We start from the raw sequence: 51340 nt of genomic DNA, 5'->3' as shown, positions 1-51340 counted from the left end.
CAGCGCTGGCTGTTTTACGCGTATGACAGGCTCCGGAAGACGGTTGTTGCGCACGTATTCGGTGAACGCACTATGGCGACGCTGGGGCGTCTTATGAGCTTGCTGTCACCCTTTGACGTGGTGATATGGATGACGGATGGCTGGCCACTGTATGAATCCCGCCTGAAGGGAAAGCTGCACGTAATCAGCAAGCGATATACGCAGCGAATTGAGCGGCATAACCTGAATCTGAGGCAGCACCTGGCACGGCTGGGACGGAAGTCGCTGTCGTTCTCAAAATCGGTGGAGCTGCATGACAAAGTCATCGGGCATTATCTGAACATAAAACACTATCAATAAGTTGGAGTCATTACCCTCGCCGTTATGAAGAGCGTCAAGAGCAAGAGCTGCTTCAGGAGCTGCCCTGGCTACAAATGCGCTTTCAAAACCGGGCTAACTTCGAAGCAATGATTGATGCGAATATGCGACCTTGTGGGATCAATCCCACCATTATTTATCGTCCCTACAGTTTTATGGCCAAAATCAGCGCCGTGGAGCGCGGACATTTTCTGACGGTGATCCCGCATTTTGCCTGGCGACTGGTGAATCCGGCAACGCTGAAATATTTTGATGCTCCGCACAGGCCGATGTATATGCAGGAATATCTTTATTCAATCAGAAATCATCGTTATACCGCCACGATGCTTCAGCATATTGCTGAAGATCGTGACGGGACAAACCATTAACCCTGCATCGAGCCGGTTGCAATTAAATTACGGTGTAAGTCGAAGACGTGGCTAAGATCGTGGTGAATATGTCCGCCGGGCGCATTTTCCAGATAGCGATGCAGATAATCCCGATACATAGGATGTGCACAATTATCAATGATAGTGCGGGCGCGTTGAAGCGGGGAAAGACCGCGCAGATCGGCGATCCCTTGTTCGGTGATGATCACTTTGACGCTGTGTTCGCTGTGATCAACATGGCTGCACATTGGCACGACGGTTGAGATCTTGCCTTCTTTAGCAATCGACGGAGCCATAAAGATCGACAGATACGCGTTGCGTTCAAAATCACCGCTGCCACCGATGCCGTTCATCAGATCGACCCCGGCTACGTGCGTTGAATTTGCATGCCCGTAAATATCAAACTCCAGGCCGACGTTCAGAGCGATGACGCCCAGACGACGGATGATTTCCGGGTTATTGGAAATCTCCTGCGGACGCAACACAATGCGGCTGGCAAAGTAATCCATATTGTCGTAAATCTTGCGCAGGGAATCGGCCGAGATTGTCAGGCTGGAGGCGCTGGCCCCGCTGATTTTGTCGGTTTCCAGTAAATGCACCACCGATTCCTGTAGCACTTCCGAATACATCATGAACGGAGGAATTTCCGGGTTTTCCCCCAGACGCGCCATTACCGCATTATTGATATTGCCCACGCCACTTTGCAGCGGCAGAAATTCCGGCGGAATACGCCCATGCGCCATTTCCTGCAATAAGAACGTGACCACGTTATCGGCAATCTGCTGGCACATGGGATTTTGCTTATCCAGCATATTACCGGCGTCGGGCAAGTTGGTTTCCACGACGGCGACAATCTTTTTCGGATCGATTTGCACATAGCGGGTACCGACGCGATCCATTGCATGGAAGATCGACACGCTATTGCGCCGCGGTGGCGCGCCAGGAATCACAATATCTGCCAGTACTGCAACGCGCGGATCGTGATAGTGATTAAGTTCAATGATCACTTTCTTCGCTCGCAGCAGCCAGGTCGGCGCATTACCGATCCCGCTGGTTAACCAGACTCGACCATCCGGTGCCAGTGCCGATGCTTCAATGACGGCAACATCAATGTCGCCGAAGAAACCGTAATTGACCATTTGCGCCACTTCGCTCAAATGCAGGTCAACGAAACTCACCGCGCCCTGATTGATCTTTTTACGTAAACCGGACGATGTTGATATGGCGCACGCCAGGAAACAGCATCGGCGTCAGAAAGTACATCGTCAGCGGCGGCGCTGATTGACGCCCCCGTCAGCAGGCGAATTTGATACGGCTTTTTGGCCTCATGCTGTTCGTTAGCTCTGCGGGCAATCGCGGTGGGTAGGGCTTTCGGCGAACCCGCCGGGGTAAAGCTGCTAAATGCCACCATGTCGTTATGCTGGATAATTTCTGCCGCTTCATCGGCGGTCATCCTTGTCCACTGAGTTTCCATTTTTACTCCTTCGTTCGCAGGGATTAATGACCAACGAAATTAGGTTTACGTTTTTCGAGGAAAGCGTTCATTCCTTCCTGGTAATCTTCGCTGTCATAAACCGCGCGTCGCATCCCCTGAATACGTTCAAATTCATCGGAGTTCATGGTGTGCGCTTCGCCCAGTACACGCAGCTCTTCTTTGATAACAGCAATGGCTAACGGCGCTTTCTCAGAGATGTGGTGCGCCATTTGTAAGGTGAAATCTTCCAGTTCTTCCACTTCCACAACATGGTTGAGGATGCCGACAGCCAGCGCGCGCTGGGCGGTGATTGGCGAAGCGGTAAAAATCAGCTCTTTGACAATGTGGAAGCCCGCGTCGCGGGTCAGGTTGTGAATGCCGACCAGGTTATACGGGACGCCGAGGTTTACAGGCGTCATTGAGAAGGTTGAGGTACTGGCGGCGATGATCAGATCGGAACTCATGATCATTTCAAATGCGCCACCCCAAACACTACCTTCCACCATCGAAATGATCGGTTTCGGGAATTTTTGGATCATGCGGGTGATTTGACGCAATGGATCATCATAGGAGAGCGGATCGCGACCGCCAGACGGCAGTTCGTGAATATCGTGACCTGCGGAGAAGACTTTGGATCCACTCGGCGCGCGCAAAATGATACAGCGAATTTCCGGCCGGTTGAGATCGCTTAACGCCTGCATAAGATCATCAATAAAGACTTTACTTAAGGCATTAAGTTTTCGGCCATAGTTAAACTCAATGACCGCCACTTTGTTGATAGTGGCAACGTTCACATACTGATAAGACATAAAAATTCCTTTAATCAAAATATTGCGTCTGGATAAATTCACTGAGCTGCCGCAGGCCGGTGCGCGGTGAGAGCGTATTGTTTTTGACCGCTAAAAGCGTCTGGCGGTAATAGCGATCGAAATCTTCATTCGCGAACAGGTGATTCAGTACTTCTTCTTCGGTCTGCTTACGCAGCCATTCCACCGATTGTTGTTGCCGCACTTGTTGTAAACGACCACTGGCAGTTAGCGCGGTTTTGAACTCGATGATGGCGTGCCAGATCTCATCGATTCCACGTTTTTCCAGTGCGCTACAAGTCAGAACCCGTGGCTGCCATTCGTCGTATTTACGTCGCAGAATATGCAGGGCACTCTCGTACATATGCCGGGCAATGGCGACATTGGTATGGTTATCGCCATCGTCTTTGTTGATAACGATCAGATCAGCCACTTCCATCAGCCCTTTTTTAATGCCCTGCAGATCATCGCCGCCACCGGCAATTTGCAACGAGATAAAACAGTCCACCATGCGGGCGACTTCTGTTTCCGACTGCCCGACGCCAACCGTTTCGACAATCACTACGTCATAACCCGCCGCTTCGCATAACAGCATTAATTCCCGCGCTCGCTGACTGGCACCGCCCAGATGACCGGAGGATGGTACCGGGCGAATAAACGCCGCTTCGGCACGCGCCAGGTCATTCATGCGGATTTTATCCCCGAGAATGCTACCGCCAGTGACCGGGCTGCTGGGATCGACCGCAATAACCGCGACCTTTAATCCCTCTCGAATCAACAACATGCCAAAGGCCTCAAGAAAGGTACTTTTCCCCGCGCTGGGGGTGCCGGTAACGCCCAGTCGCAGGGTGTTACCGCAGTACGGCATAATGGCATCAAGCAGCTGCGTACTTAGTGCCTGATGACGCGGGTGACGGCTTTCCACCAGCGTCATGGCCTGGGCGAGTGTGGCACGCTCACCCTGACGTAAGCGGCGAATACTTTCTGCCAGCGTGGCTTCATTAATCATGATGCTGGCTTATCAGATTCAGTACGTCGCGCACACTGTCGAGCATAGGTGTACCTGGACCATAAATCGCCGCCACGCCGCGCTCTTGCAGGAAGGCGTAATCCTGCGGTGGAATGACGCCACCGGCGACTACGCAGATATCTTCGCGTCCCCATTTTTTCAGCGCCTCGACCAGTTCCGGGATCAGCGTTTTATGACCGGCAGCCAGTGAGGATGGGCCCACTACGTGAACGTCATTTTCTACTGCCAGGCGGGCGATCTCTTCAGGTGTAGAGAACATCGGGCTTAAATCTACGTCGAAACCGAGATCGGAATAGGCGCTGGCGATCACTTTCGAGCCGCGATCGTGCCCATCCTGGCCCATTTTGGCGATCAGAATGCGCGGGCGACGACCATTGTCGGCAAGGAACTGCTCCGTTTGCGCAACAATGGCATCGAACTCGGAGGCCGATTTCTCAGATTGATGATAGCTTTGCGCAATCACGCCGGTAACACACTGGCTTGGCACCAGATAACGGTCGAAAGCGGCTTCCAGCGCATCGGAAATTTCACCCAGGGTGGCGCGAACGCGAGCGGCATTAACAGCGGCAGCCAGCAGGTTTTCGTTATGCTGTGCGGCGTGAGTCAGGGCGTTCAACGCGGCTGTTACGGCGGCATCATCACGGGTGGCGCGAATGCGTTCCAGCGAAGCAATTTGCTCGTTACGCACCATCACGTTGTCGATCTCAAGTACATCGGTTTCGTCTTCGTGATCCAGTTTGTACTTGTTGACACCAACGATGACACGTTTGCCCTGGTCGATAAGCGACTGTTCGCGCGCTGAGGCCTATTCGATCATTCGTTTTGGCAGACCTGCTTCGATCGCTTTCGCCATACCACCGGCTTCGTCGATCTGTTGGATAATAGCTCTGGCTTGTTTGACGATTTGATCGGTCAGCGACTCAATGTAATAGGATCCGGCCAGTGGATCGACGGTGCGGCAGAGTTCTGATTCTTCCTGGATGATGATCTGGGTGTTGCGGGCAATGCGTGCTGAGAAATCGGTAGGCAAACCAAGCGCTTCGTCAAAGGCGTTGGTATGCAGTGACTGAGTACCGCCCAGCGTCGCAGCCAGTGCTTCAATGGTGGTGCGGATAACGTTGTTATACGGATCCTGTTCAGTCAGGCTCCAGCCTGAGGTCTGGCAGTGGGTACGCAGCGCCAGTGATTTCGGGTCCTGTGCGCCAAATCCACTGACCGCTTCGCTCCATAAATAACGTGCCGCACGCAACATGGCGACGTTCATAAACAGATCCATGCCGATGCCGAAGAAGAACGACAGGCGAGGAGCGAAGTCATCAATTTTCAGTCCGGCAGAGATTGCTGCTTTGATGTACTCAATCCCATCAGCGAGCGTAAATGCTACCTGCTGCACGCAGTTGGCACCCGCTTCACCCATGTGGTAACCGCTGATACTGATGGTATTAAATCGCGGCATGTTGCCGGAACACCAGGCGATGATGTCGGCGATAATGCGCATTGACGGTTTTGGCGGGTAAATATAGGTGTTGCGGCAGAGGTACTCTTTGAGGATATCGTTCTGAATGGTGCCGGTCAGTTTATCAGGTGTAACACCTTGCTCTTCCGCGGCGACGATATAAAACGCCAGTACTGGTAGCACTGCGCCATTCATGGTCATCGAAACCGACATTTTATCCAGCGGGATCTGGTCGAACAGGACTTTCATATCTTCCACGGTGTCGATAGCGACGCCCGCTTTGCCGACGTCGCCCGCCACGCGCGGGTTATCGGAGTCGTAGCCTCGGTGGGTGGCAAGGTCAAACGCAACGGAAAGACCTTTTTGCCCGGCGGCCAGGTTACGGCGATAAAAAGCGTTGGACTCTTTTGCTGTTGAAAAACCAGCATACTGACGGATGGTCCACGGTTGGGCGGTATACATAGTGGCACGCGGGCCACGAACGTAGGGCGGCAAACCAGGAAGGGTACCTGTCACCTCCAGATTATCGAGATCGGCTTCGGTATACAGCGGCTTGATGGTGATCCCTTCCGCGGTTTGCTGAACCAGCGAGTCGACAGTTTTCTCCCGACGGCTCAATTCCTTGTTGGCAAGCTGTTGCCACTCCTGCACGTTAGACATTATTTGCTCCGTAAAACGCAATCAAAATGAGGGTATTTGCGCCTACGGTGAGCTTTTTACGTGGGTTTGTCGCCAGCAAAAAAAATGCATTCAGACGTCGTTTTTTGCCGCCTGAGATTTGTCTATTTTGTGATGTGATTCAAGGAATACAAAAAGAAGTGAGGACAACGCCTGATATGTGCTATCAGGCATTATTTGATGGATTAATTCTGACGAAGGACTTTGTGACCATAATCGAGCAACGCATCAGTGACTTTACGCATCATGCGGCTTTCAGGAGCAAAGCGGTGCCAGTAGAGCATCCGGCGTTGAAATAGCCCTGGCGTTAAGTCAATCAGTTCACCGCTGGCTAGTTCTTTCTCGATTTGCAGGTGCGGGATCATACAGCAGGTGGTGCCCTGGCGAGCAAGTTGCACGAACGCTTCTGAAGAATTAACGATATGGCAGGGCACGCTGCCTGGAGGCAGATCGAAGTTTTGCTGCAAAAAGGCCTGGTGCATATCGTCAAGATGGTCAAAGGCGACCACAGGTGCTTTCAATAATGCCGAACGCGTTACGCCGTTAGGGAAATATTTTTCGGCAAACGGTTTTGAGCTGACGAACAGATAGTCAAGCGCACCGAGCTTATCGACAAGGCAACTCGGCAGCGCCTGATGTTGAATACTCACCGCGCCGACCACTTCGCCGCGCGCAGACGTTCCTGAGTACGGGTTTCATCTTCTACCTGCAAGTTGAGGCGGATAAGCGAATCAGCCAATACAGGAGCCAGTGCCGGAAGCAACCACGTCGCCAGACTGTCGGCGTTGACCGCCAGTGAAAGCAGCAGCGGAGTCGAACCGGTTTGTTCATCGCCCAGCCACTCTTCTTCCAGCAACTCCACCTGGCGCAGCAGTGCCAGCAGTTTTTGCCCTTGTTCCGTCGGGCGCGGCGGTACGGTACGCACCAACAGCGGCTGCCCGAACATATTTTCCAGTTGCTTAATGCGCTGTGAGACGGCTGATTGTGTAATGCACAGCTTTTGTGCCGCGCGCTCAAATCCTCGTTCACGTATCACCGCATCCAGTGCCTGTAATGTTCTGTAGTCCGGGCGTTTCATTGCTGTTGTCTGCTCCTGGTAAATGCTTTTTCCTGCACTATGACACAATTTTGTGTCAGGTTGCATATACCGCAGCCGTCGGCGGGTAACATTTGTATCAATGGTTAAACGCGCAGCTTAAAAGATCAGGGATTTGCGCTATTGCATTTCGCTTAGCGACTTCGCGCCCTGGTTATGTTGAATGGCGTGGCGTTATTGCCTCTGTTCGCACCGTGGAGCGGCATACCCAGACCGTTGTATGCTTTATTTGCGGGGCGAAAGGGGATGCCCGCCATTGCGCGATATTTTATGGATGAGTTAACCACCCGGCTTGCCAACGGGGTCTGAATCGCTTTTTTTGTATATAATGCGTGTGAAATTTCATACCACAGGCGAAACGATCATGACGCAGGATGAATTGAAAAAAGCAGTAGGATGGGCGGCACTTCAGTATGTTCAGCCCGGCACCATTGTTGGTGTAGGTACAGGTTCCACCGCCGCACACTTTATTGACGCGCTCGGCACGATGAAAGGCCAGATTGAAGGGGCCGTTTCCAGTTCAGATGCTTCCACTGAAAAACTGAAAAGCCTCGGCATTCACGTTTTTGATCTCAACGAAGTCGACAGCCTTGGCATCTACGTTGATGGCGCAGATGAAATCAACGGCCACATGCAAATGATCAAAGGCGGCGGCGCGGCGCTGACCCGTGAAAAAATCATTGCTTCGGTTGCGGAAAAATTTATCTGTATTGCCGACGCCTCCAAGCAGGTTGATATTCTGGGTAAATTCCCGCTGCCAGTAGAAGTTATCCCGATGGCACGTAGTGCAGTGGCGCGCCAGCTGGTGAAACTGGGCGGTCGTCCGGAATACCGTCAGGGCGTGGTGACCGATAATGGCAACGTGATCCTCGACGTCCACGGCATGGAAATCCTTGACCCGATAGCGATGGAAAACGCCATAAATGCGATTCCTGGCGTGGTGACTGTTGGCTTGTTTGCTAACCGTGGCGCGGACGTTGCGCTGATTGGCACACCTGACGGTGTCAAAACCATTGTGAAATGATCTGACGGGGGAACCTCCCCCGTTAAAAAAATTCTCTTCATTAAATTTGGTGACATGTGTCACGTTTTTACCTGGCTATTGTCGATTGCTCTAAATAAATCCTCTAAACCAGCATATTCAACCAAGAAATACCTTTGCGTGATATTTCCTCAACATCGCGACGCAAACGTTCATATTGCCGCAATATTATTTTTTGATATGTTGAAAGGCGGATGCAAATCCGCACACAACATTTCAAAGACAGGATTGGGTAAATGGCAAAGGTATCGCTGGAGAAAGACAAGATTAAGTTTCTGCTGGTAGAAGGCGTGCACCAAAAGGCGCTGGAAAGCCTTCGTGCAGCTGGTTACACCAACATCGAATTTCACAAAGGCGCGCTGGATGATGAACAATTAAAAGAATCCATCCGCGATGCCCACTTCATCGGCCTGCGATCCCGTACCCATCTGACTGAAGACGTGATCAACGCCGCAGAAAAGCTGGTCGCTATTGGCTGTTTCTGTATAGGAACAAACCAGGTTGATCTGGATGCGGCGGCAAAGCGCGGGATCCCGGTATTTAACGCACCGTTCTCAAATACGCGCTCTGTTGCGGAGCTGGTGATTGGCGAACTGCTGCTGCTATTGCGCGGCGTGCCGGAAGCCAATGCTAAAGCGCACCGTGGCGTGTGGAACAAACTGGCGGCGGGTTCTTTTGAAGCGCGCGGCAAAAAGCTGGGTATCATCGGCTACGGTCATATTGGTACGCAATTGGGCATTCTGGCTGAATCGCTGGGAATGTATGTTTACTTTTATGATATTGAAAATAAACTGCCGCTGGGCAACGCCACTCAGGTACAGCATCTTTCTGACCTGCTGAATATGAGCGATGTGGTGAGTCTGCATGTACCAGAGAATCCGTCCACCAAAAATATGATGGGCGCGAAAGAAATTTCACTAATGAAGCCCGGCTCGCTGCTGATTAATGCTTCGCGCGGTACTGTGGTGGATATTCCGGCGCTGTGTGATGCGCTGGCGAGCAAACATCTGGCGGGGGCGGCAATCGACGTATTCCCGACGGAACCGGCGACCAATAGCGATCCATTTACCTCTCCACTGTGTGAATTCGACAACGTACTTCTGACGCCACACATTGGCGGTTCGACTCAGGAAGCGCAGGAGAATATCGGCCTGGAAGTTGCGGGTAAATTGATCAAGTATTCTGACAATGGCTCAACGCTCTCTGCGGTGAACTTCCCGGAAGTCTCGCTGCCACTGCATGGTGGTCGTCGTCTGATGCACATCCACGAAAACCGTCCGGGCGTGCTAACTGCGCTGAACAAAATCTTCGCCGAGCAGGGCGTCAACATCGCCGCGCAATATCTACAAACTTCCGCCCAGATGGGTTATGTAGTTATTGATATTGAAGCTGACGAAGACGTTGCCGAAAAAGCGCTGCAGGCAATGAAAGCTATTCCGGGTACCATTCGCGCCCGTCTGCTGTACTAATTCCCCTTCTCTGAAAATTAACGGGCAGGTCACTGACTTGCCCGTTTTTTTATCCCTTCTCCACACCGTTGCCGCGTTGCGCATTCTACTTTGCGAGTCTGCTCCAGAAAATAAATCAAAGTCAGATCAATGCGTTGTGTTTATTTAATGGGGATTTACGATGGCGGGACAGCATGGGGCTGTAACGGTAAAGCCCTCACCGAAGCGAGGGCTTAAAGGAGAAGGGTTATGATGCGACTTGTCATCATACTGATTGTACTGTTACTGATAAGTTTCGGAGCTTATTAACAGTCAGTCTCTGGGGAGGAGTCATCCTCCCTTACCCTTACTCACTAAATTAGGTCAAAGAATCAACGATGTCAATCAGGGCGATGCGGGGTGCATCGCCCTGAACCGAACTTTTTGATAGCCACTTCATCGCCCACGTTTACTGCCGTAATAGATCCTTTTTCCCAAAAATTATCTCTGTTTTGCATGGGGTTTTTCGAACACGCTCGAAGAAAAGATTTAAAGGTAGATCAATGCGTTGTGGTTATTTAAAGAGAGCTTACGATAGCTGGGCAGCATGGGGCTGTAACGGTAAAGCCCTCACCGAAGCGAGGGCTTGAAGGAGAAGGGTTATGATGCGACTTGCCATCATACTGATTGTACTGTTACTCATAAGTTTCCCAGCTTATTAACAGTCAGTCACAGGGGAGGAGCAATCCTCCCTTACCCTTACTCACTAAATTAGGTTAAAGAATCAACGATGTCAATCAGGGCGATGCAGGTGTATCGCCCTTACCACTCCCAGACTTTCGACGGTGTAACCACCGCAGGAAGAGGGATATCCCACTCTTCAACGGGGAGTTTTTCCACCAACTGACAATCATGCGCATAACCCACCGGTTGCGTTTTATAGTGCTGCCAGTTTTGTAAGGTCCGATCATAAAAACCACCGCCCATTCCCAGGCGCTGACCGTACTCATCAAAGGCGACCAGCGGTGTGATCAGCACGTCTAATCGGGAAAGGGGTAGCACGTCACGCACATCCAGTTTTGGCTCATGGATTTTCAACCTGTTCATCACCAGTTCGCTTTGCGGATGGTAATTCAGGAACAGCAAATTACCAGCACTAAAGGGATGCAAAACTGGAAGATATACGCGCTTACCGGCGCGCCAGAGTTGTTCTATTAGCGGCTGGGTGTCGAGTTCACCATCAAAAGAGAGGAATACAGCGACCGTATGCGCCATCACCACCGGGGGATAAGTCATCATCCGGGTAGCGGCTTGTTGACCCATTTCCTGCTGTTGTTCCGGCGTTAACGCACGACGACGTTGCCGAATCATTTTGCGGATTTCTTGTCGGGATAATGTCAGTGGGAGTTCTGGTAGTTGCGTCATGGCTGGTGCCAGATAAGAAGGGAATCTCCGAGATGCCGCCGCAGGCTGTAACCCTTGAACCCTTGGTTCAAGGTGAATGTGTCGTCGCAGTTTTAAGGCTTCTCGGACGGACCGAGCATGCTCACCAACCGCGGAGCGCCACATTCTTGTGGTATGAAATATCGGCTCAGGGGACTGGCCCGCTTGCGAACATCTCAGAGAAATTTTGTCTTCACGGTTACTCTACCACAGTAAACCGAAAAGTGTCATTCAAAGTTTTGGTTAGTTTTTTCGGTGATGCGACCTTGTTCAAGTAACGCTTGTTCTATGGTCTGCTGCAGCATCCGAATACGCTGTTCCATACTTGCCGCGTAGTCACGAGTCTTCGCTTTTTCTTGCGCTAACTCATAGCTGATATTCAATGCGGCAATGAAGACCAACTGTTCAGTATTTGTGACTCTAGTGCGTTCTTTCAGATCTTGCAACCGTTGGTTCAGATCGTCCGCTGCCTGATTCAACGCATCCCTTTGGTCAGGCGGGCAGTTCACACGCAGTGAACGGCCAAAAATTTGGATATCGACGGGTTGTGCAGACATGCCACCTTCCTGCTGATTGACTGCGCTGCCTTCGTCTTTAGACCCATGGTCTGCGAAGGGGCGACACTATAGCTACCCTGATGAGAAGAGACAAGCCCTTTTCTGGTCCACCAGGGCCCAAAGTGGTAGCATATCATGAATATTCCTCCCTTTGACGACGAATGCTTATGTCTATACAGAACGAAATGCCTGGTTACAACGAAATGAACCAGTATCTGAACCAACAAGGGACGGGTCTGACCCCTGCCGAGATGCATGGTTTAATCAGTGGGATGATATGTGGCGGTAACGATGACAGCTCATGGCTGCCGCTACTTCACGACCTGACGAACGAAGGCATGGCTTTCGGTCATGAGCTGGCACAGGCACTACGTAAAATGCACTCTGCCACCAGCGATGCCCTGCAGGATGACGGCTTCCTTTTTCAGCTTTATCTGCCTGATGGCGATGATGTCAGCGTTTTCGATCGGGCTGATGCATTGGCAGGTTGGGTCAATCACTTCCTGCTTGGTCTTGGCGTTACGCAACCGAAGCTGGATAAAGTGACCGGCGAAACCGGTGAAGCTATCGACGATCTGCGTAACATTGCGCAACTGGGTTACGACGAAGACGAAGATCAGGAAGAGCTTGAAATGTCGCTTGAAGAGATCATCGAATACGTTCGTGTTGCCGCGCTGTTATGCCACGACACCTTTACTCATCCGCAACCGACCGCGCCAGAAGTACAAAAACCGACTCTACACTAAAAACAAAAAACGTAAGGAGAGTGTTATGAGTGAGATATCCCGGCAAGAGTTTCAGCGTCGCCGTCAGGCCCTGGTGGAGCAAATGCAACCCGGCAGCGCCGCGCTGATTTTTGCTGCACCAGAAGTAACACGTAGCGCCGACAGCGAATACCCCTATCGTCAGAACAGTGACTTCTGGTACTTCACCGGCTTTAACGAACCGGAAGCGGTGCTGGTGCTGATTAAAAGCGATGACACTCATAACCACAGCGTTCTGTTTAACCGCGTTCGCGACCTGACGGCGGAGATCTGGTTTGGCCGTCGCTTAGGCCAGGATGCCGCGCCAGAGAAACTGGGCGTTGACCGCGCACTGGCATTCAGCGAAATCAATCAGCAACTTTATCAACTACTTAACGGCCTGGATGTGGTTTACCATGCCCAGGGCGAATATGCATATGCTGATGAAATCATGAACAGTGCGCTGGAAAAACTGCGTAAAGGTTCGCGGCAAAATCTCACCGCACCGGCAACGATGATCGACTGGCGTCCTGTTGTTCATGAAATGCGCCTGTTCAAATCGCCAGAAGAGATTGCCGTACTCCGCCGCGCGGGAGAAATCACCGCCATGGCACATACACGGGCGATGGAAAAATGCCGTCCGGGAATGTTCGAGTACCATCTGGAAGGCGAAATTCACCACGAATTTAACCGCCACGGTGCGCGCTATCCGTCCTATAACACCATTGTCGGCAGCGGTGAAAACGGCTGCATTCTGCACTACACCGAAAACGAGAGTGAACTGCGCGACGGTGACCTGGTGTTGATTGACGCGGGTTGTGAATACAAAGGTTACGCGGGCGATATTACCCGCACCTTCCCGGTCAACGGCAAATTCACCCAGGCCCAGCGTGAAATCTACGACATTGTGCTGGAGTCTCTCGAAACCAGCCTGCGCCTGTATCGTCCGGGAACTTCCATTCTGGAAGTCACTGGTGAAGTGGTGCGCATCATGGTTAGCGGCCTGGTAAAACTCGGCATTCTGAAAGGTGATGTTGATGAACTGATCGCTCAGAATGCCCATCGTCCTTTCTTTATGCATGGCCTTAGCCACTGGTTAGGGCTAGATGTCCATGACGTTGGCGTTTATGGTCAGGATCGCTCGCGCATTCTGGAACCGGGCATGGTACTGACCGTAGAGCCAGGGCTGTATATTGCGCCGGATGCAGAAGTGCCAGAACAATATCGCGGTATCGGCATTCGTATTGAAGACGACATTGTGATTACCGAAACCGGTAACGAAAACCTCACCGCCAGCGTGGTGAAAAAGCCGGAAGAAATCGAAGCGTTGATGGCTGCTGCGAGAAAGCAATGAGCGTAATCATCGTCGGTGGCGGCATGGCGGGCGCGACGCTGGCGCTGGCTATTTCCCGGTTAAGTCACGGGGCGCTGCCGGTACATTTGATTGAAGCGACTGCGCCAGAGTCACATGCTCATCCGGGCTTTGATGGACGAGCGATAGCGCTGGCGGCGGGTACCTGTCAGCAACTGGCGCGCATCGGCGTCTGGCAATCTCTGGCGGATTGCGCAACTGCCATCACCACCGTGCATGTCAGCGATCGTGGTCACGCTGGATTTGTCACCCTCGCCGCAGAAGATTACCAACTGGCGGCGCTGGGACAGGTTGTCGAATTGCACAATGTCGGGCAACGGCTGTTTGCATTGCTGCGTAAAGCACCTGGCGTAACGCTGCATTGCCCTGATCGCGTGGCTAACGTTGCCCGTACTCAGAGTCACGTTGAAGTGACGCTGGAGAGTGGCGAGACGCTGACGGGCCGCGTGCTGGTAGCAGCTGATGGCACCCATTCAGCGTTAGCCACCGCGTGCGGCGTTGACTGGCAGCAGGAGCCTTACGAACAACTGGCCGTGATTGCCAACGTTGCGACTTCCGTTGCGCACGAAGGCCGCGCTTTTGAACGCTTCACGCAACATGGCCCGCTGGCGATGTTGCCAATGTCTGACGGACGCTGTTCGCTGGTCTGGTGTCATCCACTGGAACGGCGCGAAGAGGTGCTGTCGTGGAGCGACGAGAAGTTTTGCCGTGAACTCCAGTCGGCCTTTGGCTGGCGACTTGGAAAAATTACCCACGCCGGTAAACGCAGTGCTTATCCGCTGGCGTTAACCCGCGCCGCCAGAGCTATTACCCATCGTACCGTGCTGGTGGGCAATGCGGCGCAAACTCTGCACCCGATTGCCGGGCAAGGGTTTAACCTCGGTATGCGAGATGTCATGAGCCTTGCGGAAACCCTGACTCAGGCGCATGAGCGCGGAGAAGACATCGGTGATTACGGCATATTGTGCCGCTATCAGCAGCGTCGACAGAGCGATCGCGAAGCAACCATCGGCGTCACGGACAGCCTGGTACATCTTTTTGCCAACCGTTGGGCACCGCTGGTTGTCGGGCGCAACATCGGACTGATGACGATGGAATTATTCACCCCGGCACGCGATGTGCTGGCGCAGCGCACCCTCGGTTGGGTGGCGCGTTGAAGGCGGTTTTAAGGAATAAACAATGCAAAGTGTTGATGTAGCCATTGTTGGTGGCGGCATGGTGGGGCTGGCGGTTGCCTGCGGCTTACAGGGGAGCGGCTTACGCGTTGCCGTACTGGAGCAGCGCGTACCGGAACCTCTGGCGGCGGATGCACCACCACAACTGCGCGTTTCGGCTATCAATGCCGCCAGCGAAAAATTACTCACCCGTCTTGGCGTCTGGCAGGACATTCTCTCCCGTAGGGCCAGTTGTTATCACGGTATGGAAGTGTGGGACAAAGACAGTTTTGGTCACATTTCGTTTGACGATCAAAGCATGGGCTATAGCCATCTTGGGCATATCGTTGAAAACTCAGTGATTCACTACGCGCTGTGGAACAAAGCGCAGCAGTCGTCAGATATCACTCTGTTGGCCCCCGCAGAATTACAGCAGGTCGCCTGGGGAGAAAATGAAACTTTCCTGACGCTGAAAGATGGCAGCATGTTAACGGCGCGTCTGGTGATTGGCGCGGACGGTGCTAATTCCTGGTTGCGCAACAAAGCAGATATTTCGCTGACTTTCTGGGATTATCAGCATCACGCGCTGGTAGCGACCATTCGCACGGAAGAACCGCATGATGCGGTGGCGCGGCAGGTTTTCCATGGCGAAGGCATTCTGGCCTTTTTACCGCTTAGCGATCCGCATCTTTGCTCAATTGTCTGGTCACTGTCGCCAGAGGAAGCGCAGCGGATGCAGCAGGCAAGTGAAGATGAATTTAATCGCGCGTTAAATATCGCTTTTGATAATCGCCTGGGCTTATGCAAGGTTGAGAGCGCGCGTCAGGTGTTCCCACTGACGGGGCGTTATGCGCGCCAGTTTGCCGCGCACCGTCTGGTGCTAGTGGGCGACGCCGCGCATACCATTCACCCGCTGGCGGGGCAGGGAGTAAATCTCGGCTTTATGGATGCTGCAGAGCTGATTGCTGAACTGAAACGGTTGCATCGTCAGGGGAAAGACATCGGGCAGTACATTTACCTGCGCCGGTATGAGCGTAGCCGCAAGCACAGTGCAGCGCTGATGCTGGCTGGTATGCAGGGATTCCGCGATCTGTTTTCCGGTACCAATCCGGCGAAAAAACTGCTGCGTGATATTGGTTTGAAACTGGCCGACACGCTTCCTGGCGTTAAACCACAACTTATCCGCCAGGCAATGGGATTAAACGATTTGCCTGAATGGCTGCGTTAAAAATTTCTCTTCTGCTGTTTATTTGATACCCATCACACTTTCATCTCCCGGTTTTTTCGCCGGGAGATTTTCCTCATTTGAAATAAACTAATTTCACCTCCGTTTTCGCATTATATTTTCTAATGTCATTATTTTTTGATTTAGTGTTTTTTGACATTTTTTTAGCTCTTAATATTGCCTTATTCAAATTAGCTTTCTAATGGCATCATCTTTATATAGAAACTGGTGTGTTTTTTGGTTTTTTATTCTGTCGCGATTTTGGCGTTTTTTAACCATAAGCTAATGTGATGATCAATTTTACCTTATGGTTAACAGTCTGTTTCGGTGGTAAGTTCAGGCAAAAGAGAACGATTGCGTTGGGGACCGGGAGTGGCTCCGATGCTGGGTTTCGTGGTGATAATTTCACCATGAAAAGTTGTCAGCCCCGCTTATTCAATGAGGACAAGATGGCACAACAGACTCCTTTGTACGAACAACACACGCTTTGCGGCGCTCGCATGGTGGATTTCCACGGCTGGATGATGCCGCTGCATTACGGTTCGCAAATCGACGAACATCATGCGGTACGTACCGATGCCGGAATGTTTGATGTGTCACATATGACCATCGTCGATCTCCGCGGCAGCCGCACCCGGGAGTTTCTGCGTTATCTGCTGGCGAACGATGTGGCGAAGCTCACCAAAAGCGGCAAAGCCCTTTACTCGGGGATGTTGAATGCCTCTGGCGGTGTGATAGATGACCTCATCGTCTACTACTTTACTGAAGATTTCTTCCGCCTCGTTGTTAACTCCGCCACCCGCGAAAAAGACCTCTCCTGGATTACCCAACACGCTGAACCTTTCGGCATCGAAATTACCGTTCGTGATGACCTTTCCATGATTGCCGTGCAAGGGCCGAATGCGCAGGCAAAAGCTGCCACACTGTTTAATGACGCCCAGCGTCAGGCGGTGGAAGGGATGAAACCGTTCTTTGGCGTGCAGGCGGGCGATCTGTTTATTGCCACCACTGGTTATACCGGTGAAGCGGGCTATGAAATTGCGCTGCCCAATGAAAAAGCGGCCGATTTCTGGCGTGCGCTGGTGGAAGCGGGTGTTAAGCCATGTGGCTTGGGCGCGCGTGACACGCTGCGTCTGGAAGCGGGCATGAATCTTTATGGTCAGGAGATGGACGAAACTATTTCTCCTTTAGCCGCCAACATGGGCTGGACTATCGCCTGGGAACCGGCAGATCGTGACTTTATCGGTCGTGAAGCCCTGGAAGTGCAGCGTGAGCATGGTACAGAAAAACTGGTTGGTCTGGTGATGACCGAAAAAGGCGTGCTGCGTAATGAACTGCCGGTACGCTTTACCGATGCGCAGGGCAACCAGCATGAAGGCATTATCACCAGCGGTACTTTCTCCCCGACGCTGGGTTACAGCATTGCGCTGGCGCGCGTGCCGGAAGGTATTGGCGAAACGGCGATTGTGCAAATTCGCAACCGTGAAATGCCGGTTAAAGTGACAAAACCTGTTTTTGTGCGTAACGGCAAAGCCGTCGCGTGATTTACTTTTTTGGAGATTGATTGATGAGCAACGTACCAGCAGAACTGAAATACAGCAAAGAACACGAATGGCTGCGTAAAGAAGCCGACGGCACTTACACCGTTGGTATTACCGAACATGCTCAGGAGCTGTTAGGCGATATGGTGTTTGTTGACCTGCCGGAAGTGGGCGCAACGGTTAGCGCGGGCGATGACTGCGCGGTTGCCGAATCAGTAAAAGCGGCGTCAGACATTTATGCGCCAGTAAGCGGTGAAATCGTGGCGGTAAACGACGCACTGAGCGATTCCCCGGAACTGGTGAACAGCGAACCGTATGCAGGTGGCTGGATCTTTAAAATCAAAGCCAGCGATGAAAGCGAACTGGAATCACTGCTGGATGCGACCGCATACGAAGCATTGTTAGAAGACGAGTAACGGCTTTATTCCTCTTCTGCGGGAGAGGATCAGGGTGAGGAAAATTTATGCCTCACCCTCACTCTCTTCGTAAGGAGAGAGGTTCACAATTCACTGCACGTTTCAGGAACCATCGCTCATGACACAGACGTTAAGCCAGCTTGAAAACAGCGGCGCTTTTATTGAACGCCATATCGGACCGGACGCCGCGCAACAGCAAGAAATGCTGAATGCCGTTGGCGCACAATCGTTAAACGCGCTGACCGGCCAGATTGTACCGAAAGATATTCAGCTTGCGACCCCGCCGCAGGTTGGCGCACCGGCGACCGAATACGCCGCACTGGCAGAACTCAAGGCTATTGCCAGTCGCAATAAACGCTTCACGTCTTACATCGGCATGGGTTACACCGCCGTGCAGCTACCGCCGGTTATCCTGCGTAACATGCTGGAAAATCCGGGCTGGTATACCGCGTACACTCCGTATCAACCTGAAGTCTCCCAGGGCCGCCTTGAAGCACTGCTCAACTTCCAGCAGGTAACGCTGGATTTGACTGGACTGGATATGGCCTCTGCTTCTCTTCTGGACGAGGCCACCGCTGCCGCCGAAGCAATGGCGATGGCGAAACGCGTCAGCAAACTGAAAAATGCCAACCGCTTCTTCGTGGCTTCCGATGTGCATCCGCAAACGCTGGATGTGGTCCGTACTCGTGCCGAAACCTTTGGTTTTGAAGTGATTGTCGATGACGCGCAAAAAGTGCTCGACCATCAGGACGTCTTCGGCGTGCTGTTACAGCAGGTAGGCACTACCGGTGAAATTCACGACTACACTGCGCTTATTAGCGAACTGAAATCACGCAAAATTGTGGTCAGCGTTGCCGCCGATATTATGGCGCTGGTGCTGTTAACTGCGCCGGGTAAACAGGGCGCGGATATTGTTTTTGGTTCGGCGCAACGCTTCGGCGTGCCGATGGGCTACGGTGGCCCACACGCGGCATTCTTTGCGGCGAAAGATGAATACAAACGCTCAATGCCGGGCCGTATTATCGGTGTATCGAAAGATGCAGCTGGCAATACCGCGCTGCGCATGGCGATGCAGACTCGCGAGCAACATATCCGCCGTGAGAAAGCGAACTCCAACATTTGTACTTCCCAGGTACTGCTGGCAAACATCGCCAGCCTGTATGCCGTTTATCACGGCCCGGTTGGCCTGAAACGTATCGCTAACCGCATTCACCGTTTGACCGATATCCTGGCGGCAGGCCTGCAACAAAAAGGTCTGAAGCTGCGCCATGCGCACTATTTCGACACTCTGTGTGTGGAAGTGGCCGACAAGGCGGGCGTACTGGCGCGTGCCGAAGCGGCTGAAATCAACCTGCGTAGCGATATCCTGAACGCGGTTGGGATCACCCTTGATGAAACCACCACGCGTGAAAACGTAATGCAGCTTTTCAGCGTGCTGCTGGGCGATAACCACGGGCTGGAGATCGACACGCTGGACAAAGACGTGGCTCACGACAGCCGCTCTATTCAGCCTGCGATGCTGCGCGACGACGAAATCCTCACTCATCCGGTGTTTAATCGCTACCACAGCGAAACCGAAATGATGCGCTATATGCACTCGCTGGAGCGTAAAGATCTGGCGCTGAATCAGGCGATGATCCCGCTGGGTTCCTGCACCATGAAACTGAACGCCGCCGCCGAGATGATCCCAATCACCTGGCCGGAATTTGCCGAACTGCACCCGTTTTGCCCGCCGGAACAGGCTGAAGGTTATCAGCAGATGATTGCGCAGCTGGCTGACTGGCTGGTGAAACTGACCGGTTACGACGCCGTTTGTATGCAGCCGAACTCCGGCGCACAGGGCGAATACGCGGGCCTGCTGGCGATTCGTCATTATCATGAAAGCCGCAACGAAGGGCATCGCGATATCTGCCTGATCCCGGCTTCTGCGCACGGAACTAACCCCGCTTCTGCACATATGGCAGGAATGCAGGTGGTGGTTGTGGCGTGTGATAAAAACGGCAACATCGATCTGACTGATCTGCGCGCGAAAGCGGAACAGGCGGGCGATAACCTCTCCTGTATCATGGTGACTTATCCCTCTACCCACGGCGTGTATGAAGAAACGATCCGTGAAGTGTGTGAAGTCGTGCATCAGTTCGGCGGTCAGGTTTACCTTGATGGCGCGAACATGAACGCCCAGGTTGGCATCACCTCGCCGGGCTTTATTGGCGCGGACGTTTCGCACCTCAACCTGCATAAAACTTTCTGCATTCCGCACGGCGGTGGTGGTCCGGGTATGGGACCGATCGGTGTGAAAGCGCATCTGGCACCGTTTGTACCGGGTCATAGCGTGGTGCAAATCGAAGGCATGTTAACCCGTCAGGGCGCAGTTTCTGCGGCACCGTTCGGTAGCGCCTCTATCCTGCCAATCAGCTGGATGTACATCCGCATGATGGGCGCAGAAGGGCTGAAAAAAGCAAGCCAGGTGGCAATCCTCAACGCCAACTATATTGCCAGCCGCCTGCAGGATGCCTTCCCGGTGCTGTATACCGGTCGCGACGGTCGCGTGGCGCACGAATGTATTCTCGATATTCGCCCGCTGAAAGAAGAAACCAGCATCAGCGAGCTGGATATTGCCAAGCGCCTGATCGACTACGGTTTCCACGCGCCGACGATGTCGTTCCCGGTGGCGGGTACGCTGATGGTTGAACCGACTGAATCTGAAAGCAAAGTGGAACTGGATCGCTTTATCGACGCGATGCTGGCTATCCGCGCAGAAATTGACCAGGTGAAAGCCGGTGTCTGGCCGCTGGAAGATAACCCGCTGGTGAACGCGCCGCACATTCAGAGCGAACTGGTCGCCGAGTGGGCGCATCCGTACAGCCGTGAAGTTGCGGTATTCCCGGCAGGCGTGGCAGACAAATACTGGCCGACGGTGAAACGTCTGGATGATGTTTACGGCGACCGTAACCTGTTCTGCTCCTGCGTACCGATTAGCGAATACCAGTAATTCACTGATTCGACTATTTTCTAAAGGCGCTTCGGCGCCTTTTTAGTCAGATGACAAAGTACAAAAGTGCTCAGACAGTCCCCTCGCCCCTTTGGGGAGAGGGTTAGGGTGAGGGGAACAGGCCGGCACTGGCGCGAATATTTTACCCTCACCCCGGCCATCTCCCTGAAAGGGCGAGGGGAAAAGCGTGCCAACATTGAAGATTGAGCCAGTTTGTTAGCAATCTCAAAGATACGTCAACGAATTAATTTTTCTCGGAAAAACAAATGGCTATAGCACTTGTGACCGGTGGCAGTCGCGGCATCGGGCGGGCAACTGCATTACTGTTGGCGAAAGAAGAGTATACGGTGGCGGTTAATTATCAACAAAACCTCCATGCGGCGCAGGAAGTGGTGAACTTAATCACGCAAGCCGGTGGCAAGGCATTCGTGCTCCAGGCGGATATCAGCGACGAAAATCAGGTCATCGCAATGTTTACAGCAATCGATCAGCACGATGAACCGCTAGCAGCGCTGGTCAATAACGCCGGGATCTTGTTTACCCAGTGCACCGTTGAAAACCTTACCGCAGAGCGAATCAACCGAGTACTTTCCACCAACGTGACGGGATATTTTCTCTGCTGCCGCGAGGCGGTAAAACGCATGGCGCTTAAAAATGGTGGCAGTGGCGGCGCTATCGTCAATGTCTCTTCGGTGGCCTCACGGTTGGGTTCGCCAGGGGAATATGTTGATTACGCGGCATCGAAAGGGGCGATTGATACGTTAACCACCGGACTATCGCTGGAAGTCGCCGCGCAGGGGATCCGCGTTAACTGCGTGCGGCCAAGGTTTATTTATACCGAAATGCACGCCAGCGGCGGCGAGCTTGGACGCGTCGATCGCGTTAAGTCGAACATCCCCATGCAGCGTGGTGGACAGGCAGAAGAGGTCGCGCAGGCCATTGTCTGGCTACTAAGTGATAAAGCCTCTTACGTCACGGGAAGTTTTATCGATTTGGCGGGCGGGAAATAAAACAGGGAAGTTGTCTGACCGGATGCAACAAGTATTGCATCCGGTACTTCATCGACTTAAAGCTTCTCGCCGTTGCTGGCAATCACCTCTTTGTACCAGTTAAAGCTCTTCTTACGTGAACGCGACATATCGCCAGTACCGTCGTCATGTTTATTCACATAGATAAAGCCGTAGCGTTTGCTGTACTGCCCGGTAGTGAATGACACGCAGTCGATGCAGCCCCACGGTGTGTAGCCCATCAGATCCACACCATCGTAAGTCACTGCTTTTTTCATCTCTTCAATATGGGCGCGCAGGTAGTCAATGCGGTAGTCGTCGTTGATGCTGCCATCTTCTTCCACTTTGTCGTAAGCGCCAAAACCGTTTTCGACAATAAACAGCGGCCTCTGATAACGCTCATACAGTTCGCAAAGGGCATAGCGCAGACCTACTGGATCAATCTGCCAGCCCCAGTCAGACGCTTTAACATACGGGTTCGGTACGCTGCCTTCAAAACCAGAGATCGCATCGCCGGTGCCGCCTTCGGCCTTCACTGCGTTGATCATGTAATAGCTGAAACCAAGATAATCGCAGGTGCCTTCACGCAGTACATCCAGATCGCCATCTTCCATTTTGATGTTAAATCCGCGACGCTCCCACTCGTTCAACACATAGGACGGGTAATAGCCGCGTAGCTGCACATCGGTAAAGACGTAGCGTTCGCGCATCGACTCCTGAGCGAACATCACATCGTCCGGGTTACAGGAGTAAGGATAGAGCGGCACCATCGCCAGCATACAGCCGACTTTCATCTCCGGGTTAATGCGACGCGCGGCTTTCACTGCCAGGGCGCTGGCGACAAACTGGTGATGCAGCACCTGGTACATCGTCTCTTCCGGGTTGTCATGCTCGGTATACACCACGCCGGAGCAGCAGTAACCAAACAGCGGCGCACGCCAGTTACGCTGGTTGTTTATTTCGTTGAAGGTCATCCAGTATTTGACTTTATGCTTGTAGCGTTCGAATACCACTTCCGCGAAACGGACAAAGAAATCAACGACTTTACGGTTGGTCCAGCTACCGTATTGCTGCACCAGATGCAGCGGTATTTCAAAGTGGGAGAGGGTTATCACCGGTTCGATGTTGTATTTCAGCAGTTCATCGAACAGAGAGTCGTAAAACTTCAGCCCTTCTTCGTTTGGCTGAGCTTCATCACCTTTTGGAAAAATACGCGTCCAGGCGATGGAAGTCCGAAAACATTTGAAGCCCATTTCGGCAAATAGCTTGATGTCTTCCTTGTAGTGACCATAAAAATCAACGGCTTCATGGTTTGGATAGTATTTTCCTGGCAAGACTTCTTTGGTGATTTCGCGCGGCACGCCGTGTGCGCCACCGGTCAGAACGTCACAAATGCTCGGTCCTTTGCCGCCTTTGTTCCAGCCGCCTTCGACCTGATGAGCGGCAACGGCGCCACCCCATAAGAAATCTTTCGGTAAGGTGAGTTTTTTCACTATCATAGGCTCCAGATGAGTCAATTCTTACAGGAAATAGTACCATGCAGCCAAACGACATCACTTTTTTTCAACGTTTCCAGGATGACATTCTGGCTGGGCGTAAAACCATCACCATCCGCGACGAGTCTGAATCGCACTTCAAAACGGGTGATGTGCTTCGTGTCGGACGTTTTGAAGATGACGGTTATTTTTGCACGATTGAAGTCACCGCAACCTCAACCGTAACGCTGGATACGCTGACGGAAAAACATGCAGAGCAGGAAAATATGACCCTGACTGAACTGATAAAGGTCATTGCCGACATCTATCCCGGTCAGACACAGTTTTATGTGATTGAATTTAAATGTCTTTAAATTGAACTCACGCCTGTTAGTTGAAATTTCTCATTTAATTTCATGATTTTTAGGAGATTAGTCTCAAATCAGAATTTATTTTAGCTAACAGGTGTTCACTGGAACTATTCTCAGTTACGCTGGAGAGGTATACATGTGCGTGTACGTTTCTCCGGAGTAAGTTATGGTTCAGAAGCCCCTCATTAAGCAGGGATATTCGCTGGCAGAGGAAATTGCCAACAGCGTCAGTCACGGCATTGGGTTGGTGTTTGGTATCGTTGGGCTGGTGTTGCTACTGGTTCAGGCGGTGGATCTCAATGCCAGCGCCACAGCGATAACCAGCTACAGCCTCTATGGCGGCAGTATGATCCTGCTGTTCCTCGCTTCGACGCTCTATCACGCCATTCCTCATCAGCGGGCAAAAATGTGGCTGAAGAAATTTGACCATTGCGCTATTTACCTGTTGATTGCCGGAACCTACACGCCGTTTTTGCTGGTGGGGCTGGATTCTCCGTTAGCGCGCGGGTTGATGATTGTTATCTGGAGCCTGGCATTGCTGGGGATTCTGTTTAAACTGACCATCGCGCACCGATTCAAAATTTTATCTCTGGTGACCTATCTGGCGATGGGCTGGCTGTCGCTGGTGGTAATTTATGAAATGGCAGTTAAGCTCGCGGCGGGCAGCGTTACCTTACTGGCGGTAGGCGGCGTGGTTTATTCGCTCGGAGTGATTTTCTATGTCTGCAAACGCATTCCCTACAATCATGCCATCTGGCACGGCTTCGTGCTCGGCGGCAGTGTGTGCCACTTTCTGGCGATCTATTTGTATATTGGGCAGGCGTAATGGGTATGCCTTTGTAGGCCTGATAAGACGCGTCAGCGTCATCAGGCGATAAATGCCTGATGCGATACAGAGATTTACTCTTCGAGTGAATACGGCAGCGGCTCGATATGCAGTGTATTCGCATCGTCGCGTACGCGGAAGATGCTGTCCGGTTCCATATCGTTATTCATGACGACCTGTACCACGACCTGACCATCTTCCAGTTTTACCGCAGCCAGCACCGTACCGGTACGACGCCAGTTCTCGCCCATTTTCAGCTCTAAGTCTTCACCAGCTTCCGGCAGTCGGCTGGCGCTACCTGCCAGCAACCAGAGCGCACGTTTATTGGCACCACGGAATTTTGCTCGCGCCACCATCTCTTGTCCGGTATAACAGCCTTTCTTAAAACTGATACCGCCCAGCGCCTGGAGATTGGTCGCCTGTGGGATAAACTGCCCGCTGTTCGCGGCATCAATCACCGGGAAACCCGCTTCAATGTTTAATGCCAGCCACTGTTGGCTATTGTTCAGTTCCGCTTCACCGCGCAGTTTATCGGTCAGCATATTGGCAGTAGCTTCATCGGTTACGATCAGGAAACGTTCTGCCGGGTGTTCAAACCATAGCAAAGTGGTCGCGCCTTCTTTAACTACCTGTTTTTCTCTCGAAGGTAGTTCACTAAAGAGATTGGCGAGCGCGGCGCGCGCCTGAAAACCGGCAACACCAAGCAGCACACGCTCGTCGTCTGGCGCGATGGTCACTTTAGAGAACACCGCATATTTTTTCAGTTCAGTCAGCTGCGGTTCACGCACGCTGCGCCGTTCAATCCACGCAAAGCCATCGCCGTCGCGGAACAGACGTAAATTGCTCCACATTTTACCTTTGGCGTCGCAATGGGCGGCGAGCAGGTGCTGATTTTCTGTCATCTGGCTGACATCTGCTGTCACCTGACCCTGCATATATTTTTCGCTGTCCGCGCCAGTAATGGTGGCAAGCGCCCAGTCATCAAGCGTCATCAGCGTCAGCGGTAAACGGGCAGAAGCCGTAGGCTGACGGGGAGGAAAAGGTGTAAAAGCCATAATAGAGTCCTGAGTTGCTTAACGGCGTATTAATAACTAATGGTAAAAGAGCTATGAGGCAATGCAAGTGCTTTCACTACGCGATCTGTGCCTTCTGCGAGGCGACTTCCAAAAAAATGAAGCTCTTGAATTGTTGTGAATTAATTTCGCGATCGCGATGGTGTTTACTGATATTCCCGTAAAAGAAGTCGAAAAACACGTTACAATAGCCGGGTACTGGATTTTCGTGAGACAGGAAGAAGATGGACATTAACAACAAAGCCCGCATTCATTGGGCATGCCGCCGTGGTATGCGCGAACTCGATATTTCAATCATGCCGTTTTTCGAACATGAGTACGACAGCTTAAGCGATGACGAAAAACGCATCTTTATTCGTCTGCTGGAATGTGACGATCCGGACCTGTTTAACTGGCTGATGAATCACGGTAAACCGGCCGATGCAGAACTGGAAATGATGGTCCGACTCATCCAGACACGGAACCGGGAACGTGGTCCTGTGGCAATCTGATTTGCGCGTCTCCTGGCGCGCACAGTGGCTTTCCTTGCTGATTCATGGGCTGGTTGCCGCTGTTATTTTACTCATGCCCTGGCCGCTCAGTTACACCCCGTTATGGATGGTGTTACTTTCGCTGGTGGTATTTGATTGCGTTCGCAGCCAGCGGCGTATTAATGCTCGCCAGGGGGAAATTCGATTGTTGATGGACGGGCGTTTGCGTTGGCAAGGGCAGGAGTGGAGCATCGTCAAAGCACCGTGGATGATTAAGAGCGGCATGATGCTGCGTTTACGTTCTGATGGCGGTAAACGGCAACATTTATGGCTGGCAGCCGACAGCATGGACGAAGCTGAATGGCGGGATTTACGGCGGATTTTGTTGCAACAAGAGACGCAAAGATAAATATGACGGCAAAGCATATGCGCTAAGCCGTCAGTGAGATCAGGCGTAATGCTCTGCCATTTCGTTGAGGATTTGCTCGCACCAGCTCTGAATACGCTCGTCGCTAAGGTCATACTGGTTAGTTTCATCCAGCGCCAGACCCACGAACAGTTGCCCGTCAGCAATCACCGGTTTCGGGCTGGTAAATTCATATCCTTCCGTTGGCCAGTAGCCGACGAACTTCACGCCTTTGGTCGAGAGTTTGTCATGCAGCATACCGAGCGCATCGAGGAACCACTCGCCGTATCCCAGTTGATCGCCAAGCCCATACAGCGCAACAATTTTACCTTCAAGGTTCAGGTCGTCGAGCTGATCCCAGACGGCTTCCCAGTCTTCCTGGATTTCGCCAAAATCCCAGGTCGGGATACCCAGAATGAGCACATCGTACTGCTCCATTAATTTCGGGGAGTCGTCCTTGAGGTTATGTAAGGTCACCAGTTCTGGGCCGATAATATCGCGGATTTTTTCTGCCGCCATTTCGGTGTAACAGGTGCTGGAACCGTAAAAAAGACCCATATTCATAACGTAAGCTTCTCGATTCTGCTGTGGCTTTTGCGGCTAGTGTATCAGAATCGCTTTAGTCACGGCACAATAAGGCATAATGGATCAAATGAGTGACCATAAGGGGCGCAAGTGAAACAGGATCTGGCACGCATCGAGCAGTTTCTTGATGCTCTGTGGCTGGAAAAAAATCTGGCTGAAAATACGTTGAACGCTTACCGTCGCGATCTGTCAATGATGGTGGAGTGGTTGCATCACCGCGGGTTGACGCTGGCGACGGCGCAAAGTGACGATTTGCAGGCATTACTGGCAGAACGGCTAGAGGGCGGGTATAAAGCCACCAGCTCAGCGCGTTTGCTGAGTGCAGTGCGCCGATTGTTCCAGTATCTTTATCGCGAAAAGTTTCGTGAAGACGATCCCAGTGCGCATCTCGCTTCACCGAAATTGCCACAGCGTTTGCCAAAAGATTTAAGCGAAGCGCAGGTCGAACGTTTATTACAGGCACCATTAATTGATCAGCCACTGGAGCTACGCGATAAAGCCATGCTTGAAGTGTTGTATGCTACCGGGCTGCGTGTCTCTGAACTGGTCGGGCTGACAATGAGTGATATCAGCCTACGTCAGGGCGTAGTGCGGGTCATTGGTAAAGGCAACAAAGAGCGCCTGGTGCCGTTAGGTGAAGAGGCCGTTTACTGGCTGGAAACCTATCTGGAACATGGGCGTCCGTGGCTGTTGAATGGTGTGTCAATTGACGTGTTGTTTCCCAGCCAGCGTGCGCAGCAGATGACGCGACAGACCTTCTGGCACCGCATTAAACATTATGCCGTGCTGGCGGGTATCGACAGCGAAAAGCTGTCACCGCATGTGTTGCGTCACGCTTTTGCCACTCATTTATTAAATCATGGTGCGGATTTACGCGTGGTGCAGATGCTACTGGGCCACAGCGATCTCTCCACCACGCAAATTTATACGCATGTCGCTACCGAGCGTCTGCGGCAACTTCATCAACAGCATCACCCGCGGGCGTGATGTCTGAAAAGAACGGGAAGATTTATGAAGAAAGGTTTTATGTTGTTTACTTTGTTAGCGGCGTTTTCAGGCTTTGCTCAGGCTGATGACGCGGCAATTCAACAAACGTTAGCCAAAATGGGCATTAAAAGCAGCGATATTCAGCCAGCACCCGTGGCTGGCATGAAGACTGTGCTGACTAACAGCGGTGTGTTGTACATCACCGATGACGGTAAACATATCATTCAGGGGCCAATGTATGACGTTAGTGGCGCGGCTCCGGTCAATGTCACCAATAAAATGCTGCTAAAGCAGTTGAATGCGCTTGAAAAAGAGATGATCGTTTATAAAGCGCCGCAGGAAAAACACGTCATCACCGTGTTTACTGATATTACCTGTGGGTACTGCCACAAACTGCATGAGCAAATGGCAGACTACAACGCGCTGGGGATCACCGTGCGTTATCTTGCTTTCCCGCGCCAGGGGCTGGAGAGCCAGGCTGAGCAACAAATGAAAGCCATCTGGTGTGCGAAAGATAAAAACAAAGCGTTTGATGATGTGATGGCTGGTAAAGCTGCCACTCCGGCAAGTTGCGATATCGATATTGCCGATCATTACGCACTTGGCGTCCAGCTTGGCGTTAGCGGCACTCCGGCAATTGTGCTGAGCAATGGCACACTTGTTCCGGGTTACCAGCCGCCGAAAGAGATGAAAGAATTCCTCGACGAACACCAAAAAATGACCAGCGGTAATTAATTCGCGTGAAACAACAGATACAACTTCGTCGCCGTGAAGTCGATGAAACGGCAGACTTGCCCGCTGAATTGCCTCCCTTGCTGCGCCGTTTATACGCCAGCCGGGGAGTACGCAGTGCGCAAGAACTGGAACGCAGTGTTAAAGGTATGTTGCCCTGGCAGCAACTAAGCGGTGTCGAAAAGGCCGTTGAGATCCTTTACAACGCTTTTCGCGAAGGAACGCGGATTATTGTGGTCGGTGATTTCGACGCCGACGGCGCGACCAGCACGGCTCTAAGCGTGCTGGCGATGCGCTCGCTTGGTTGCAGCAATATCGACTACCTGGTACCAAACCGTTTCGAAGACGGTTACGGCTTAAGCCCGGAAGTGGTCGATCAGGCCCATGCCCGTGGCGCGCAGTTAATTGTCACGGTGGATAACGGTATTTCCTCCCATGCGGGGGTTGAACACGCTCGCTCGTTGGGCATTCCGGTTATTGTTACCGATCACCATTTGCCAGGCGAAACATTACCCGCGGCGGAAGCGATCATTAACCCTAACTTGCGCGACTGTAATTTCCCGTCGAAATCACTGGCAGGCGTGGGTGTGGCGTTTTATCTGATGCTGGCGCTGCGCACCTTTTTGCGCGATCAGGGCTGGTTTGATGAGCGCGGCATCGCAATTCCTAACCTGGCAGAACTGCTGGATCTGGTCGCGCTGGGGACAGTGGCGGACGTCGTGCCGCTGGACGCTAATAATCGCATTCTGACCTGGCAGGGGATGAGTCGCATCCGTGCCGGAAAGTGCCGTCCAGGGATTAAAGCGCTGCTGGAAGTGGCAAACCGTGATGCACAAAAACTCGCCGCCAGCGATTTAGGTTTTGCGCTGGGGCCACGTCTCAATGCTGCCGGGCGACTGGACGATATGTCCGTCGGTGTGGCGCTGTTGCTGTGCGACAACATCGGCGAAGCGCGCGTGCTGGCAAATGAACTCGATGCGCTAAATCAGACGCGAAAAGAGATCGAACAAGGAATGCAGATTGAAGCCTTGACCCTGTGCGAGAAACTGGAGCGAAGTCGCGACACGCTACCCGGCGGGCTGGCAATGTATCACCCCGAATGGCATCAGGGCGTTGTCGGTATTCTGGCTTCGCGCATCAAAGAGCGTTTTCACCGTCCGGTTATCGCCTTTGCGCCAGCAGGTGATGGTACGCTGAAAGGTTCCGGTCGCTCCATTCAGGGGCTGCATATGCGTGATGCGCTGGAGCGATTAGACACACTCTACCCCGGTATGATGCTGAAGTTTGGCGGTCATGCGATGGCGGCGGGTTTGTCGCTGGAAGAGGATAAATTCGAACTCTTTCAACAACGGTTTGGCGAGCTGGTTACCGAGTGGCTGGCCCCTTCGCTATTGCAAGGCGAAGTGGTGTCAGACGGCCCGTTAAGCCCGGCCGAAATGACCATGGAAGTGGCGCAGCTGCTGCGCGATGCTGGCCCGTGGGGGCAGATGTTCCCGGAGCCGCTGTTTGATGGTCATTTCCGTCTGCTGCAACAGCGGCTGGTGGGCGAACGTCATTTGAAAGTCATGGTCGAACCGGTCGGCGGCGGTCCGCTGCTGGATGGTATTGCTTTTAATGTCGATACCGCCCTCTGGCCGGATAACGGCGTGCGCGAAGTGCAACTGGCTTACAAGCTCGATATCAACGAGTTTCGCGGCAACCGCAGCCTGCAAATTATCATCGACAATATCTGGCCAATTTAGCGTCATCTTCTCTATAAAAAAGAGCGTGGATTGGGTACAATCCCGCTCTTATCACCGCATTTTGACTAGCTCAATAAAAGAAATCAGACCATGTTTGAAATTAATCCGGTAAATAATCGCATTCAGGACCTCACGGAACGCTCCGACGTTCTTAGGGGGTATCTTTGACTACGACGCCAAGAAAGAGCGTCTGGAAGAAGTAAACGCCGAGCTGGAACAGCCGGATGTCTGGAACGAACCCGAACGCGCACAGGCGCTGGGTAAAGAGCGTTCCTCCCTCGAAGCCGTTGTCGACACCCTCGACCAAATGAAACAGGGGCTGGAAGATGTTTCTGGTCTGCTGGAACTGGCTGTAGAAGCTGACGACGAAGAAACCTTTAACGAAGCCGTTGCTGAACTCGACGCCCTGGAAGAAAAACTGGCGCAGCTTGAGTTCCGCCGTATGTTCTCTGGCGAATATGACAGCGCCGACTGCTACCTCGATATTCAGGCGGGGTCTGGCGGTACGGAAGCACAGGACTGGGCGAGCATGCTTGAGCGTATGTATTTGCGCTGGGCAGAATCGCGTGGTTTCAAAACTGAAATCATCGAAGAGTCGGAAGGTGAAGTGGCGGGTATTAAATCCGTGACGATCAAAATCTCCGGCGATTACGCTTACGGCTGGCTGCGTACAGAAACTGGCGTTCACCGCCTGGTGCGTAAGAGCCCGTTTGACTCCGGCGGTCGTCGCCACACGTCGTTCAGCTCCGCGTTTGTTTATCCGGAAGTTGATGATGATATTGATATCGAAATCAACCCGGCGGATCTGCGCATTGACGTTTATCGCGCGTCCGGCGCGGGCGGTCAGCACGTTAACCGTACCGAATCTGCGGTGCGTATTACCCACATCCCGACCGGGATCGTGACCCAGTGCCAGAACGACCGTTCCCAGCACAAGAATAAAGACCAGGCCATGAAGCAGATGAAAGCGAAGCTTTATGAACTGGAGATGCAGAAGAAAAATGCTGAGAAACAGGCGATGGAAGATAACAAATCCGACATCGGCTGGGGCAGCCAGATTCGTTCTTATGTCCTTGATGACTCCCGCATTAAAGATCTGCGCACCGGGGTTGAAACCCGCAATACGCAGGCCGTGCTGGACGGCAGCCTGGATCAATTTATCGAAGCAAGTTTGAAAGCAGGGTTATGAGGAACCAACATGTCTGAACAACACGCACAGGGCGCTGACGCGGTAGTCGATCTTAACAATGAACTGAAAACGCGTCGTGAGAAGCTGGCGAACCTGCGTGAGCAGGGAATTGCCTTCCCGAACGATTTCCGTCGCGATCATACCTCTGACCAATTGCACGCAGAATTCGACGGTAAAGAGAACGAAGAACTGGAAGCGCTGAACATCGAAGTCGCCGTTGCTGGCCGCATGATGACCCGCCGTATTATGGGTAAAGCCTCTTTTGTTACCCTGCAGGACGTTGGCGGTCGTATTCAGCTGTACGTTGCCCGTGACGATCTTCCGGAAGGCGTTTACAACGAGCAGTTCAAAAAATGGGATCTCGGCGACATCCTCGGCGCGAAAGGTAAACTGTTCAAAACCAAAACCGGCGAACTGTCTATCCACTGCACCGAGCTGCGTCTGCTGACCAAAGCACTGCGTCCGCTGCCGGACAAATTCCACGGCTTGCAGGATCAGGAAGCGCGCTATCGTCAGCGTTATCTGGATCTCATCTCTAACGATGAATCCCGCAACACCTTTAAAGTGCGTTCGCAGATCCTCTCTGGCATTCGCCAGTTCATGGTAAATCGCGGCTTTATGGAAGTTGAAACGCCGATGATGCAGGTGATCCCAGGCGGTGCCGCTGCGCGTCCGTTTATCACCCATCATAACGCGCTGGATCTTGACATGTACCTGCGTATCGCGCCGGAACTGTACCTCAAGCGTCTGGTGGTCGGTGGCTTCGAGCGTGTATTCGAAATCAACCGTAACTTCCGTAACGAAGGTATTTCCGTACGTCATAACCCAGAGTTCACCATGATGGAACTCTATATGGCTTACGCAGATTACAAAGATCTGATCGAGCTGACCGAATCGCTGTTCCGTACTCTGGCACAGGATATTCTCGGTAAGACGGAAGTCACCTACGGCGACGTGACGCTGGACTTCGGTAAACCGTTCGAAAAACTGACCATGCGTGAAGCGATCAAGAAATATCGCCCGGAAACCGACATGGCGGATCTGGACAACTTCGACTCTGCAAAAGCGATTGCTGAATCTATCGGCATCCACGTTGAGAAGAGCTGGGGTCTGGGCCGTATCGTTACCGAGATCTTCGAAGAAGTGGCAGAAGCACATCTGATTCAGCCGACCTTCATTACTGAATATCCGGCAGAAGTTTCTCCGCTGGCGCGTCGTAACGACATTAACCCGGAAATCACAGACCGCTTTGAGTTCTTCATCGGTGGCCGTGAAATCGGTAACGGCTTTAGCGAGCTGAATGACGCGGAAGATCAGGCGCAGCGCTTCCTGGATCAGGTTGCCGCGAAAGACGCAGGTGACGACGAAGCGATGTTCTACGACGAAGATTACGTCACCGCACTGGAACACGGCTTACCGCCGACAGCAGGTCTGGGAATTGGTATCGACCGTATGGTAATGCTGTTCACCAACAGCCATACCATCCGCGACGTTATTCTGTTCCCGGCGATGCGTCCAGTAAAATAAGCATTACGTTATGCTAATAACCCCGACAAATGTCGGGGTTTTTTAATTGTGCTGCGCGAAAGCAGACAACAATTTTCTTGCTTCACTATTGGCTGCCTGCATTACCATCCACGGACTGAACGCCCACGGCGTGGCATCAATACCGTGTAATACATCTGCTAAATCACACCATTGATAATCCATCACTTCATCATCGTTGATCTGTAACGCACTGTTGGTGCGTGCGGCAAATACCGGACACACTTCATTTTCCACAATGCCATTCGGATCGGTGGCGCGATAGCGAAAGTCAGGATAGATAGATTCAGGAGGCGTAATTTCCACGCCAAGCTCATAACGGCAACGGCGGATCACTGCGTCTTCGTTGCTTTCTCCCAGTTGTGGGTGCCCACAAACCGAGTTAGTCCACACGCCAGGCCATGCTTTTTTGCTCAGTGCGCGGCGGGTAACTAATAATTGCCCCTTGGCATTAAACAGCCAACTGGAGAACGCGAGATGTAAGAGGGTGTCTGCCGTGTGTGCGGCATACTTTTCCAGCGTACCCGTGGGAACTCCCTGTGCATTCAATAAAATGACGTGTTCCGTTTGCATAATTTCTCACATGTAATTCTGATCACTCATCATTATAGATAATTGAAGAGTGAAATGATTAACCAAGTGAGCGTTTATCGACAACCGCCCGTTTTGAGCGGATGCCGACAGGTAAAAACCATTTAAAAAAGTAGCATCATATATTTGAAGCGACTTTCAATGGCCATTGCAACACAGTCAGAAATGACAGGAATAGAGAGAGTAAAAAGCAACAGCAGACTGAATATAGCGCGCATTAAAAGATTTATATTATTCTCCATGCTCATTTTTCTTCAGCTTGCGCATCAGAAGCCACATACGTACTGTCCTGACTTTTAAATCTTTATCAGAGACGGATTCCTTCACCAGGTCAGCATGATGCTGATAGCCATTAAAGAAGACGTTCAGCACAACGGCGCTAAGGGTTGCGAGCATAATGCCGCTATGTAGCAGCGGTTGCAGTACGGCCGGTAACTTAGAAAAGAAATCGTGAGAGAGCGTCGGAGTCATGCCAACGCCGAGACTGATCGCCACAATATAGAGGTTGTAACGGTTGGTGGTGTAGTTACAGCGCGACAGAATTCGAATCCCTGTCGCCAGTACCATGCCGAACATCACTAGACCAGCGCCGCCCAGCACAAATTGCGGAATGGAGGCTACCAGCACCGCCATTTTTGGCACCATGCCAAACAGGATTAATATAATTCCCGAAGAAATACACACCCAGCGGCTATGAACGCGCGTCACGCTAACCAGGCCAACGTTTTGAGAAAATGACGTGTGGGGGAAGCTGTTAAACGTGCCGCCTATCATTGTCCCTACGCCATCGACACGCAGCCCGCGAATAATATCGTGTGAAGAGAGTTTACGACCGACTATTTCACCCAGTGCCAGGAACATCCCCATCGACTCGATAAACACGATGATTAACACGGCAGTCATGGTCAGAATGGAAACGGGATCGAAAATCGGCATACCAAACGACATCGGGGTGACAATCGCAAACCACGAGGCATCATGTAGCCCGGATAAATTGACTTCATTCATCATCCACGAAAGTAAAAAGCCAAATACAATCCCCAGTAATACGGCGACGTTGGACATAAATCCTTTCGCATAGCGAGTAATGAGCAAGATAAAAATTAAGACGGCAAAGGAGATACCTAAATAAACGGGATTACCATATTGCGGATTCCCTTTACCTCCGGCGGCCCAGTCAATACCCACCTGAATGATGCTAAGTCCGACAGAAGTAATAACCACACCGGTAACCAGTGGCGGGAATAAAGGCATCAAGCGACCGATAAGTGGCGCTAATAATGTGGTGATAAAACCCGCGGCGATAGTGGCACCAAATATCCCCAGCAGGCCAATATCCGGGTTCATCCCAATGGCTATCATTGGTGTTACAGCAGCAAAGGTCACCGACATAATCACCGGCAGGCGGATCCCCATAAAGCGGCCGATACCGATACATTGCAATAATGTGACGATCCCGCAGCAAAAGAGATCCGAGCTAATGAGCATCGCAATAGCTTCTTTTGAGAGGCCCAGTCGGTCACCAATCATAAGAGGAACAGCGACTGCACCTGCGTACATGACAAGGACGTGTTGCAGACCGAGTATGATCAGCTTTCCTGGTGATAATATGCGGTCAACCTCATCAGTTGGGCGGTCTTGCCCAGAAGATGAGAGAAGTTGGGAATCTATGGCGCTCATCAGTGTTTCTCCTTTCGCCCGCCAGAGTAAAAAGAAACCGTTTACGTTAATGAAACTGTCTAAACACATGCTCGTGGAGTGCCAGTTTTTGCGAGGAAGGGGAGTTAGAGACAGGAATTGCGGAGGCAATCACATAATCGTGGTTAAACCACGAAAATGAGAAGAGAACCTGACAATGGAATTATCTGTAATTTTCTCATATTGATATTTCATTAATCATTCTGGCATGTCGTACTCTCGCATTTAATCGTTTTTATCTGGATAGCACTCTTTTGATCGGCAATGTTGAAATAATGAAAGCGGCATAGATTGAGGGGCAATAATTTGAACTCAGTCGCAAAATTATAATTAAAACGGTCATGCTACCTAATATATGCCCGTTTATTGCATCGCGAAATTTGAGAAGACATAACTCATTAAATGAAAGGGATGCAAATGAATAAGTTTATCGCTGCTGAAGCTGCGGAATGTATAGGCTGTCATGCTTGTGAAATTGCCTGTGCGGTGGCACACAATCAAGAAAACTGGCCGCTGAGTCACAGTGACTTTCGACCGCGTATCCACGTTGTAGGGAAAGGCCAGGCTGCGAATCCGGTGGCCTGCCATCACTGCAACAATGCCCCTTGCGTTACGGCTTGTCCGGTTAATGCTCTGACTTTCCAGTCCGATAGCGTACAACTGGACGAGAAAAAATGTATTGGTTGTAAAAGATGCGCAATCGCTTGCCCCTTTGGCGTCGTTGAGATGGTCGATACGATTGCGCAGAAATGCGACCTTTGTAACCAGCGCAGTTCCGGCACGCAAGCCTGTATTTAAGTCTGCCCAACACAGGCGTTACGACTGATGGACGATAAAGGGCTACAGCAGATAAAGGTGGCCCGCCAGCGCAAAACGGCAGCAGGAAAAGCGTCATCAGACGCTCAGCCATCTCGCAGTGCAGCGATGCTCCCTGTTAACTCGCGTAAAGGCGCAGATAAAATTTCAGCGAGTGAACGGAAAACCCACTTTGGCGAAATCTATTGCGGGCTGGATCCACTGCAAGCGACTTATGAGAGTGACCGCTGTGTTTATTGTGCCGAAAAAGCTAACTGCAACTGGCATTGCCCGCTGCATAACGCTATTCCGGATTACATCCGTCTGGTACAGGAAGGAAATATTATTGAAGCGGCAGAACTTTGCCACCAGACCAGTTCCTTACCAGAAATCTGCGGCAGGGTATGCCCACAGGACCGTCTTTGTGAAGGAGCATGTACTTTGAAAGATCACTCTGGCGCAGTCACTATCGGTAATCTGGAACGCTACATCACCGATACTGCGCTGGCGATGGGCTGGCGTCCCGATGTCAGCAAAGTTGTTCCCCGTAGCGAAAAAGTGGCGGTGATTGGCACTGGGCCAGCAGGGTTAGGGTGTGCTGATATTCTGCGCGCGCAGGAGTTCAGGTTGATGTCTTTGATCGCCATCCAGAAATTGGCGGTATGCTGACTTTTGGCATTCCTCCTTTCAAACTCGATAAAACGGTATTAAGCCAGCGGCGAGAGATATTCACCGCAATGGGAATCGACTTTCATCTCAACTGTGAAATTGGCCGCGATATTACCTTTAGCGATTTAACTTCTGAATATGATGCAGTTTTCATCGGCGTGGGGACTTACGGGATGATGCGAGCAGATCTGCCGCATGAAGATGCGCCCGGTGTCATTCAGGCTCTACCGTTCCTGACTGCCCATACCCGCCAGCTCATGGGATTGCCGGAGTCTGAAGAGTATCCGCTGACGGACGTGGAAGGTAAGCGAGTCGTGGTATTGGCGGTGGCGATACGACAATGGATTGTTTGCGGACTTCCATCCGCCTCAATGCCGCCAGCGTGACCTGCGCGTATCGTCGTGATGAAGTCAGTATGCCGGGCTCGCGCAAAGAGGTGGTTAATGCGCGCGAGGAAGGTGTCGAGTTTCAGTTCAATGTTCAACCGCAATATATCGCTTGTGACGAAGATGGGCGTTTTAACTGCGGTGGGCCTGATTCGTACCGCCATGGGTGAGCCGGGGCCGGATGGTCGCCGTCGTCCTCGTCCGGTTGCGGGTTCAGAGTTTGAATTGCCCGCCGATGTTCTCATTATGGCCTTTGGTTTCCAGGCGCATGCCATGCCGTGGTTGCAGGGCAGCGGAATTAAACTCGATAAATGGGGCCTGATTCAAACCGGTGACGTCGGGTATTTACCTACCCAGACGCATCTGAAAAAAGTCTTTGCTGGTGGGGATGCAGTTCATGGCGCGGATCTGGTTGTCACTGCAATGGCCGCAGGAAGGCAGGCGGCGCGCGATATGTTAACTCTGTTTGATACGAAGGCATCGTGATGAAATCGTTAATTATCGTTAATCCGGCTGACTGTATTGGCTGCCGTACTTGTGAAGTAGCCTGTGTGGTCGCTCACCCTTCAGAACAGGAGTTGAATGCCGATGTCTTTTTACCCCGGCTGAAGGTACAGCGACTGGACAGCATCAGTGCGCCGGTGATGTGCCATCAGTGTGAAAACGCCCCTTGTGTTGGCGCTTGCCCCGTGGGGGCGCTGACGATGGGCGAGCAGGTGGTGCAGACCAATTCTGCCCGTTGTATTGGCTGTCAGAGTTGCGTCAGTGCGTGCCCGTTTGGAATGATCACCATTCAGTCGTTGCCGGGGGATACCCGGCAACAAATCGTGAAATGCGATCTCTGTGAACAGCGGGAAGAGGGGCCAGCCTGCGTTGAATGTTGCCCGACACAGGCGCTGCAGTTGCTTACTGAAAGAGAACTCAGGCGAGTCCTCCAGCAGCGTATTGTTGCCAGCGGTGAGAATCCTCTCTGAAAGAAATCTCCGCGCTGAAAGGCGCGGAGAATCTCTTAGATTGCCCAACCACCCGCGTAAAACGCGACCAGTGCAGCAGTAATGATCACTGTACCAATATTCAGCTTTTGCCATTCGCGTGCAAAGACGCGGCCTACGACCAGTGTCACAAAGCCCAGCATAATACCGGTAACAATATTACAAGTCAGAACGATGAACACGGCACACACCAGGCCAGCCATAGCGTCAATAAAATCATTGAAATCCAGCTTCGAGACGTTACTTAACATCAGCAAACCCACGTACATCAGAGCGGGGGCAGTGGCGTAACCAGGGATCAAAAATGACAGCGGTGATAAAAACAGAATTAACAGGAATAACGCCCCCACTACGGTTGCGGTCAACCCTGTTTTACCCCCGGCGGCGGTTCCTGCCGCTGATTCGATATAAACCGCTGCGGGCGCTGCGCCCACCAGGCCGGAGAATATTGAACTTACTGAGTCACTGGTCAGGGCTTTGCCGCCGTTGATGATCTGGTTGTCTTTATCCAACAAATTCGCCTGACCGGCGACGGCACGGATGGTGCCAGTAGCGTCGAACACTGCGGTCATCACCAATGCCAGTACACTCGGAAGTACAGTTGGCTGGAGTGCACCCATAATATCGAGGCTGAAAATCAGAGACTTACCATCTTCGCCAGTCAGGCTTGGCATCGCCACCAGACCGTGGTACTTCACCGCTGGATCAAAGATTAAGCCGATGATCGAAATTGCAATAATCACCAACAAGATCCCGCCGGGTACGCGACACTTCTCCAGACCGAAGATGACCGCCAGCCCCAGCAAGCTCATCATCACCGGGAAGGAGGTAAACGCACCGAGCGCCACTGGCAAGCCTTCAATCGGGTTTTTGATAACCATACCCACACCGTTAGCAGCAATCAGCAGCAGAAACAGGCCAATACCGATACCTGTACCATGAGCGATACCCATCGGCAAATTACGTAAGATCCAGGTACGCACACCGGTTACGGAAATGGCGGTGAAGATGACGCCCATCAGAAATACCGCGCCCAGTGCGACAGGAACGCTAATTTGTTGCCCGAGTACCAGACTGAATGCGGTAAACGCCGTCAAGGAAATCGCGCAACCAATCGCCATTGGCAAATTGGCCCATAATCCCATCAGCAACGAGCCGAAGCCCGCGACCAGACAGGTGGCAACAAACACAGCTGCGGGAGGAAAACCTGCTTTGCCCAGCATTCCCGGAACGACGATAACGGAATAAACCATGGCCAGAAAGGTCGTTAAGCCAGCCAGTACTTCCTGACGAACGGTACTGCCACGAGCGGTAATTTTAAAATAATTATCCAGCGCGCCCTGTGGCTTTGGTGCGTCCGGTGTTTGTAGGATGTCTCCAGACATAATGATGTCCTCACGAGGATGTTAAAGTTTTATTATTAGTTGCGTTCGTACACCAGACGACCATCAACGTAGGTGCGGTAGCTCGAACGGTCATCGCCCAACGTCATCATCACGAACAATTTGTCGACTAAAGAAACAGAGTTGTCATAGCGCAGCTGCTGTAGCGGAGTGGCGGTGGGTTCCATCACCACGAAATCAGCCTCTTTGCCAGGTAAAAAGTTGCCAATCAAATCGTCAAGGCCCAGAGATTTCGCTCCGCCGAGCGTGGCCAGGTAAAACGCTTCATATGCCGAGAGGCGATAGCCTTGTAATTGCAACACTTTGTAGGCTTCGTTCAGCGTTTGCAGCATGTTGAAAGTGGTTCCGGCACCGATATCCGTTCCCATGCCCACTTTAACTTTCTTCTGCCATGCTTTTTTCAAGTTGAATAAGCCGCTGCCGAGGTAAAGGTTGGAGGTCGGACAGAAAGCAATGCTGGATTTGGTTTCGCTGAGACGATCCCACTCTTTTTCTTCGAGATGGACGCAGTGAGCAAAGACACAGTTTTTACCGGTCAGGCCGTACTGATGGTAAACACCCAGATAACCATCATGGTCAGGATAAAGCGATTTCACCCAGGCAATTTCATCTTTGTTTTCACAGAGATGGGTATGTACCCACGTATCCGGATATTCTTCTTTCAGGCGTTGCGCCATCGCCATCTGTTCAGGAGATGAGGTAGGGGCGAAGCGTGGCGTAATCGCATACAACAGACGACCATTTTTGTGCCAGCGTTCGATCAGTTCTTTGCTTTGGTGATAGCTGCTTTCGGCAGTGTCTAGCAGATAATCCGGTGCGTTGCGGTCCATCATCACCTTACCGGCAATCATACGCATATTGATATGACTGGCGGCTTCAAACAGCGCATCAACGGATTGCGGATGAACAGTGCCAAACACCAGCGCCGTGGTGGTTCCGTTACGTAAAAGCTGCTTGATGAAGAACGCCGACATTTCGCGGGCGTACTCTAAATCCTCATAACGACGTTCAGTAGGGAAGGTGTGTTTATTCAACCACTCCAGCAATTGTTCACCATAGGCCCCCACCATTTCACTTTGCGGATAATGGATATGTGTATCGACAAAGCCCGGTACTATCAGTTTGCCGCGATAGTCGCGCACGCGAATAGTGTCAGGAATTTGATGCTTTCCGTCTTCCCATTCGCCAAACCATTCCACTTTTCCCTGTTTAATGAGTAATAAACCATCCTCAATAAACCGCAGCGCAGAGGCAATCTCTTCCGGGTTATCTACCGTACGGGTGACATCAATAAAACTGCCTCGTACCGCTTTTAACGTGTGTTCTCCTGACATCATTGACTCCTTTACTGTTAATCCATCTCTTCCGCTGAGGTAATACCAGGCAGAACGTTTTCCTGTCGGTAGCCACCAGGGAGGATAATATTTAATAAAATCGCAGTTAACCCGCCAGCACAAATAGGGTTTTCAACTAATACATAAATAGAGGCTGGCAATATTTTAAAAATTTCGGGATCGTAGGAGACGCCAAGCCCTAAACCTAAAGAAGTGGCGACAATAAGTGTTTCACGGCGCTTTAAACCGTTGGTGATGATGATGCGAATCCCTGCGATTGCAATTATGGAAAACATCAACGTCATTGCGCCTCCCAGAACTGCCGAGGGAATGGTCGTGAAGAAGCCGCCAATCATCGGAAATAAGCCGAGGATAACCAGCATTACCGCGATGGTTCGCCCGACATAACGTGAAGCGACGCCAGTCATCTGAATAACACCATTATTTTGCGCAAACGTGGTTAATGGTAATGAACCGACAGCGGAGGCGATAACAGAAACCAGACCATCTGCCAGCACGCCGCCTTTCAGTCGGGACTGATACTCTTCCCCCTGAATGGGGCGGCGGGAAACCATTGCCGTGGCGGTGATATCGCCGACTGCTTCCAGCACGCTAAGCAGATAAATCGTGCCAACCACCAGGAACTGATGGAAGCTAAAACTAAAGCCGTATTTGAATGGATGTGGGATGGTGATTAACGGCAAATTGCGCATACTGCTGAAATCCACCATGCCCAGGCATAACGATGCGATATAGCCGACACATAGCCCAATAGCGATCCCTCCCATGCGTAGCAACGGACTGCGACAGCAGTTAAAGCCGATCACCACAATCAAAACCAATAAACCAACGCCGAGATGTTCGTAATTGCCGAAGGTACCGCTGCTTTTGGCAGCAAATCCTCCACCAAAATCAATAATGCCGACTTTAATCAGGCTTAAGCCGATCATCAGTACCACAATACCGCTGACAGTAGGCGTAATAACCCGACGTAAATAGGGCAGGATAAAAGAAGAGCCGACAACCAGAAATGCGCCAACGAAGGAGACGCCAAGAAGCGACGACATGATTAACTCTTCGTGAAAACCGTCGCTTTTCATGCTGCTGCCCAGCGCAATCATGACCGTAACAAATGAAAAATTGACTGACTGAATTGAGAGTAGGCCAGAACCGACGATGCCGTAGCGGTTTACTTGTAACCAGGTACCAATACCAGAGGCGATCATCGCCATTGAAACAAGATAGGCAGTTGTTTCAGCGGAAAGCTGTAAGGCCGCACCCACGATTAACGCGGGGGTTACCATCGGAACGAAAATTGCCAACAGATGGGTAATGGCACCAACGAGAGCCTGATGAAAGGGAGGGAGATCCTCCAGTTCAAATATAAGGTCAGAACCTGCATGGTTTATATCAGACATCCCTTCACTCCTTTTAAAGTAAATTTGATCATCTGAATTAGTAAAATAAATTCCCACGAATTTGGGGCGCAGGACGCCTTGAGAACGGCTTATCTCATTTTCGCAGTCACTATTTAGTCATCGTCCAAACAGAGAAACAGGCCGCCGAAGCGGCCATTTATTATTTATATCTTTTCCAGCGCGGTGAGTATTCTCTCCGGTGTGAAATGCCATTCGCGTAACCAGATGCCGCATGCATCGTGAATTGCGGTAGCAATCGCCGGAGCTGCGCCATTTACACCGATTTCCGAGATCGATTTCGCCCCGAACGGGCCGACTTTATCGTCGCTCGGCACCAGCACTGCGCGGAAATCACGCGGAATGTCACCAATTTTCGGTGCGCCGTAGCTGCGTAAATCACGCGTTAACGGGTGACCTTCGGCGTCATAAATGATCTCTTCGCTCATACTGTGGCCGATAGCTCGCAGGGTAGCACCGTAGATTTGTCCCAATGCTAATTCCGGGTTGACCGGTGTACCGCAGTCCAGCAAGGCGTAGAATTTATCCAGGCGGATTTCACCCGTACGCGTGTTGACGGCAACTTCAGCGAAGTTTGCGCCATACGGGAAGGCGAAATCAGGCGTGATATAACTGCCAGTTCCCACCAGTGAACCAAAGCCGGTGCCGGTTTCGCCTTTATGAGCAATATCCCCGAAGCTGACTTCGCCTTTCTTGCCGCGCACGACGCCCGGCGTTGCTAGTTGAACATCTGCCACTGGCTCACCCAACATTTGCGCGCCGTGGAACAGAATTTTCTCCCGTAGATTTTCCGCTGCCAAACGCGCCGCGTTACCCGAGAAGCAAGTACCGGACGAGGCATATGCGCCTTTATCAAACAACGCATGATCGGTATCACCGGAGATAACATGCACGTCCTGCGGTGGGCAGTGCAGCACTTCTGCTGCCAGTTTCGTCACTACAGTATCCAGACCAGTACCAATATCCGCACCGCCAGAATGAACGATAAAGGTGCCGTCCGATTCCAGTTTGATCATGCAGTTAGCCTGATCGATATCCGGGATACCCGATTTCTGCATGATAATGGCGACGCCGCGACCGATGTGCCAGTCACCATTTTGCGGTTTCGGTGACGACCATTGGATCATCTCGCGACCCTGACGCAGGATCTCTTCCAGTGCACAGCTGGCGGCGGAAGGAACGGAGGTCGGCGCTTTACCTTCACCGATTGCACCGAGAATTTTCAGCTCTTGCCCTTCGTGTACCCGGTTACGTTCGATAATTTCCAGTTGGTCGATCTGTAACTGTTCAGCCAGTTCCGCTAATGCCATGGTGATAGCGAAGTTACCTTTCGGTGCGCCATAACCCTGATAAGCACCATTTGGGCAAATGTTGCTGTAGTAGGTGGTGACCTGGAAATCGACGTTATCGCACGGATATAACGGCAGCGACAGCGCCGGTCCGTTACACGGTACGGTGAGTGAGTGGTTGCCGTAAGGGCCAGTGTTGGCGCGGAAATCCATCTTCACTGCCGTCAGGCGACCATCTTTTTTCGCTCCCAGTTTGACGGTGACTTTCGCGACGTGACGAGAGGTGTTAGCAATAAACTCTTCTTCACGGGTGTAGCGGAACAGTACCGGACGCCCGGTCACGCAGGTTGCCCAGGCGCACACTTCTTCCAGCAGGATGTCCTGTTTGGAACCAAAACCGCCGCCAACTCGCTCTTTAATGACATGAACTTTATGCTGTTTCATGCCCACGAGGCGCGCGACCTGGCGGCGTAAGTGCCATGGTACCTGGGTGGAGGCGTGGATAACCAGACGATCGCCGTCCATCCGGGTAAAGCAGATATGTGTTTCAGTCGGGCACTGCTGTGCCTGCGTTGAGTTATAGGTTCGCTCAATGATCACATCGGCATCGGCATCGGCATCGGCATCGGCATCGGCAAAGCCTTTGTCCATATCGCCAATATGACCATGAATACTGGCGGCGATATTTTTGCGAGGGCGAGAACCGATCGGGAAGTTGATGATCATATGCTCGCCGCGCTGGGCTGTATGGCTGTTATCGTCTTCCAGAGTATCTGGCGCACCAGCAACATACACCACCGGTTCATCGTGCACGACAGGCGCATCTTCCGCCATTGCTTCGTCGATCGACATTACCGGCTTAAGCACTTCATATTCAACGTCGATGAGCTTCAGTGCTTCGAGCGCAATTTCTTCACTTTCTGCGACGACCGCAGCAACACGATCGCCGACGTGACGCATTTTCTTGCCGAACATACGGCGGTCAAGCGGTGATGGTTCCGGTGCGCTCTGACCACCCGGGGTATAGTAGATATCCGGGCAATTCAGGTGAGTAATAACGTGAACGACGCCCGGTAAGGCTTCAGCTTTGCTGACATCCAGATGAGTAATCAGTGCGTGAGCGTGTGGGCTACGTAACATTTTAATGACGCAGGCGTCAGCCGTTACGCGGTCTTCAACATAGCAGGGTTTCGCCTGCACCATTTTCGCGGCATCAGTTTTAGGATAATGCTTACCAATGACTTCTAGGTCGTCACGGAAAGTCGGAGCGATATCAATGGTGGCCTGCGGATTATTTTTACGTGCAACCGCCAGTTCAATGACCTGATAGTATTGCTGCCAGCCAGCATCGCGGCTGAACAAACCAGAAAGCGCGTCGTCGATCTCTTCGCGGGTAGGTGCGGCGATGCGATCGAGAAGATCGGTGATAATCAGAGCTGCAGCTGGATCGTTATAACCAGACTGCACCACGCCAACATCAACCATTGCCTGTTGAACCAGACTTAACTCGTTCCATTTGCCCAGAGATTCTGCGGTACGAATATCTGCCTTCTCTAACTGTGCGGCAATAAGCAAGGACGCGTTAACGATATTACCGTTAAAGATTATTGCGTCAGAACCAGCAAACCCGAAGCCATCATCACTGTTGCGTACAGAGTGCATTCCCATGTTAAACAACAGCTTTTGCACGTTTTCGCCTGGATTAACGGTTAGCTCCTGAGGCGCGCCATTTAAAGTAAAGTGGATGATCATACGGCTTCCTCCTCAGCCTGTTGGCAGTCGGCATACAGGTCGGCTACCAGAACTCCCGTGATATAGCGTTTATAGGCCACGCTGCCCCGCAAATCTTCCTGCGGGAAAATGGCGTTGGCGACAGCCTGTTCAAGTGCATTGCCTTCCAGATTTTGTTTTTCGACATCATGCAGACGCAGTGCTTTACTGGCGACGCCATCCAGCGCAATTCGCATACCGTCGTGGTCTGTCATTGCAACGGCTGCCGTCACGACGGTTAAACCTGCCTGAGAACGGCTAATTTTGCGGGTCGCACAGGTGCGATACGGATCTTTAATGATAATTTCGGTTAGCAGGCGATCGCATGGGCAGGCCGGGTAGTCCTCGATTGACAGCGTTTCGCCGTTGCCAAAAACCAGTTCAGCATCCAGTGCCAACAGGACGGGAAGCAGCACCGACTCTTCCTGCCGGGCGGCGATTTCACCACCAATGGTCGACTGATTACGAACATGGCGTGAGTAAACAAAACCGAGGGCTTCACGCAGCGCTGCAGGAATAAATCGCGCATCACGCAGTGGCTGCAAGCGAGACATTGCGCCAATCCGCAGTGCACCGTTATCCCAGTCAACCCAGTCCAGTTCCAGATCCTGTAAGGAAATGGCAATCTTTTTATCGGTACGGGTTGGTGTAGCATTGAGTTTGCTGCCCCCGGCGAACCAGACGGCTTCATCCTGGTAGCGGCGCTTCAGTTCCAGCGCCTGTTCGACAGAGTCGGGCCTGAAAAATTGTTCAATCATCTTCTTTCCTTATTTAACCCTCTTCCCTGCGGGAAGAGGGCATCTGTCATTTATGCCAGCGCATCCATCCGACGCCACATACTGGCAGCGGCTTTTCTGGCTTGTGCATAAATGGAATCGCAATCGAAGTTAAACTGACGGTCTTCATAGACCATCACACCATTGACCATCACGCTGTGAACGCTGCCTGAGCCCATACCGAAAGCGATATGCCCGGCGATATTGTCTGCCAGCAGCGGCGTCGGTGAGTTGTAATCGCAAATGGTTAAATCAGCTTTGTAACCGGCTTCCAGAAGTCCAAATTTCGCGCCAAAGTTGCGGCTCATCAGTTCGTTACCGTTAGTCAGGGCTTTGGCAAAACTGTCAGGCCACAGCGGACCACCCGTATCGCGATGTTTAAAGAAGGCAAATTTCATCTCTTCAAACATGTCCGAACCAATGCCGTCCGTTCCCAATGCCAGGTTGCGGATGTCGCTAAGGTGATGGTTGTAGCCGACATGGTTGTTCATGTTTGAACGGGCGTTATGCACCAGGAACGCATCGCGCTGATTGAGTAGGGCGATGTCATCTTTCGACAAGTACAGCCCATGAGCGACCAGCGTTTTGCTGTCGATGAGATCGAATTGCGCCAGTCGTGCCAGCAGGTCTTTGCCGTACCAGTGGTGACTGTAGGAAACGTCGTAAAGGTCTTCCGCAGCGTGAATATGCAAACCACGGCCTGTGGCTTTCACGGCTTCACGCAGCATCTCCAGACCGGCATCCGGCACGGTAAACGGCGCGTGAGCACCGATATGTGCTTCCACCAGATACGGCTCGCTTGTCGCTTTCTTCGCCTCATCAATCAAACGGGCGAAACGGATGTTTTCTTCTACACCTTCCTGCAACTCTTTGATGCCGTTGTTACGGTCAGTAGTTTCAAAACAGGTCATTGCGCGCAGGCCAACTTTTAAAAATGCGTCGCGCAATGTGGAGAGCGACCCGCCGATATACGCCGGAGAGGCATGGTGATCGATAACCGATGTACATCCGCTCTTAATCGCTTCCAGGGAACAAATCAGTCCGCTGTAATAGAGCGACTCTTCATCAAGGGCGCGATCGAGCCGCCACCAGAGATTTTTCAGCGTTGAGATGAAATCCGGGCAGGGGGCGATGTTTGCCATAATTCCGCGGGAAAGCCCCGAGTAAAAATGGTTGTGCGAGCAGACAATTCCCGGCATCACAATCCGACCATGCATCTCTTTGTAGCTGGCATCGGGGTAGCGTTGCGTCAGGGCATCGCCGATAGCGACAATCACGTCATTTTCGATAGCGATAGCGATATCAACGCCTTCCTGCACTTTCGCCGGGTGTAACTGCACTGCGGTGACATTCTTCAGAATCAACATGATTACACCTCCACGCGGCCCAGCAGATAATGATGATGCTGGTGGACATGGCTGATGATGCGGCACATATCGTTCAGCTCCGGTGGTACGTTGTTAAACTGACCTTCGCTGTCGATGTTTAACACCCAGCTTTGGTTATTCAGACGTACTCGTACCCGGCAATCTTCCACAAGGAAGCCTGGGTTGCTGCTGTTATCAAAGTCTTGCGCCAGGCTGAAGACGGTGATTTTGTCTTTGTATGGTTTACAGTTCCACGGACAGAACTGAGCGCAGTTGCCGCATTCGTTACAGTAAGCGTCGAGGTGCAGCGTCTGGAATCTATTCTGGAAGCCAGGGACTGCAATGGAGACGTTGGCGCGGTTCGGGCAGACATCCACGCACTTGCTGCAAACGTAGTTACATTCAAGGCAGCGAGCAGCTTCCTGCGCGACAAACGCATCACGATCGTCACTGTTCATCAGCGTGATAGAGATATCGCCTTTACGTTGATAGATTTCCGCCGGATTGACGTTGTTCCAGTATTTATTGTTCTGGTGGGAACGGATATTTTCCCGACTAAGGATGGCATCGGTCGCCCGACGCGCGGTTCCGACAGCAGCGACAATGGAGGATGGTCCGCGCTGTACGTCGCCGATCATAAAGACGTCAGTCAGACGAGTTTCGCCATTATGGTCGACGTCTGGCCAGCCGTTTTTGTCCAGCGGTACGCCCATCGCATTCAGGGCTTCAGTATCCTGCTGTTCACCGATGGCGGTGATCAGACTGTCTACATGCAGTGTTACTATTTCGTTGGTTTCAACCGGACGGCGACGACCTTTCTCATCGGGTTCGCCAAGCGACATAACGCGCAAGGTTAAGGTGCCATCAGCATCGAAACATTCCGGATTATTCAGGAAACGGAACTCCACGCCGTCGTGCAACGCTTCTTCATACTCTTCGCGCCATGCGGGCATCTCTTGCAGTGAACGACGGTAAACGATCGTTGCTTTTTCTACGCCTGGAACGCGTAACGCCGCACGAGCGCAGTCCATTGCGGTGTTACCCGCCCCGACAACGACCACATGTTTGCCCAGCTTGAGCGCTGTACCCTTGTTGTATTCACGCAGGAAGGGGAGTGATTTCCAGACATTTTGGTTGTCGCCCGCCAGTTTCACACCGCTATTTTTATCAGTGCCGGTGGCAATCAGAACATAGTGGAAGCCCTGATTTTTTAACTGTTCAACGGTCAAATCGGGTGAGCAGCCATACTCAAATTTCACGCCGTGAGCGGCAACAAAATCGATATCGTGCTGAATTAACTCTGCAGGAATACGGAACTGAGGAATGATATTTTTCACCACGCCGCCCGCATTGGCTTCGCGTTCAAACAGCGTAACCGGATGGCCCGCTCTGGCAAGGAAGTAACCTGCTGCCAGACCCGCCGGACCTGCACCAATCACGGCAACCGGATGGCGTGAACCAGAACCGGCTGGTTTGTGCCAGCGTTGCTTATATTCATCCCAACCTTTTTCCAGCGCGACTTTTTTCAGTTCGCGGATATTCAGCGCACTGTCGTAATCCAGGCGGGTACAGTTGTATTGGCACTGGTGATCGCAAATATGACCGGTAATGGCGGGCAGAGCGTTGCGTTGGTAGATGAGTTCCAGCGCGTCGGCATAGCGGTGTTCGCCAAGCAGACGGATGTATTCCGGAATATCTTGCTTGATAGCGCAGGCAGTAACACAGGGGGCAACGTAGCAATCGGTCAGCGGCAGGTCTTCTGCCACTTCAATACGCTCTTCTGGCTTCCAGTGTTTCTGGGTGTATTCCATGGTTAACGCGTCTGCTGCCAGTCGGTTCAGTCGTTCGACGTCAACATGGTCAAGTCCCCAGGCGTCGGAGCCTTCCAGCTCGCGCATGCAGGCACTTAAGCGCAGATAGCCGCCAGGTTTCAGCAGATCGGTTGCCATAGTAATAGGGCGAATACCAGTATCAAAAATATCGCGGATAGTCAGCTGACTGGCACCACCGGAATAAGAAATGAGCAGTTTGCCGTCAAAGGCGCGAGAGAGAACTGCTGCAACATTGATGGAGAGCGGGAACAGCGCACGGCCTGACATATACATCTCTTCACCAGGCAGTGCGCCTTTATTGTTGATGGTGCCGAGAGTGTTCGTCAGTTTTACGCCAAAGCCGAGTGATTTTTCTTTTGCCAGTGCCATCAGGCGTTCCAGCATTTCCAGCGCTTGCGTCAGCTTGAGGTCGTGATCAAATGACTCTTCTTTTAAGCCTATGTAACCGAAACCGCAGATATCGAGGATCTCACGAACACGCGCGTACCCCAGTAATGTCGGGTTGAGTTTCACAAAGGTGTTGAGCCCTTTTTCTTCCAGCATGTAGCGGCAAATGGCTTCGATTTCATGCGGAGGACAGCCGTGCATGGTGGAGAGGGTGACGCCCTGCACCATACTGGTGGGGATGCGAGCGGGTAAGGCTTGCAAGCTTTCGCGTTTTTCCTGCAATCCGTGGCGGGCTAAAAATGCGTCATCCTGGAGTAATTTATTCAGCGTATCGCGATATTGCGCGAATTTCGGATGGTCAGATGCGTCCATCATATTGTCGATGAACTGTTGCATTGGCGGTTGCTTAATACCTTCGAGGTTGTAACCGACGCTCATATTAAAGATGAACGATTTACCGGAATCAGAAGGTTGGAACATCGCTTCGAGAAGGTGCAGGGCAAACCAGGCTTTGAGGTATTCATCCCAGGCTTTAAGCAGGGTAAATTCGGTAGACCATTCGGTGTTAAAGCACTCGTCTTCGGCATCAATACAGGGCTTTTCCAGCTCCAGGCGGTCAAGAATTTGGACGGTTTTTAGTTCGATGAAACGTCCGCCAGTCAGCCAGGAAGTGACAATATTTTGCGCGAGCTGCGTGTGTGGGCCAGCGGCAGGGCCGACGGGAGTGGCACAGGTTTCACCGAAGACGCTAACAGTTTTACCTTTTACAGGTGAGTAAAACTGTTGCTCGGGAATACCAAAGATTGAGCGGGTAATGCTGCCAACTTACTGATTTAGTGTATGATGGTGATTTTAAGGTGCTTGCGTGGCTTCCATTTCCATCAGATGTCCTTCCTGCTCCGCTACTGAAGGCGTGGTGCGTAACGGCAAAAGCACTGCCGGACATCAGCGCTATCTCTGCTCTCATTGCCGTAAAACATGGCAACTACAGTTCACTTACACCGCCTCTCAGCCCGGTACGCACCAGAAA

At 52.0% G+C, this 51340-nt stretch carries 42 protein-coding genes, 1 other RNA gene and 6 pseudogenes; 27 read left to right on the top strand and 22 right to left on the bottom strand.

Features of this window, described 5'->3' with window-relative positions:
* Together BGK49_RS21340 and BGK49_RS21335 are read left to right on the top strand one after the other, a co-directional pair.
* Window positions 1-339: pseudogene (locus BGK49_RS21340) on the top strand (IS1-like element IS1B family transposase); the annotation flags it as partial.
* A gap of 17 nt (window positions 340-356) precedes the next feature.
* Window positions 357-725: pseudogene (locus tag BGK49_RS21335) on the top strand (LysR substrate-binding domain-containing protein); the annotation flags it as partial.
* Here the strand turns inward: BGK49_RS21335 and scpC are convergent.
* The 5 genes and pseudogenes from scpC to argP form a co-directional block, all read right to left on the bottom strand.
* Window positions 722-2199: pseudogene (scpC, locus tag BGK49_RS21330) on the bottom strand (propionyl-CoA:succinate CoA transferase). The pseudogenes BGK49_RS21335 and scpC sit on opposite strands and share 4 nt — an antisense overlap.
* Before the next feature lie 23 nt (window positions 2200-2222).
* Entirely contained in the window at window positions 2223-3008 is a 786-nt protein-coding gene (gene scpB, locus BGK49_RS21325) for a methylmalonyl-CoA decarboxylase (RefSeq protein ID WP_000122063.1), read from the bottom strand.
* 10 nt (window positions 3009-3018) lie between these two features.
* Window positions 3019-4014: a methylmalonyl Co-A mutase-associated GTPase MeaB gene (gene meaB, locus BGK49_RS21320; RefSeq protein WP_000606531.1), complete on the bottom strand. Its 996-nt coding sequence runs from the start codon at window positions 4012-4014 to the stop codon at window positions 3019-3021.
* A pseudogene (gene scpA, locus BGK49_RS29930) lies at window positions 4007-6151 on the bottom strand (methylmalonyl-CoA mutase). The gene meaB and the pseudogene scpA overlap by 8 nt, the downstream one beginning before the upstream one ends.
* Before the next feature lie 203 nt (window positions 6152-6354).
* Window positions 6355-7247, bottom strand: a pseudogene (gene argP, locus BGK49_RS21310) (DNA-binding transcriptional regulator ArgP).
* A gap of 382 nt (window positions 7248-7629) precedes the next feature.
* Here argP and rpiA point away from each other — a divergent pair.
* The 4 genes from rpiA to BGK49_RS29925 all read left to right on the top strand — a co-directional run bounded on the left by rpiA (window position 7630) and on the right by BGK49_RS29925 (window position 10456).
* A complete protein-coding gene (rpiA, locus tag BGK49_RS21305) occupies window positions 7630-8289 on the top strand; it encodes a ribose-5-phosphate isomerase RpiA (RefSeq protein WP_000189743.1) in 660 nt (219 codons plus the stop codon).
* A 254-nt stretch (window positions 8290-8543) separates the two neighbouring features.
* On the top strand, window positions 8544-9776 hold the full coding sequence (gene serA, locus BGK49_RS21300) for a phosphoglycerate dehydrogenase (RefSeq protein WP_001151604.1): 1233 nt from the start codon (window positions 8544-8546) through the stop codon (window positions 9774-9776).
* Window positions 9777-10004: 228 nt separating this feature from the next.
* On the top strand, window positions 10005-10064 hold the full coding sequence (gene ibsC, locus BGK49_RS28405) for a type I toxin-antitoxin system toxin IbsC (protein WP_071524576.1): 60 nt from the start codon (window positions 10005-10007) through the stop codon (window positions 10062-10064).
* A gap of 332 nt (window positions 10065-10396) precedes the next feature.
* The gene (locus tag BGK49_RS29925; protein ID WP_001387035.1) at window positions 10397-10456 is read left to right on the top strand and encodes a type I toxin-antitoxin system Ibs family toxin; all 60 of its coding nucleotides are present in this window, start codon (window positions 10397-10399) and stop codon (window positions 10454-10456) included.
* A gap of 100 nt (window positions 10457-10556) precedes the next feature.
* Here the strand turns inward: BGK49_RS29925 and BGK49_RS21290 are convergent, their stop codons facing one another.
* From BGK49_RS21290 to zapA, 3 genes are all read right to left on the bottom strand, one after another.
* A complete protein-coding gene (locus BGK49_RS21290) occupies window positions 10557-11159 on the bottom strand; it encodes a 5-formyltetrahydrofolate cyclo-ligase (protein WP_000192748.1) in 603 nt (200 codons plus the stop codon).
* 20 nt (window positions 11160-11179) lie between these two features.
* Window positions 11180-11363, bottom strand: a non-coding RNA gene (ssrS, locus tag BGK49_RS21285) — 6S RNA.
* 41 nt (window positions 11364-11404) lie between these two features.
* Complete coding sequence (zapA, locus tag BGK49_RS21280) at window positions 11405-11734, bottom strand: cell division protein ZapA (protein WP_001276008.1); 330 nt, start codon at window positions 11732-11734, stop codon at window positions 11405-11407.
* Between the two features lie 167 nt (window positions 11735-11901).
* On the opposite strand from zapA, the gene ygfB reads away from it, so the two are divergent.
* Genes ygfB through ubiI form a run of 4 tightly spaced genes read left to right on the top strand, consistent with a single transcriptional unit; the run spans window position 11902 to window position 16231 of the window.
* Window positions 11902-12480: a UPF0149 family protein YgfB gene (ygfB, locus tag BGK49_RS21275; RefSeq protein ID WP_001295378.1), complete on the top strand. Its 579-nt coding sequence runs from the start codon at window positions 11902-11904 to the stop codon at window positions 12478-12480.
* A gap of 25 nt (window positions 12481-12505) precedes the next feature.
* Window positions 12506-13831 (top strand): Xaa-Pro aminopeptidase, encoded by a 1326-nt coding sequence (pepP, locus tag BGK49_RS21270; RefSeq protein WP_001290099.1) that lies wholly within the window; start codon window positions 12506-12508, stop codon window positions 13829-13831.
* Complete coding sequence (ubiH, locus tag BGK49_RS21265) at window positions 13828-15006, top strand: 2-octaprenyl-6-methoxyphenyl hydroxylase (RefSeq protein ID WP_000111198.1); 1179 nt, start codon at window positions 13828-13830, stop codon at window positions 15004-15006. The genes pepP and ubiH overlap by 4 nt, the downstream gene beginning before the upstream one ends.
* 22 nt (window positions 15007-15028) lie before the next feature.
* Window positions 15029-16231, top strand: a complete 1203-nt coding sequence (gene ubiI / locus BGK49_RS21260) for an FAD-dependent 2-octaprenylphenol hydroxylase (RefSeq protein ID WP_001192194.1) — start codon at window positions 15029-15031, stop codon at window positions 16229-16231.
* 73 nt (window positions 16232-16304) lie between these two features.
* Here ubiI and BGK49_RS29920 read toward each other — a convergent pair whose 3' ends face one another.
* Window positions 16305-16388: a hypothetical protein gene (locus BGK49_RS29920; protein ID WP_122056850.1), complete on the bottom strand. Its 84-nt coding sequence runs from the start codon at window positions 16386-16388 to the stop codon at window positions 16305-16307.
* Between the two features lie 289 nt (window positions 16389-16677).
* On the opposite strand from BGK49_RS29920, the gene gcvT reads away from it, so the two are divergent.
* From gcvT to BGK49_RS21240, 4 genes are all read left to right on the top strand, one after another.
* Window positions 16678-17772 (top strand): glycine cleavage system aminomethyltransferase GcvT, encoded by a 1095-nt coding sequence (gene gcvT / locus BGK49_RS21255; protein ID WP_000068701.1) that lies wholly within the window; start codon window positions 16678-16680, stop codon window positions 17770-17772.
* Between the two features lie 23 nt (window positions 17773-17795).
* Window positions 17796-18185 (top strand): glycine cleavage system protein GcvH, encoded by a 390-nt coding sequence (gene gcvH, locus BGK49_RS21250; protein WP_001295377.1) that lies wholly within the window; start codon window positions 17796-17798, stop codon window positions 18183-18185.
* 118 nt (window positions 18186-18303) lie between these two features.
* Window positions 18304-21177 (top strand): aminomethyl-transferring glycine dehydrogenase, encoded by a 2874-nt coding sequence (gene gcvP / locus BGK49_RS21245; protein ID WP_000195054.1) that lies wholly within the window; start codon window positions 18304-18306, stop codon window positions 21175-21177.
* Window positions 21178-21443: 266 nt separating this feature from the next.
* Window positions 21444-22187 carry an SDR family oxidoreductase gene (locus BGK49_RS21240; RefSeq protein WP_069375832.1) on the top strand — a complete coding sequence of 248 codons (744 nt, stop codon included), beginning with the start codon at window positions 21444-21446 and terminating at the stop codon, window positions 22185-22187.
* Between the two features lie 56 nt (window positions 22188-22243).
* On the opposite strand, the gene bglA is transcribed toward BGK49_RS21240, so the two are convergent.
* Window positions 22244-23677: a 6-phospho-beta-glucosidase BglA gene (gene bglA, locus BGK49_RS21235; protein ID WP_004986559.1), complete on the bottom strand. Its 1434-nt coding sequence runs from the start codon at window positions 23675-23677 to the stop codon at window positions 22244-22246.
* Window positions 23678-23721: 44 nt separating this feature from the next.
* Here bglA and yqfB point away from each other — a divergent pair, with 44 nt between their 5' ends.
* Window positions 23722-24033, top strand: a complete 312-nt coding sequence (gene yqfB / locus BGK49_RS21230; RefSeq protein ID WP_001182954.1) for a N(4)-acetylcytidine aminohydrolase — start codon at window positions 23722-23724, stop codon at window positions 24031-24033.
* A gap of 163 nt (window positions 24034-24196) precedes the next feature.
* Window positions 24197-24856, top strand: a complete 660-nt coding sequence (trhA, locus tag BGK49_RS21225; RefSeq protein WP_000250274.1) for a PAQR family membrane homeostasis protein TrhA — start codon at window positions 24197-24199, stop codon at window positions 24854-24856.
* Window positions 24857-24930: 74 nt separating this feature from the next.
* On the opposite strand, the gene ygfZ is transcribed toward trhA, so the two are convergent.
* Window positions 24931-25911, bottom strand: coding sequence for a tRNA-modifying protein YgfZ (gene ygfZ / locus BGK49_RS21220; protein WP_000886098.1), 981 nt, complete (start codon window positions 25909-25911; stop codon window positions 24931-24933).
* 242 nt (window positions 25912-26153) lie between these two features.
* Between ygfZ and sdhE the strand changes: the two genes are divergently transcribed.
* Entirely contained in the window at window positions 26154-26420 is a 267-nt protein-coding gene (gene sdhE, locus BGK49_RS21215; RefSeq protein WP_000354046.1) for an FAD assembly factor SdhE, read from the top strand.
* Window positions 26401-26808, top strand: coding sequence for a protein YgfX (locus BGK49_RS21210; protein WP_000244777.1), 408 nt, complete (start codon window positions 26401-26403; stop codon window positions 26806-26808). The genes sdhE and BGK49_RS21210 overlap by 20 nt, the downstream gene beginning before the upstream one ends.
* 39 nt (window positions 26809-26847) lie before the next feature.
* Here the strand turns inward: BGK49_RS21210 and fldB are convergent, their stop codons facing one another.
* Complete coding sequence (fldB, locus tag BGK49_RS21205) at window positions 26848-27369, bottom strand: flavodoxin FldB (RefSeq protein WP_001055874.1); 522 nt, start codon at window positions 27367-27369, stop codon at window positions 26848-26850.
* A 111-nt stretch (window positions 27370-27480) separates the two neighbouring features.
* Here fldB and xerD point away from each other — a divergent pair, with 111 nt between their 5' ends.
* The 5 genes from xerD to lysS all read left to right on the top strand — a co-directional run bounded on the left by xerD (window position 27481) and on the right by lysS (window position 33567).
* Entirely contained in the window at window positions 27481-28377 is an 897-nt protein-coding gene (gene xerD / locus BGK49_RS21200; RefSeq protein ID WP_000806638.1) for a site-specific tyrosine recombinase XerD, read from the top strand.
* A 24-nt stretch (window positions 28378-28401) separates the two neighbouring features.
* Window positions 28402-29112, top strand: coding sequence for a bifunctional protein-disulfide isomerase/oxidoreductase DsbC (gene dsbC / locus BGK49_RS21195; RefSeq protein WP_000715205.1), 711 nt, complete (start codon window positions 28402-28404; stop codon window positions 29110-29112).
* 5 nt (window positions 29113-29117) lie between these two features.
* Window positions 29118-30851, top strand: coding sequence for a single-stranded-DNA-specific exonuclease RecJ (gene recJ / locus BGK49_RS21190; protein ID WP_000813209.1), 1734 nt, complete (start codon window positions 29118-29120; stop codon window positions 30849-30851).
* A 90-nt stretch (window positions 30852-30941) separates the two neighbouring features.
* Window positions 30942-32040, top strand: a protein-coding gene (gene prfB, locus BGK49_RS21185; protein ID WP_001701073.1) for a peptide chain release factor 2 whose coding sequence is annotated in 2 segments (ribosomal slippage) — window positions 30942-31016 and window positions 31018-32040 — 1098 coding nt in all. Because the reading frame shifts where the segments join, the coding sequence is not laid out codon by codon here.
* Window positions 32041-32049: 9 nt separating this feature from the next.
* Window positions 32050-33567, top strand: a complete 1518-nt coding sequence (lysS, locus tag BGK49_RS21180; RefSeq protein WP_000003068.1) for a lysine--tRNA ligase — start codon at window positions 32050-32052, stop codon at window positions 33565-33567.
* 42 nt (window positions 33568-33609) lie between these two features.
* Here lysS and idi read toward each other — a convergent pair whose 3' ends face one another.
* Window positions 33610-34158 (bottom strand): isopentenyl-diphosphate Delta-isomerase, encoded by a 549-nt coding sequence (gene idi / locus BGK49_RS21175; protein ID WP_001192790.1) that lies wholly within the window; start codon window positions 34156-34158, stop codon window positions 33610-33612.
* Window positions 34159-34212: 54 nt separating this feature from the next.
* Between idi and BGK49_RS29915 the strand changes: the two genes are divergently transcribed.
* Window positions 34213-34284, top strand: coding sequence for a protein YqfH (locus tag BGK49_RS29915; RefSeq protein ID WP_120795390.1), 72 nt, complete (start codon window positions 34213-34215; stop codon window positions 34282-34284).
* Here the strand turns inward: BGK49_RS29915 and yqfG are convergent.
* Complete coding sequence (gene yqfG, locus BGK49_RS21170; protein WP_001050745.1) at window positions 34281-34406, bottom strand: protein YqfG; 126 nt, start codon at window positions 34404-34406, stop codon at window positions 34281-34283. The genes BGK49_RS29915 and yqfG overlap by 4 nt on opposite strands.
* 1 nt (window position 34407) lies before the next feature.
* Window positions 34408-35856: a urate/proton symporter UacT gene (gene uacT / locus BGK49_RS21165; protein ID WP_024259665.1), complete on the bottom strand. Its 1449-nt coding sequence runs from the start codon at window positions 35854-35856 to the stop codon at window positions 34408-34410.
* 435 nt (window positions 35857-36291) lie between these two features.
* On the opposite strand from uacT, the pseudogene ygfT reads away from it, so the two are divergent.
* Both ygfT and BGK49_RS21150 read left to right on the top strand, forming a co-directional pair.
* Window positions 36292-38210, top strand: a pseudogene (gene ygfT / locus BGK49_RS21155) (formate-dependent uric acid utilization protein YgfT).
* Window positions 38210-38698, top strand: coding sequence for a 4Fe-4S dicluster domain-containing protein (locus tag BGK49_RS21150; protein ID WP_000838425.1), 489 nt, complete (start codon window positions 38210-38212; stop codon window positions 38696-38698). The pseudogene ygfT and the gene BGK49_RS21150 overlap by 1 nt, the downstream one beginning before the upstream one ends.
* 35 nt (window positions 38699-38733) lie before the next feature.
* Here BGK49_RS21150 and ghxQ read toward each other — a convergent pair whose 3' ends face one another.
* From ghxQ to ygfK, 7 genes are all read right to left on the bottom strand, one after another.
* The gene (ghxQ, locus tag BGK49_RS21145) at window positions 38734-40101 is read right to left on the bottom strand and encodes a guanine/hypoxanthine transporter GhxQ (protein ID WP_000012163.1); all 1368 of its coding nucleotides are present in this window, start codon (window positions 40099-40101) and stop codon (window positions 38734-38736) included.
* Between the two features lie 35 nt (window positions 40102-40136).
* Complete coding sequence (gene guaD, locus BGK49_RS21140; RefSeq protein ID WP_005044108.1) at window positions 40137-41453, bottom strand: guanine deaminase; 1317 nt, start codon at window positions 41451-41453, stop codon at window positions 40137-40139.
* 17 nt (window positions 41454-41470) lie between these two features.
* Window positions 41471-42871, bottom strand: coding sequence for a xanthine/proton symporter XanQ (gene xanQ / locus BGK49_RS21135; RefSeq protein ID WP_001280171.1), 1401 nt, complete (start codon window positions 42869-42871; stop codon window positions 41471-41473).
* A 164-nt stretch (window positions 42872-43035) separates the two neighbouring features.
* Window positions 43036-45930, bottom strand: a complete 2895-nt coding sequence (locus BGK49_RS21130; RefSeq protein ID WP_069375831.1) for a molybdopterin-dependent oxidoreductase Mo/Fe-S-binding subunit — start codon at window positions 45928-45930, stop codon at window positions 43036-43038.
* Window positions 45927-46706 (bottom strand): molybdopterin-dependent oxidoreductase FAD-binding subunit, encoded by a 780-nt coding sequence (gene ygfM / locus BGK49_RS21125; RefSeq protein WP_000572471.1) that lies wholly within the window; start codon window positions 46704-46706, stop codon window positions 45927-45929. Before ygfM ends, BGK49_RS21130 begins: the two co-directional genes overlap by 4 nt.
* A 50-nt stretch (window positions 46707-46756) precedes the next feature.
* Window positions 46757-48091 carry a putative aminohydrolase SsnA gene (gene ssnA / locus BGK49_RS21120; RefSeq protein ID WP_000906232.1) on the bottom strand — a complete coding sequence of 445 codons (1335 nt, stop codon included), beginning with the start codon at window positions 48089-48091 and terminating at the stop codon, window positions 46757-46759.
* Window positions 48092-48093: 2 nt separating this feature from the next.
* Window positions 48094-51126, bottom strand: a complete 3033-nt coding sequence (ygfK, locus tag BGK49_RS21115) for a putative selenate reductase subunit YgfK (protein WP_032335817.1) — start codon at window positions 51124-51126, stop codon at window positions 48094-48096.
* A 49-nt stretch (window positions 51127-51175) separates the two neighbouring features.
* Here ygfK and BGK49_RS28390 point away from each other — a divergent pair.
* On the top strand, window positions 51176-51340 hold a 165-nt coding region (locus BGK49_RS28390), incomplete at its 3' end, for an IS1 family transposase (protein WP_047664789.1).

Source organism: Shigella sp. FC1544 (assembly GCF_001722145.1).
GTDB classification, from domain to species: Bacteria; Pseudomonadota; Gammaproteobacteria; order Enterobacterales; family Enterobacteriaceae; genus Escherichia; species Escherichia coli.
The sequence above is the reverse complement of the archived record's forward strand: the minus strand, read 5'-3'. Positions and strand labels throughout refer to the sequence as shown.

What these genes read in the sequence shown, in the direction of transcription:
- scpB (WP_000122063.1), bottom strand. Translation starts at nt 3,008, where the DNA reads ATGTCTTATCAGTATGTGAACGTTGCCACTATCAACAAAGTGGCGGTC.
- meaB (WP_000606531.1), bottom strand. Translation starts at nt 4,014, where the DNA reads ATGATTAATGAAGCCACGCTGGCAGAAAGTATTCGCCGCTTACGTCAG.
- rpiA (WP_000189743.1), top strand. Translation starts at nt 7,630, where the DNA reads ATGACGCAGGATGAATTGAAAAAAGCAGTAGGATGGGCGGCACTTCAG.
- serA (WP_001151604.1), top strand. Translation starts at nt 8,544, where the DNA reads ATGGCAAAGGTATCGCTGGAGAAAGACAAGATTAAGTTTCTGCTGGTA.
- BGK49_RS21290 (WP_000192748.1), bottom strand. Translation starts at nt 11,159, where the DNA reads ATGACGCAACTACCAGAACTCCCACTGACATTATCCCGACAAGAAATC.
- zapA (WP_001276008.1), bottom strand. Translation starts at nt 11,734, where the DNA reads ATGTCTGCACAACCCGTCGATATCCAAATTTTTGGCCGTTCACTGCGT.
- ygfB (WP_001295378.1), top strand. Translation starts at nt 11,902, where the DNA reads ATGTCTATACAGAACGAAATGCCTGGTTACAACGAAATGAACCAGTAT.
- pepP (WP_001290099.1), top strand. Translation starts at nt 12,506, where the DNA reads ATGAGTGAGATATCCCGGCAAGAGTTTCAGCGTCGCCGTCAGGCCCTG.
- ubiH (WP_000111198.1), top strand. Translation starts at nt 13,828, where the DNA reads ATGAGCGTAATCATCGTCGGTGGCGGCATGGCGGGCGCGACGCTGGCG.
- ubiI (WP_001192194.1), top strand. Translation starts at nt 15,029, where the DNA reads ATGCAAAGTGTTGATGTAGCCATTGTTGGTGGCGGCATGGTGGGGCTG.
- BGK49_RS29920 (WP_122056850.1), bottom strand. Translation starts at nt 16,388, where the DNA reads ATGTCAAAAAACACTAAATCAAAAAATAATGACATTAGAAAATATAAT.
- gcvT (WP_000068701.1), top strand. Translation starts at nt 16,678, where the DNA reads ATGGCACAACAGACTCCTTTGTACGAACAACACACGCTTTGCGGCGCT.
- gcvH (WP_001295377.1), top strand. Translation starts at nt 17,796, where the DNA reads ATGAGCAACGTACCAGCAGAACTGAAATACAGCAAAGAACACGAATGG.
- gcvP (WP_000195054.1), top strand. Translation starts at nt 18,304, where the DNA reads ATGACACAGACGTTAAGCCAGCTTGAAAACAGCGGCGCTTTTATTGAA.
- BGK49_RS21240 (WP_069375832.1), top strand. Translation starts at nt 21,444, where the DNA reads ATGGCTATAGCACTTGTGACCGGTGGCAGTCGCGGCATCGGGCGGGCA.
- yqfB (WP_001182954.1), top strand. Translation starts at nt 23,722, where the DNA reads ATGCAGCCAAACGACATCACTTTTTTTCAACGTTTCCAGGATGACATT.
- trhA (WP_000250274.1), top strand. Translation starts at nt 24,197, where the DNA reads ATGGTTCAGAAGCCCCTCATTAAGCAGGGATATTCGCTGGCAGAGGAA.
- ygfZ (WP_000886098.1), bottom strand. Translation starts at nt 25,911, where the DNA reads ATGGCTTTTACACCTTTTCCTCCCCGTCAGCCTACGGCTTCTGCCCGT.
- sdhE (WP_000354046.1), top strand. Translation starts at nt 26,154, where the DNA reads ATGGACATTAACAACAAAGCCCGCATTCATTGGGCATGCCGCCGTGGT.
- fldB (WP_001055874.1), bottom strand. Translation starts at nt 27,369, where the DNA reads ATGAATATGGGTCTTTTTTACGGTTCCAGCACCTGTTACACCGAAATG.
- dsbC (WP_000715205.1), top strand. Translation starts at nt 28,402, where the DNA reads ATGAAGAAAGGTTTTATGTTGTTTACTTTGTTAGCGGCGTTTTCAGGC.
- lysS (WP_000003068.1), top strand. Translation starts at nt 32,050, where the DNA reads ATGTCTGAACAACACGCACAGGGCGCTGACGCGGTAGTCGATCTTAAC.
- idi (WP_001192790.1), bottom strand. Translation starts at nt 34,158, where the DNA reads ATGCAAACGGAACACGTCATTTTATTGAATGCACAGGGAGTTCCCACG.
- uacT (WP_024259665.1), bottom strand. Translation starts at nt 35,856, where the DNA reads ATGAGCGCCATAGATTCCCAACTTCTCTCATCTTCTGGGCAAGACCGC.
- BGK49_RS21150 (WP_000838425.1), top strand. Translation starts at nt 38,210, where the DNA reads ATGAAATCGTTAATTATCGTTAATCCGGCTGACTGTATTGGCTGCCGT.
- ghxQ (WP_000012163.1), bottom strand. Translation starts at nt 40,101, where the DNA reads ATGTCTGGAGACATCCTACAAACACCGGACGCACCAAAGCCACAGGGC.
- guaD (WP_005044108.1), bottom strand. Translation starts at nt 41,453, where the DNA reads ATGTCAGGAGAACACACGTTAAAAGCGGTACGAGGCAGTTTTATTGAT.
- xanQ (WP_001280171.1), bottom strand. Translation starts at nt 42,871, where the DNA reads ATGTCTGATATAAACCATGCAGGTTCTGACCTTATATTTGAACTGGAG.
- BGK49_RS21130 (WP_069375831.1), bottom strand. Translation starts at nt 45,930, where the DNA reads ATGATCATCCACTTTACTTTAAATGGCGCGCCTCAGGAGCTAACCGTT.
- ygfM (WP_000572471.1), bottom strand. Translation starts at nt 46,706, where the DNA reads ATGATTGAACAATTTTTCAGGCCCGACTCTGTCGAACAGGCGCTGGAA.
- ssnA (WP_000906232.1), bottom strand. Translation starts at nt 48,091, where the DNA reads ATGTTGATTCTGAAGAATGTCACCGCAGTGCAGTTACACCCGGCGAAA.